Source organism: Ureibacillus massiliensis 4400831 = CIP 108448 = CCUG 49529 (genome assembly GCF_000772965.1).
Classification (GTDB): domain Bacteria; phylum Bacillota; class Bacilli; order Bacillales_A; family Planococcaceae; genus Ureibacillus; species Ureibacillus massiliensis.
Map to the genome: position 1 here is coordinate 57672 of NZ_JPVQ01000011.1, position 44352 is coordinate 102023.

Sequence of the window (44352 nt, forward strand, 5' to 3'; positions counted from 1 at the left end):
TCTCAGCGGTGCAAAAGGATGGAAAAACCCTAGTAGCGAGTGAAATCTATGAAATTACATGGAAATGGCTCGAGGAGCGAGGCTGTGCCCATTTGGTACTTCCACAGCTTCTAGAGCGATATGCCATGAGTGCGGCCAGATGGATACAGTGTGAGGAAGCAGTAACCGAGTTTGGCTTTCTTGCCAAGCATCCAACTACCGGCAATGCTATTCAAAGTCCTTATGTAGCTATGAGTCAGAACTTTATGAGTCAGACAAACAGATTGTGGATGGAGATTTATCAAATCGTTAAAGAGAATTGTGCTACAGAGTATTCTGGTTTAAACCCACAGGACGATGTGATGGAGCGACTGTTATCTGCCCGCAGAGGAAAATAAAGATGAGGAGATATATAATGAGTAAAAGATATTTAACAGCTGAAAGTGTATGTGCTGGACATCCTGATAAACTATGCGACATCATAGCAGATAGCATTTTAGAAGCATGTTTACGTAAAGACAAAGCATCACGTGTCGCTTGTGAGGTAATGGCAACCAAAGGGAAAATTATCGTGGCGGGCGAAATCTCCTGCAGCGAGAAAATAGACATCCGATACATTGTTAGGAATGTCCTTAAAGAGATTGGATACAACCCTCTTAGATTCTTAATTTATGTATTTGTACACAAACAAAGTGTAGATATTGCAACTGGCGTGGATACTGCACTGGAAGCAAGAAATGGAATAAATGAACAGTATGGTTCGATAGGTGCTGGAGACCAAGGAACTGTGTATGGCTATGCTACAAAGGAAACAGGAGAAATGCTTCCCCTACCCCTTATACTATCTCACAGGATTGTAAAGAGACTGGATGATTGCCGAAAAGGGAAACTGATAAAAGGTATCCACCCAGATGGTAAAGCACAGGTGACGGTGGAATATGAAGGGGACACTCCAGTGCGAATAAAGACTATCGTGATATCGGTACAGCATGATAAGAATAAAACACAGGAAGAACTAAAGACAGATATCCTTAACAATGTCCTATGGCAGTGCTTTGAGGACTTCCCATTTGATGATGAAACAGAAATTCTCATTAACCCCTCTGGTAGATTTGTCGAAGGTGGTCCCGCTGCCGATACAGGCTTAACTGGTAGAAAAGTTATGGTTGATACCTATGGAGGACTTGCATCTCATGGAGGAGGCGCACTTAGTGGTAAAGACCCCACCAAAGTTGACCGAAGCGGTGCCTATATGGCTCGGTACATTGCAAAGCATATCGTCTGGTGTGGATATGCAAAGAGATGTGAAGTTAGTATATCCTATGCCATTGGTAAGGCAAATCCTGTAGCCTTTTCTGTAAATACTCTTGGCACAGGTATTGTTTCTGACGAAATATTAACTCTTGCTGCACAGGAGATTTTCAATTTAAGACCTGCGGCAATCATAGAGAAGTTGCGTCTAAGGAATGTGATTTACTCTGATACAGCTGTTTATGGTCACTTTAATAGTTGTCTATTCCCGTGGGAGGATGTAAATAAGTACAATGAATTTAGAAAGGCGGTGGAAAAGTATGTTGATAGAGAAGATAAAAACTAAACACCTCATCCCCGCTGAATATAACCCAAGGAAGGATTTAAAACCGGGTGATCCTGAATATGAGAAACTTAAACGCTCCCTTGAGGAGTTTGGATATGTAGAACCCGTAATATGGAATAAGACCACAGGCAGAGTCATCGGAGGTCATCAGCGTTTGAAAATCCTGCTGAGTATGGGCATGGATGAGATAGAATGCGTAGTTGTTGAAATGGATGAGCAAAAGGAGAAGGCGCTGAACATTGCACTAAATAAAATTAGTGGTGATTGGGATAAAGACAAATTAGCACTTCTCATCACGGACTTAAATGCTTCAGACTTTGATGTGTCTTTGACAGGTTTTGACCCGGGAGAGTTGGAGGATCTTTTCAAGGATTCCCTTAAGGATAATATAAAAGAAGATGATTTCGATGTAGACAGCGAGCTGAAAAAGCCCGCTGTTTCGCATTTAGGGGATGTGGTATGTCAACACTAAACTAGACAACTTTTTTAAGGTGTTCATTTTTATATTCAATAGGGCTTAAATACCCAAGTGTTCCGTGAATTCTGATATGATTAAACCAATGAACATAATCATCTAATTCTAATTTCAACCGTTCTAAATTTTCAAAATGTTTCCCTTTGACAAACTCTGTCTTAATAATTTTAAAGGTGGCTTCAGCTACCGCATTATCATACGGACAACCTTTCATACTCAATGAACGCTTTATTTTAAATGTTTCTAATGCTTCATCAATCATCCTGTTTTTAAACTCATTTCCTCGGTCCGTGTGAAACAATTGAATTTGCCGTAAATCAGCTTTTATAGTCGATAAGGCTTGATATACTAGGCCTGCGTTTTTATGAGGCCCAGCACTGTGACCAATAATTTCACGATTATAAAGATCAACAAATAAACATATGTAATGCCATCGATTTTCGACTCTTACGTATGTTAAATCACTCACTACCACAGATAATTCATTTTGTTGATTGAATTCCCTATTTAACTCGTTTTTAGCTTTTGATTCATTACATTTATCTACATGAGGCTTAAATTGAGCGACTGTATATTTAGATACTAGCCCATTCTTTTTCATAATTCTGCCAATACGTCGTCTGGATGCAACTATGCCAAGCTTTTTTAATTCATGTTTAATTTTGCGTGTGCCATAGTTTTGGCGACTTTTATTGAATATATCAATTATGGCAAATGCGAGTTCATCTTCTGATTTTGATTGCTCTTTTGCTTCGTAATAATAGGTACTTCTTGGGAGTTGTAGGACGTCACACATTGCTGATATCGAGTATTTGTGTCGGTTATTTTTGATCACATTTACTTTCGTCCTAGTATCAGCGCAGCTTGCTTTAAAATATCATTTTCCATCAATAAACGTTGGTTTTCTTTACGAAGTTTGATCAACTCTGTTTGTTCTGGTGTCCTATTATCCTTCTCTTTAAACGAACCAGATGTTTTGCTTTGTTTAATCCATTTGTCCAATGCCGAAGGCGTTAAATCGTATTCACTAATGATATCTTTTCTGGGCTTTCCGCTTTCGTATAACTTGACCATTTGAGCTTTAAATTCGGAAGTAAAAGTTCTTCTTTCTCTCATGTAAGTCTCTCCTTAACTAAATAGGGGTAACGTAGACTGCAACAACAGTGGAATAATGCCGAAACTTGACATGGAGCCTCTGCGGACATGCTTTCCCGACCAGGAAGCCAGCTGATAAGTACACCTGGCCCCGCCGACAAGGCTAGCATACCCGCTTCTCCACGTAAAGTTTCTAGAATGGATCTCTTATGACAGTAAGCAGTATGCCCAAATTTGGTGGTTAGTCTACTTGACCTTATTTTTATTGTCCAGTTAAGTGTAGCCGATTCAGCTCCTTGACGACATCCAACTACAAATCACTTTCTGGAACTATCATTGCTTTTAAACATAATTGTTTATAATGTTCTGCTTTAAAGCTACCTGCACCCCTTGTAATAAGATAGTCTGTGTGATGTTCTCCTAGTTCCAGACATTTATCAAATGAAGCTATTGCAGCTGGATAATTTTTTATTTGAAATAAAAAAAGCCCTTTTAAAAAATGAAGATCTACATAATCCGGATAAAGAAGAAGAGCCTTATCAATACTAAAACTAGCAACTTCATAGCTCTTCGTCTCAAATAAAATATCATATTTCAAACGGTATAAAAGAGCAGGAGGTGTATATCCTTGCTGTAAAAATCCTAAGATTGATTTATTTATATAGTTAAAAGCTGTTTGATATTCTTTTAATCGATAAAATTCACTAGCTAAATGATATTCAATCCAAGGACTATGAGAACTGTCTTGAAATTCTTTAAAAAGGACCTGTAAATTCCTTCGAGATTTATTTCGTTGGTCTGTAATTTTTTTGAAATAACCATAATGATAAATTTCAGTATCAATACTTACTATATCATGAGATGATTCGAGTGATTGGGGTAGTTGGAGTGTTTCGTGAATTCGATTAGTAAATCGAATACCTACATGATTACGAAATAGTCGTGGCTGGTAATAGATAAAAGCATCTTCTTCTTGAATGGGTAGAGATTGACCGTAATAATTAACAATAGGCATATAAATCATTAACGCATTCGTTTGTTGTATTGCATCTTGTATTAATTTCGATTTTTGAACTTCCAATTTTTCATCAGCATCTAACCATAATATCCAATTACCACTAGCCTTTGATAAACCATAGTTACGGGCTTCTGCAAAATGATCATTCCATTCATAAGAAAAGATAGAAGCATTATAGTTCTTACAAATGTTAATCGTTTGATCGCTTGAGCCCGTATCCACAATAATAATCTCATTAACTAACTTTTGAACACTTTGTAAACATTGTTCAATAAAATCTTCCTCGTTTTTAACAATCATACAGAGTGAGATTGTCTGCGATGTCATTTAATCATCCCATCCGTTATAATTAATGATTCGGTGGTTTCCAAGGAGGAGAAGGTTCTTTCAAAATAATGATTTTAACAGTGGAAGCAGGGTAATAGTTCAGAATCTGAGAGATAATATTGTTGCATAACAATTGATTATCTGAATGGACAAAATGATGTTGCTTAATCAGGTGCTGTAATTTTTTTATTAATAAATAAGTATTATTACTTTCAATTGAATAGTAGGTAAAATGATCATCTGATAAAGGTATTACCTGATTATAGAGATAATGCCGATAATTCATATACATGTGCAGCTTTTCAATTAGGAGTAAAGATTGAATAATTTGTTTTTCAGTTAAATTTTTTTTTTTTGAAGAAATTGCATAGGAATAAACAAAAAAATATTTTATTATCAATTTAATAAATGACTGTATGAAATGGTAATGATTTTCTACCGTTTTCATGACTTTCTTTTCATCGAAACTATGATTTGTTTGCAATGATTCAACTCCTCTCCTAAACGTTTCCTCTCGATTCATATCAATGATGGAAAGGCGTTACAGGCGCTTAATTCTAGCATTCTTTATTCTTTTCTTTACTTTGACACTTTGAACAAATACAAGGAATCACCTTTGTATCCTTACAGATATTATTTTTTTGTTTATCACATTTTTTAGAACATTTGTCTTTATCTTTCGAATCGCATTTTTCATGACATGCCTCATCATCAATTGAAATAACTTCTTCTAACTTAAATTGAAGTAATGTTTGAGAACTGACAATCGATCGCAGCATCTTATTGACGCTTGCATTTAATTTTATATAATCCTCAACGTTACAAGGATCCTTTTTTAAGAAATGTTGTATTTTTTCCCCTTCTGCATTCAAAATATGGGATAAACCAATCTCCTCTAATGCAATGGATGCAAGCAATAAATTGATCGTTTCACAACGGGTTAGTGAGATTTTTGGAGTAATGTTAGGAATAGTAGGTAATGACATATAGATCCTCCAATCCATTTTTGCCTTTATCAAATGACTAGGACGTTCTTTATAATATATGAGTTATGAAATAATTGGTTCCTAGTTATTTGAAATTAGAGTGGATATAAAACAGTTTAAGAAATCACTTTTTTATCGAAAAACTATATGCTTCTCAGACGAATTAGTGTTATGTAATAAGACAAGTGGTATGTCAACACTAGACTAGACAATTTTTTTAAGGTGTTCTATTTTGTATTCAATTGGGCTTAAATACCCCAGTGATCCGTGAATTCTTATATGATTAAACCAATGAACATAATCTTCTAATTCCAACTTTAACTGTTCTAAACTTTCAAAATATTTACCTTTTACAAATTCTGTCTTAATAATTTTAAATGTGGCTTCGGCTACTGCGTTATCATATGGGCAACCTTTCATGCTTAACGACCGTTTAATCTCGAATGTATCTAAAGCTTCATCGATTGTCTTGTTTTTAAACTCGTTTCCTCGGTCTGTGTGAAATAGTTGAATTTGTCTTAAATCAGCTTTAATCGTTGATAAGGCTTGGTAGACTAGTCCAGCATCTTTATTAGGACCGGCACTATGTCCAACAATTTCTCTATTGTAAAGATCAACAAATAGACATATGTAATGCCAATTTTTTTGGACCCTTACGTATGTTAAATCACTGACTACAACCGTTAATTCCTTTTGTTGATCAAATTCCCTATTCAACACATTTTCAACTTTAGATTCATTACATTTATCCACATGTGGCTTAAACTGGCCAACTGTATAGTTTGATACTAGCCCATTTTCTTTCATGATTCGGCCAATACGTCTTCTGGATGCAATTTTACCGAGTTTTTCCAACTCATGTTTTATCTTACGAGTGCCATAGTTCTGGCGGCTTTTATGAAAAATATCGATGATGGTAACAGTAAGTTCATCATCTGATTTAGATTGCTCTTTTGCTTCATAATAATAGGTACTTCTTGGGAGTTGTAGGACGTCGCACATTGCTGATATCGAGTATTTGTGACGATTATTTTTAATCACATTTACTTTCGTCCTAGTATCAGCTTGTTTTTGGCAAGTAGGAAATGTATCAAATGGCAATTAAAAATGTACCACTTGCCAATCCCTATATTTACTTATTGTGTAATAATGATTCTTTATACCGGTAGCTTTCTCCATTAAATACAATTAAATGAGAATGGTGAATCAGCCGATCGATCACAGCTTCCGTTAAGATCGGATCCCCAAATACGTGATTCCACTGACCAAATTGTAAATTCGTCGTCACAATCATGCTCTTTCTTTCATAACACATTGAGATGACTTGAAAAAGAAGTTCTGCCCCCTGTTTATGTAGAGGGATGTACCCTATTTCATCAAGAATCAGAAGATCGAGTTTCTCTATCTGCTTAAAGACCCGGCTCAACGAGCCTTTTTCGTGCGCATCTAGTAAGCTATTCACTAGACCAGTTACCGTATAAAATTTGATGCGCTTCTCTAATTTTTGAATCGCGTTTAAACCAATTAACGTGGATAAGTAGGTCTTTCCGGTACCCACACCTCCATAAAAGATTAGATTTTCTCCATTTTCAATAAAGTGCCCGTTTAACAGATATTCTGCTGTGATGCCTTGAGCCATTTGAATGTGGGTCCATTCAAATGGCTTTCCTGCTATTTTAGGCAACGTTGCCTGAGAGAGTAATTGGTAACCTTTCGTTTTTCCCGTTGTTTCACTTCTTGTTCAAAGAGTTGGAGAAGATACTCCTCATGGCTCATTGCTTCGATTTCATGATAATGCTGACGAATCCAGCTTAATTTCAACCGTTTTGCATATTCTCGAATCTTTTGATCCATCACTGCTTCCCTCCTCTAGAAGGGAAAAGCTGATCATAATGCTCTAACCCTCTTGTCGCATTCGGTATGACAGGTAACGAACCTTTCGGTTGAATGATAGGGCGCTGTCCTCGTCCGTTAATGAGTTGATAAAACACTTGTTTAATCGACTCTACAGATGGATGCCCGTTTTCAGAGGCAAGCTGTAAAGCTTGCGTAGGTAACTCAAAATCGTAGTCTTTTAGAATCACCGATAAGAGCTGTAATGCTTGTTGTTTTTCTGACAGCGTACATTGTGTAAAGTATTGTTGCCACAATGGAGGTAACTGATCGTAAAAACTTGTGTATTTCATCGCTGTCGGTCTTTTCGACATCAACGTTAGATACGGTTGCCATATCATCGATTTTTGTTTATTACCGTAAAGACGTGGATGGCAAACAATCGTGTCATAATCTTCTGTTAGGATCTCGATTCGGTTGTACGAGATTTTTGCCAAAACTGTGGATTTGGCAAAACGCGGAGACGTCGAATAGAGTTTATTTTCCACTCGAATATAGCCATACTTATCAGCTTTTACTTGTTCATACCGCACACACTCATACTCTTTCGCTGGTAACTGTAAAAACTGCTCTTTATCTGCCAAATACAGTTCGGCAAGTACAATACCTTTTTGATAATGAAGACGGTTTCGTTCCTTTTCTGCCTTTCCCCATAGCGTTTCATTCAGTTGTTCTATGTCATGCACCACAAGCTCCGGAAGAAAGAAGTTGTTTCGAACATATTTCACCATCGATTCCACATGTCCTTTTTCGTTTCCACTAGCCGGATTACAAAATTCATATTCAAAACCATAATGGCAAACAAAACGCTGAAACTCCTCCGTTAGCTCTCGCTCCCCATTAGGTAATACTTTTTTCACCGCAGGTGATAAATTATCAAAACGAATTACTCTAGGTACTCCACCTATGTGATGAAAGATTCGTTTCAACCCTTCTAAAAAGCAATCCCGATTTTCAGATGGAAACACCTGAACGTAAAAGGTATTACTATAGGGAAACGATAAAACCAAATATGGCCATGTCACTACTTCTCCACGATATTTAAATGGTGCCTCCCTAAAGTCCACTTGAGCTGTTCCTGGCTTCGACTCTAATGGCAATGCAGCTGTTTCTGTTTCTTCGGAAAGCTGTTTTTTACGTTGGGATACATAATGCCGAACGGATCGTGCGGAACCTTCAAACCCATATTCTTCGACAAGTTGCGTATACATCCGTTGAGCAGTTCGTTGAAACTTCTTTTTCTTCTTCAAGTCTTCTTGAAGCCATTGATCTAGAATCGGTTTCACAGGATCCATGACTTTTGCTTTTCGTTTTTGCTTTGGTACTTCTGAAGGACTAAAATCCTCCACCTCTGCATATTTCCGAACCGTTCTACGGTCTCGACTCATTTGTTTGGCAATAGAGCTATACGAACGCCCTTTTTTATTTGTTCATGTCTGATATAATTAATTTCTGCCACTGCTAACATCTCCTTCATCGCCTCCTGTCATTTTTGCCCAATAACAGGAAGTTTATTTGAATGTAGGAATGTTGGCAAGTGGTTTTTTTATGCCCGAAAAGGGCTACATAAATTAATTGCCAAACTGTACATTTTTAGTTTGCCATAAACAATCAGCGCAGCTTGCTTTAAAATATCATTCTCCATCAGTAAACGCTGATTTTCTTTACGGAGTTTGATCAACTCTTCTTCTTCAGGTGTTCGGTTATCCTTCTCTTTAAATGAACCAGATGTTTGGCTCTGTTTCACCCATTTGTCTAATGCCGAAGGCGTTAAATTGTATTCACTTATAATGTCTTTTCTAGGCTTACCACTTTCATATAGTTTGACCATTTGAGCTTTAAATTCGGGAGTAAATGTTCTTCTAGTTCTCGTCATATCGGCGTACCTCCATTAACTGAATGAGATGAAGTAGACTTCCAAATTTAGAGGGTAAACACCGCAACTTGACAAGGAACCTCTACGGGCATGCTTTCCCAGCCAGGAAACCAGATGATGAAAACATCTGGCTTGCCAAACAGACTAGCATACCCGCCTCTCCTAGTAAAGTTGCTGGTATGGGATCTCTTACGTTTGTTAGCAGTATACCCAGATTAGGTAGTTAGTCTACTTGACCTTAATTTTTTTGTCCAGTTAAGTGTAGCCGATTCAGATGTTTGGCTACTTGGGCAGCATCGATTAGTCTGCGGAGACAGTACAAAGAAAGACACCTTTAATGTCTTGATGGATGGGAAAACTGCTAATTTGGTAGTTACGGACCCTCCATATAATGTTAACTATGAAGGCACTGCTGGAAAAATCAAAAATGACAATATGGCTAACGAAGCGTTCTACGATTTCCTGCTTGCAGCATTTCAGAACACCGAAGCAGTAATGGCGAAGGACGCTTCTATTTATGTATTCCATGCGGATACCGAAGGACTCAATTTTAGAAGAGCATTCTCCGATGCAGGATTTTATCTTTCCGGTACTTGTATTTGGAAAAAGCAGTCCCTTGTTCTCGGTCGCTCTCCTTATCAGTGGCAGCATGAACCTATTCTCTTTGGGTGGAAAAAGAAAGGCAAGCATAACTGGTATTCCGATAGAAAGCAGACCACCATCTGGGAATTTGAGAAACCGAAGAAAAACAGTGATCATCCTACGATGAAACCAGTTGCACTTGTGGCCTACCCTATTTTGAACTCAAGCCTTTCTAATTGTATCGTGCTTGATCCTTTTGGTGGTTCAGGAAGTACACTGATTGCTTGTGAGCAGACAGATAGAATCTGTTACACCATTGAACTGGATGAAAAGTACTGTGATGTTATTGTGAAAAGGTATATTGAGCAAGTTGGAAACTCAGACGGTGTGTTTCTTTTAAGAGATGGTTCGAAAATAAGATATTGTGACCTGCCGGAGGTGAATGCAGATGAGTAAATTGACACTCGGCTCCCTTTTTGATGGGAGCGGAGGTTTTCCTCTAGGCGGTCTGCTCTGTGGCATTGAGCCTTTATGGGCATCTGAAATTGAGCCGTTTCCTATAAGAGTTACGACCAAACGCATCCCTCAGATGAAGCATTATGGGGATATAAACAAATTAAATGGTGCGGAGCTTCCACCTGTAGATATCATAACATTTGGCTCTCCCTGCACAGATATGAGTGTGGCGGGTAAAAGAGCTGGTCTGGACGGAGAACAATCCGTCCTTTTTTATGAAGCAATAAGAATTATCAAGGAAATGAGGTGTAAGACCAATGGACAATATCCAAGGTATGCAGTCTGGGAAAATGTACCCGGCGCATTCTCGTCAAATAAAGGAGAGGACTTTAGGGCAGTCCTCGAAGCGGTCATCGGTGTCAAAGAGCCGAACACCTCGGTGCCTTTACCTGAAAAAGGACGATGGCCATACGCTGACATCTATATGGGAGACGGATGGAGTGTGGCTTACCGAACTATCGATGCGCAATATTTCGGAGTACCCCAACGTCGTCGTAGAATCTACCTTGTCGCAGATTTTGCAGGCAGATGTGCCGCAGAAATACTATTTGAGTCCGAAGGCATGCCAAGGAATTTTGCGCCGAGCGGCAGCCCGTGGCAAAGAACTGCCGGAAATGCTAAAAACTGCACTGGAAAGACAGGCACTGTATGCTTAAACGATCAAGGTGGACAACGCATCGATGTGCTTGATGGTAAGACAGCAACACTTAGAGCAAAAGCAAATCATCCACCCTGTGTAATGTTTGAAAACCACAGTCAAGATACACGATACAAAGGCCCCGTTGATGTAGCACCAACTGTATCCGCTACATATGGGAAGGGTGGTAATAATCAACCTTTTGTAACAACTGCTGGATTCTGCACAGAACATTCATCGGATAGTCGTAGTATTGGATATGAGGAGGAAATTTCACCAACGTTAAGGGCAGGAGTCGTACCAGCGGCTGTATCATTAAATGGTGTGAAGGTGGCGGTAAAGGTGCGTTAATTCAAGATGATAAGTCTGCGACCCTTGGATGCAACAATGACCAGACCGTTTTTGTGCCTACTGCATTTGGCATCTGTTCTGATAAGAGCAACTCTATGCAGTCAAGCAATCCTCATAGCGGTATATATGAAGCGGATACTTCCCGAACCATCGATGCTAATGGTGGAAATCCGGGATGTAATCAAGGTGGTATTGCAGTAGTTGCTCTTCAAGGCTCGATGATTGGAAGACAGGATAAAAACGGTCCTCAAGGCGATGGTATAAATGACAATATGAGTTTCACTCTTAATACAGTGGATAGACATGGTGTTGTGTATGCAATTGATCGTGAAACCTTTAACTGCGGACAGAATTTTGCTAGAAATTTAGGGATAACAGAAGACAGTGTTGCATCAACATTAAATGCTCAAGGTCCATCGGCTGTGGCACAACCTTATCAGAATGTCAGTGGTACGATTTCTGCAGGCGCACATCCAAGTGGTTTTAACGGTCAGGATGCATCAAACGATATGCTTGTTACAGTCAAGAAAAACGATGAGCCAGAATATATCGTTCGAAGGCTTACACCAACGGAATGTGCAAGATTGCAAGGTTTTCCTGATGATTGGTGTGATGACCTCGGTACGGAAAACCCTACAGAGGATGAAATTTTATTCTGGACGGAGGTTTGGGAAACTCACCGCAAAATCATGGGTAAGAGCAGCAAGCCAAAAACAAGAAAGCAGATTATAAAATGGCTTAATAACCCTCATTCTGATTCAGCTGAGTATAAAATGTGGGGTAATGGTGTAGCACTTCCATGCGTCTGTTATGTGCTGACTGGCATTGTGTTATCTGCTGAAAATACCGCCGATTAATGGAAGAGTCTTTTCTACAGAAAGATGCTCTAAATGACTTGATATTAACAGCCTTTAGAGAGATATATGTATGTACCGAAAATAGAAAGGCGGTATAAAAAATGCAGATAAACTATAATGTCACAGGAGAAAAAAGAAAAGAGCTAGTCAACGCAATCAGCCAAAAACTGAATGCTCCTGCAAGATATCTTGGAGCGCCTACATTTGCATATGAGGTGGCAGATTACAACATTGACAAAAACGGGGTGGTCAGAGGACCAGATAATTCTAAACTGGTTAATGATCTATTAGGCCTTCATGACTTTAAGGCGGTTACAGAAGAATATGACACACCACTTCCAGCAGCAGAGCCTGTTCTTGAAAATATTCAAGTTCCCAATGAAGCGGCTCTTGGGGGTAGGGTAAATCCAAATAGTGATTACGAAGAACCTCCCGTATACAGCGAATCAAATGAAACCGAAGAAGCTATTAGTTTGATTATTCAAATGCCGAGGGCGGGTTTTAGCGAAACTGCACTTGGTAACCTAAAAGGATTGGTAGAAAGTAAAGAAACCCTTATAAAGAAAGCACTTGATACTGACTCTATTCCCATTATCATAAATGAGGAATTTATAACCTTCCCTTGGTTCCAGAGTGAGTGCTCCGCAGAGGAGGTTAAGGCTTATACCCACTTTGTAACAGCACTTTGTGAAATGGCAAAGAAGCAGACCCGCGTCAACTCGACCGAGAAATCAGTGGAGAATGAAAAGTACGCTTTCCGTTGTTTCCTTCTAAGACTTGGCTTTATTGGGCCAGAATACAAAACAGAACGAAAAATTCTCCTCTCCAAACTGTCCGGTAGCTCTGCCTTCAAAAGCGGAAGTGCCAAGCATGAGGAGGTGAGTGAATAATGAATATCATTCATCCAGAAATGCTAAAGCAACTTAGAAGTTATTACACTCCAGGAACTCGTGTCATGCTACTTAAGATGAATGACCCTTATACCAAGCTTCAGCCAGGAGATAAAGGTACGGTTACTAGTGTTGATGATATGGGAACTATCCACGTCAGTTGGGATTCAGGCAGTTCCCTTGGAGTGGTTTTTGGAGAGGATTTATGCAAGAAAATCGAAGAATAAAAACACACATTTTAACCCCAATATGGCAGTAAATATGTAGATTTATATTGCAGAATTGTCTTGCTATATAAGCCTTTTAGAGTGATATATGTACATGCCGAAAGGACAAACACACTTTAAAAGGAGCGATACACGATGTTAAGTGCAAAATTCGGGATTGAGATTGAATTTACAGGGATTACAAGGGAAAGGGCGGCTAGAGTCGCTGCAGAGTTTTTGCAAGGCATTTACAGTGAAGGCGGGACTTACTACGACACCAAGAAGGTAAAAACTTCAGATGGTCGAGTGTGGAAGTTTATGTACGATGGGAGCATCAACTGCCAAAGAAAAGAAGGTAGAAGAAAAGTAGCTGCAGGTAGAGATTATAGTGTTGAGCTGGTTAGCCCAATACTAACCTATCGGGAGGACATTGAAACTTTGCAAGAGCTAGTAAGAAAGCTTCGCAAAGCTGGAGCCTTTACAAATACATCTTGCGGAATTCACATTCATCTAGACGGTGCTGAACATACCCCACGAAGCATTCGAAACTTTGTAAATATCATTGCAAGTAAAAATGACTTATTTTATAAAGCACTTCAGATTGCACCGCAGAGAATGAATTACTGCAAAAAGATGGACAGCATTTTGGTTGAGAAGATAAACCGTAAAAAGCCTAGAACCATGAGACAAATTGAGGACATTTGGTACGAGGGCTACAGCGAGAGTAGAAGCACTCATTATCACAACAGCCGCTACCATTTCCTCAACCTTCACAGCTTTTTTACCGGAAACCATACAGTTGAACTTAGAGGGTTCAATAGCGAACTTCATGCAGGAAAGATAAGAAGCTACATTGTTCTAGCACTTGCCATCAACCACCAAGCCTTAACACAAAAGTGTGCATCAGCAAAGAAACCGCAGGTGGAAAACGAGAAATTTGCCATGAGAACCTATCTAAACCGGATTGGTTTCATTGGGGATGAATTTGCAAACTGCAGAGAACATTTGACAGCAGCACTTTCGGGTTCAGCTGCATGGCGGTTTCGGGCGGCCTGAGCTGCCCCTAACCTACAAAGCTAAGAAGGAGGATTACAATGAAGAATAAATTATACCTTGCCTATGGCTCCAACCTTAATCTAAAGCAAATGGCCGACAGATGCCCCACAGCGAAGGTGGTAGGAGCAAGTCAAATCAATGACCACCGCCTATTATTTAGAGGGGCACACGCGGGCGCTGTGGCGACAATCGAGCCTTTTGAGGGTGGCAACGTACCAGTTTTAGTTTGGGAGATTACACCGACCGATGAAGCGGCACTTGACCGTTACGAGGGATGGCCGTTCCTTTATCGAAAGGAAACAATAAAAGTGAAGTTGGGAGGCAAAACCGTCAAGGCGATGGTCTACATCATGAATGATGGTAGACCGCTTGGACAGCCGAGTTGTTATTATTACAGTACAATTTTAGAAGGCTATAAGAGTGCAGGCTTCGATGTGGAAATCCTGCGCAAAGCGACAACCGATTCAGTAGAATCGGAGGAGGTAGCCAATGAATGAGATAATTAAGCAACAAATCCTTTCCATCCGAGAAAGCGGAGTCACAAATATGTTTGATGTGGACCGAGTACAGTATGAGGCAAATGAACGAGGGTTTTATGAATTGGTAGTCTATTTAATAGACCATAAAGCAGAATATGCCCATTTCATACTGACGGGTGAAGTGGATAAAAAGAAATAACTAAATCTAAATAGGATAGAGAAAAGGGCTTCATCTATAGATTGAGGCTCTTTTCTTATGTCCTTTTCCATAAAAGGGGCGGTGTTTATGCGGAAACTGAAGAAATATAAGCCGACCGCCTTTATAGCTGAAGGGTCATATTACGATAAGGACGCTGCTGATTACGCTGTGGCTTTTATCGAAGCACTCTCCCATACGAAAGGTTCATGGGCAGGCAAGCCTTTTGAACTTATCGATTGGCAGGAGCAAATTGTCCGTGATTTATTCGGTATCTTAAAACCTAATGGATACCGGCAGTTTAACACGGCTTATATAGAAATACCTAAAAAGATGGGAAAAAGCGAGCTTGCAGCAGCAATCGCACTTCTCCTCACTTGTGGAGATGGTGAAGAACGAGCAGAGGTATACGGTTGTGCCGCAGATCGCCAGCAGGCATCAATTGTATTTGAAGTAGCAGCCGATATGGTGCGGATGTGTCCAGCGCTGAATAAACGAGTGAAGTTGCTGGCTTCAACTAAACGACTGGTGTACCTGCCGACCAACAGCTTTTATCAGGTATTGTCGGCTGAAGCCTATTCAAAACACGGCTTCAATATACATGGTGTTGTTTTTGATGAACTTCATACTCAGCCAAATAGGAAACTATTTGATGTTATGACAAAAGGGTCTGGTGATGCGAGAACCCAACCGCTATATTTTCTTATCACCACTGCAGGGACGGATACCCAGAGTATCTGCTATGAAACACACCAAAAAGCGGTTGATATTATTGAGGGCAGAAAATACGATCCTACTTTTTATCCCGTAATCTACGGTGCCAAAGAAGAGGATGATTGGACTGATCCTAAAGTATGGAAGAAAGCAAATCCAAGCTTAGGAATTACAGTAAGTATCGATAAAGTTAGAGCCGCTTGTGAAAGTGCAAAGCAGAACCCTGCTGAGGAAAATAGCTTTCGACAGCTGCGTCTGAACCAGTGGGTTAAGCAATCTGTCCGTTGGATGCCAATGGCAAAGTGGGATGCCTGTGCGTTTCCAGTAAAACCAGAGAGCCTTGAAGGTAGAGTATGCTATGGAGGACTTGATTTATCCTCTACCACTGACATTACAGCCTTCGTGCTGGTGTTCCCACCGGAAGATGAAACAGATAAATATACCGTTCTCCCGTATTTTTGGATGCCGGAGGATAATATTGACCTCCGAGTTCGACGAGACCACGTGCAATACGACCTTTGGGAGAAGCAAGGCTATATTTTAACCACCGAGGGAAATGTAGTCCATTATGGATACATTGAAAAATTCATTGAAGAACTGGGGGAAAAGTACAACATTCGAGAGATTGCTTTTGACCGCTGGGGCGCTGTTCAGATGGTGCAAAATCTTGAAGGGTTAGGCTTTACTGTAGTTCCTTTCGGTCAAGGTTTTAAAGATATGTCACCACCTACAAAGGAACTTATGAAATTTACATTAGAAGAAAGAATAGCACACGGCGGGCATCCAGTACTACGGTGGATGATGGATAACATCTATATAAAAACAGATCCGGCTGGAAATATAAAACCGGACAAGGAAAAAAGTACAGAAAAAATAGATGGAGCAGTGGCAACTATTATGGCACTCGACCGCGCCATCCGCTGTGGACCAGGTAATAGTGGAGACTCGGTGTATGACGAGAGAGGTTTAATAATTCTATAAATTTCAATGATTGTTTGTGGTGTAATTCTTTCAATTTGGAGGTGACGCCTATGAATCTAATAAAAGGACTGTTTCGGTCAAGAGACAAACCGCAAAACCGTGTGGGTAGTGCATTTTCCTTCCTGTTTGGCGGTACGTCATCTGGCAAAACGGTTAATGAACGTACTGCAATGCAGGCAACAGCGGTGTATGCCTGCGTAAGGATACTGGCTGAAGCGATTGCAGGACTGCCACTACATGTATATAGATATCGTTCTGATGGAGGTAAAGAAAAGATTCCTTTCCACCCGCTGTATTACCTTCTTCATGATGAACCAAATCCAGAGATGACTTCGTTCGTGTTTCGAGAAACACTGATGAGTCATCTTTTACTTTGGGGTAATGCTTATGCACAGATAGTTCGAAATGGTCGTGGCCAGGCAATTGCGCTCTATCCTCTACTTCCTAACAAGATGGAAGTAAGTCGAGCATCAAATGGTGAACTGGTTTATACCTACTACCGGGATACAGACGAAAGTGGCCTGAATCCAAAGGGCGGCTATGTCACACTCCGTAAAGATGAAGTTCTACACATACCCGGCTTAGGTTTTGATGGACTCATTGGTTATAGCCCAATCGCTATGGCAAAAAATGCAATCGGTATGTCACTTGCTACTGAAGAATACGGTGCGGCATTCTTTGCCAATGGTGCTAATCCGGGAGGTGTGCTGGAACACCCAGGAGTAATCAAAGATATACAGAGGGTCAAGGATAGTTGGAATAGCGCCTACCAAGGCACAGGAAATGCTCACAAAATTGCTGTGTTGGAAGAAGGCATGAAGTTTCAAGCCATTGGTATCCCGCCGGAACAGGCGCAATTTCTTGAAACACGGAAATTCCAAATTAATGAGATTGCGAGGATTTTCCGAGTACCGCCTCATATGGTGGGTGATCTTGAGAAGTCTAGTTTTTCCAATATTGAACAGCAGTCTTTGGAGTTTGTAAAATACACCCTCGATCCGTGGGTGGTGCGATGGGAACAAAGTCTCCAGCAATCGCTTATTTTGCCTTCTGAGAAAGCTTCACTGTTTATCAAGTTCAATTTGGACGGTCTGCTTCGTGGTGATTACCAAAGTCGTATGAATGGCTACGCTACAGGTCGTCAAAATGGCTGGATGTCAGCCAACGATATCCGTGAACTGGAGGACATGAACAGAATACCAGCTGAGGAAGGCGGCGATTTATATTTGGTTAATGGAAATATGACAAAACTGGCTGACGCAGGTGCGTTTGCCAAAACCGAAGGAGGTCAGTAAATGAGAAAGTTTTGGAACTGGGTGCGAGATTCTGATGAAGAACGTACCCTTTATTTAAACGGAGTAATATCCGAAGAAACGTGGTGGGGCGATGAGGTCACACCTAAACTTTTCAAAGATGAACTGCTGGCAAGCACTGGCGACATTACGGTGTGGATTAATTCCCCTGGCGGGGATGTATTTGCAGCAGCTCAGATTTATAACATGCTGATGGAGTATACCGGAAAAGTCACTGTAAAGATTGATGGGCTTGCGGCAAGTGCGGCTTCCGTTATTGCAATGGCGGGTGGAGATGTGTATATGTCCCCAGTTTCCATGCTTATGATTCATAATCCATCAACGATTGCTATCGGTGACAGTGAGGAAATGTTGCGGGCAAAGGCTCTATTGGATGAGGTCAAGGAAAGCATTATTAATGCCTATGAGTTAAAAACGGGTCTTTCTCGAACAAAACTCTCCCATCTAATGGATGCAGAGTCATGGATGAATGCCAATAAAGCGATTGAACTTGGTTTTGCAGACAAAATCATGTTCATGGAAAGTGAACCACCGGATTTGACGGATAGTCTTATCTTTAGCAGGATGGCAGTTACTAACTCGCTTATCAGCAAACTGCCAAAACAACCAAAACAGAAAACAGGTACACCCATTGAGTCGCTAGATAAGCGGCTTTCTTTAATTTCGCACTAATTTAAAGGAGGAAATAACAATGAGTAAAATTCTTGAATTGCGCGAGAAACGCGCTAAAGCATGGGACGCAGCAAAGGCATTTCTTGATTCAAAACGTGGCGGTGATGGACTGTTATCCGCTGAGGACACGACAACCTATGAAAAAATGGAAGCCGATGTGGTGGCTCTTGGTAAGGAAATTGAACGTTTGGAACGCCAAGCATCTATCGATTTGGAACTGTCGAAAGCAACCAGTAACCCAATTACGAATGAACCTACTAGAACTGGAGAAGTAAAGACTGGTCGTGCAAGTGCTGAATACAAAAAAGCTTTCTGGAATGCGATGCGTGACAATGTCAGCTATGAAGTAAGGAACGCTCTAAAGATTGGCACTGATTCTGAAGGCGGATTCCTTGTGCCAGATGAGTTTGAACGTACGCTAGTAGAAGCTCTGGAGGAAGAAAATATTTTCCGTAGACTGGCCAATGTAATCACGACATCTTCTGGTGACCGCAAGATTCCTGTTGTTGCAAGCAAAGGCACTGCAAGTTGGATCGATGAAGAGGGAGCTATACCAGAGAGTGATGACAGCTTCGGTCAAGTATCCATTGGTGCCTATAAACTAGCAACGATGATCAAAGTCTCTGAGGAACTGCTAAATGATTCCGTGTTTAATCTCGAAAGCTACATCACAAGAGAATTCGCCCGTCGCATTGGTAACAAGGAGGAGGAAGCCTTCTTCATAGGTGACGGTACAGGAAAGCCAACAGGAATTCTGAATGCTACTGGTGGTGGTCAAGTTGGGGTTACTGCGGCAAGTACCACTGCCATCACTTTGGATGAGGTATTAGATTTATTCTACAGCTTAAAAGCACCGTATCGAAATAAGGCAGTATTCGTAATGAATGACGCCACTATAAAAGCTATCCGTAAATTAAAGGACGGAAACGGACAGTACTTATGGCAACCTTCTGTCCAAGCGGGGACACCTGATACGATTCTTAACCGCCCGCTGTACACCTCATCATATGTACCTACTATTGAAGCAGGTGCAAAGACTATGGTATTCGGTGATTTTAGTTATTACTGGGTGGCAGACCGTCAAGGACGCGTATTCAAACGATTAAATGAACTCTATGCTGTTACAGGTCAAGTAGGATTTATTGCGACTCAGCGAGTTGATGGAAAGCTTATCTTACCGGAGGCCGTTAAGGTACTCCAACAGAAAGCCTAACGGAGGTGCTTTATGAGTTATAACACGAAGAATTATACCGAACAAGGCGGAGAAAAAACTGTCATCGGAGGTGTTTTAGAAATTAAAGAAGGGGCCTCGGTTATGGGGCTTCCTGTTGCTGTAAACCAGGCAGACAGCACCGCCACCGATGTTGCTGGTCTAGTTACGGACTTCAATGCCCTGCTTGCCAAACTAAAAGCAGCGGGGCTTATGGAGACTGACTAAGGTGGAATGTAAAGGGGGTTGGTGGTATGGCAGTGACAGACAATCTTTTGCCTAAAGTTAAGGCAAACTTAATTTTGGCGCATGACCAAGATGATGCCCTCCTTATTGGATTTATCACTGCTGCAGTCTCATATGCACAGAGCTATCAGCACGTTCCTGAAGACTATTATGAAACCCATGCCATGCCTCCAACAACAGAACAAGCAGTGATCATGTTGTCGAGTCATTTCTATGAAAGTAGAGATGGCTCGACGGCAGGTTTCTTTGCTGATAGCGTACAGGCGGGACAACAAGTATGGAATACAGTGAACTTGCTTTTACGACTTGATCGAGAGTGGGGTGTTTAGTGTGAGCTTTGGGAAGATGAACACCTTTATCGATATCATTTGCACGATACCCACAAAGGATAAGGAAGGCTTCGCCACAAAAGATGACAACATACTCGCAAGTGTACTTGCTTACAAGGAAGATCGGCATGGCAGTGAGCGATGGACGAATATGGCATCATTTTCATCTGCAACTTCCCTATTCAGGTTTAGAAAAATCTTCGGACTTAAGGTGACCAATGAAATGGTTATCGTCTGCGATGATGGCAGATATCAAATTTTAAGTGTTGAGGATGTAAGAAACCGAGGGATGTATGTCGAGGTTTTAGCCGAAAAGCTAGAACCAACTGTGAGGTGATGGATATGGCAAAAGCGAATATAAAGATGCCAGAAGAATTCCTTTTAAAGGTATCCCGATTAGCTGACCAGACCGATGTGATTCTTCCTAAGGTTTTGGAAGTTGGCGGTGAAGTGGTGCTGGATAAAGTCAAAGGAAATCTAAGTAAGGTGGTTGGCAAGGGCACGAAATATCCATCCAAAAGCACTGGTGAGTTGCTATCTTCACTGGGTCTTTCTGGAGCAAAGCAAGATAGAAACGGAAACTTCAATGTAAAAGTCGGCTTTGCCGAGCCACGATCTGACGGCGAGAGCAATGCTAAACTTGCCAGCATTATCGAATATGGCAAACATGGTCAGCCTGCAAAACCCTTCCTAAAGCCTGCGAGGAATGCATCTAGGAAACCTTGCATCAATGCAATGGTCGCCAAGCTGGAGGAGGAAATCGAGAAGATATGAATATCTTAGAGGAATTGAATACACTTGTGACCGCTATACCGCTCCCCGTGGAAACCGGGGTTTTTTCAGGTTTGGCACCAGATGAGTATGTCGTGATTCTCCCTCTTTCGGATATTTTTGAAGTCCATGCGGATAACCGTCCAGGCTTTGATGTGCAGGAAGCGAGGATATCACTGTTCTCAAAAAATAACTACCTAGAGCGGAAAAGACAGCTCACAACGGCTTTAATAAATGCAGATTTTACTGTGACCGAACGAAGATATATCGGTCACGAGGATGATACTGGATATCATCATTACGCCATCGATGTGGCGAAAAACTATAGATTGGAGGATTAACACATGGCAACGATTGGTCTTGATAGACTGTACTATTCAAAAATAACCGAGGACGCTAACGGTGAGGAAACTTATGCCCAACCTTCTGTGCTGGCAAAAGCCATCACTGCTGAACTTTCGGTAGAACTGGTGGAAGCAATTCTGTATGCTGACGACGGAGCGGCTGAGGTTGTGAAAGATTTTAACAGTGGTACTCTCACTCTCGGTGTAGACGACATTGGTCCGACAGTCGCAGCGGATTTAACTGGTGCTTCTACAGATGATAACGGAGTATTAATCTCAGCCAGTGAAAACGTGGGTACACCCGTTGCAGTTGGGTTTCGTGCGCAAAGGGCTAATGGAACATACCGCTATTTTTGGTTGTATCGCGTTAAGTTTGGACTACCAGCAACCAACTTGCAGACAAAGGCTGATTCCATTACCTTTTCTACACCCACCATTGAGGGAACCGTTATGCGTAGAAATAAGCTGGATGGATTGGGCAAGCACCCATGGAAAGCGGAAGTTACAGAAGGTGATCCTGGTGTTTCATCGACCACCATAACAGGTTGGTTCACAGAGGTCTATGAACCTGTATATACACCTGAACCATAGGAGGGGAAATCATGGATAATGATAGAAGTGCCTCAATCAACATAGGTGACAAAGAGTATGAACTGGTTTTAACTACACGTGCAACAAAGGCCATTGCGGGTCGTTACGGTGGTCTTGAAAACCTTGGAGAAAAGCTGATGAAATCAGAAAACTTCGAGATGGCACTGGACGAGATTGTTTGGCTAATTACATTGCTTGCAAACCAGTCCATTTTGATTCGTAATCTTAAGAATAAGAACGCACCAGAAGAATTGCTTACAGAGGAAGAAGTGGAGCTTCTTACTTCACCGCTTGACTTAGCGGCATATAAAACTGCAATTACCGAGGCAATGTTCAAAGGTACAAAGAGAAATGTGGAAAGTGAGGAGGAAACTCCAAAAAACGTGGAAGTCGGGTAACGGACGCTGAGGTCTTTACCCGGCTTCTTTATTATGGAACAGTCCAGATGGGCATGGAGGCAGAGGAATTCTGGCTTCTGCCAATTGGACTGTTTTTTGATTTATGGGCTTGCCATAAGCAGTGGCATGGCATTGAAAAGCCAAAGAAAAGTCAGACCATTGACGATATTATCCCACTAGGCATATAGGAGGAGGTGAAGGGATGGCGGATAATTTTGGATTAAAAATAGGTGTCGAGGGTGAGCGAGAATTTAAGAAGGCACTCTCCGAAATCAATCAATCATTTAAGGTACTAGGTAGTGAAATGGCCCTTGTAACCAGTCAATTTGATAAAAACGATAAATCCATTCAATCGATCACGGCTCGAAATGCCGTTTTAAATAAAGAAATTGACGCACAGAAAGAAAAGATTTCTACCCTTAAGGCTGCCCTTGATAATGCCTCCTCCTCTTTCGGTGAAAATGACCGTCGTACCCAAAACTGGCAGATACAATTAAACAGGGCTCAGGCAGAACTGAACCTTATGGAACGTGAACTTGAGGAGTCTACAATTGAAGCGGATAATCTCGGTGAAGAGTTAGAGGATTCCGGTAAAAGTGCAGAGGATGCTGGTGGCAGGTTTGAAAAGCTTGGCGGTGTACTCAAGGGTATTGGTGTGGCGATGGGTGCGGTTGCCGTTGCCGCTGGTGCCGCGGCTATTAAGTTAGGTAAAGAGGTAGTTACTCAGTTCGGAGAATTAGAACAAAACCTAGGTGGATCGGAGGCGGTTTTTGGAGCATATGCTGCATCGATTCAGAAAACTGGTGAGGAAGCCTATAAAAATCTAGGTGTTTCCCAAAGTGAGTACCTAGCAACTGCCAACAAAATGGGCGCGTTATTCCAAGGTTCTGGTATACAGCAACAGAGGAGTCTTGAGCTAACTGAAAAGGCCATGCAACGTGCGGCAGACATGGCATCTGTTATGGGTATTGATATGTCCTCGGCATTGGAGGCAGTCACTGGGGCGGCAAAGGGTAACTTTGATATGATGGATAACTTAGGTGTTGCGATGAACGCTACAAACATCGAAGCCTATGCTCTCGCAAAGGGTCTGGATTTCACTTGGAATACTGCAACACAAGCGGAAAAAGCCGAAGTAGCAATGCAAATGTTCTTTGAGAACACAGAGCAGTATGCAGGTAACTTTGCAAAAGAATCAACCGAGACAATCTCCGGTTCTATTGGGTTACTACAGGCCGCACTTGGTTCATTTACAGCTGGACTCGGTAATGCCAATGCTGATATGACGAATCTGACTGAGAATCTTGTTGATGCTTTCGAGGCGGTTGTCACTAATATTGTACCGGTTTTAGAAAATATCGTAGCCGCCTTGCCAACAGCGACAGGCGCAATATTAGCGGCGGTTGCAGACTTGCTACCAATGCTTCTTGAATTGGTTACAAATATATTCGCGCAAGTACTGGAAACAATTTTGAGCCTTTTACCCGAACTTATTCCAGCGACGGTAAGTGCTCTAATGACGATTGTCGGTGCATTAATTGATAACCTTCCACTGCTAATAAATGCAGCAATTGAATTAGTAACAGCACTTGTGGAGGGAATCGGCATAGCGTTACCACAACTCATCCCTGCGGCAGTTTCTGCAGTTATGCAGATTGTCCAAGGATTGATGGATAACCTACCACTCATTTTGGATGCCGCTTTGCAGTTGATTATAGGATTAGCACAGGGATTGGTAGAGGCAATACCTCAGCTTATTTCTGCCTTACCGGTCATCATCAAAGCAATAGTGGATTTTATCATTGCATCTATTCCACAGATTATTGATGCGGGTATTCAATTATTGACCTCACTGGTCACAGCTTTGCCTACCATTATTACAGCAGTTGTGGAAGCAATTCCGCAAATTATCGATAGTATCATCAGTGCTGTTATAGGGTCGATTCCTTTGATTATTGATGCAGGTATCCGGCTTCTAATATCACTCATACAGGCATTGCCACAGATTATAACTACTGTTGTAGGTGCTATTCCCAAGATTGTTAGCTCGCTGGTCAATGCCATTATTGGTAACATCGATAAGATTATCTTAGCGGGTGTACAACTGTTTGTGGCACTGATTGCAAATCTGCCAAGGATAATCGTGGAGATCGTAAAAGCCGTACCGCAGATTATCTCTGGACTGGTTAGGGCCTTTACTGGCTATATCGGTCAAATGGCACAAGTGGGCGGCAATTTGATTAAAGGGTTGTGGAAGGGTATATCAGACGCAGGTGCATGGTTATGGGGTAAAATATCCGGGTTTTTCGGAAATGTTGTATCGAGGATAAAAGACTTTTTCGGTATCCGCTCCCCTTCAACTCTATTTGCTGGAATTGGCCACAACATGGGTGAAGGTATCGGTGTAGGTTTTGAGGATGCAATGACAGCAGTTTCAAGGGATATGCAAAATGCAGTACCAACTAGCTTTGATTTTAATTACAGAGGTGTATCTGGGCAAGGGAATGCTACAGGTGCAAGTATTACTCAAAATATTTCAGTTGTGACACCTAAGGCTCTATCAGAAAAAGAACTAGCACGGGAGTTTAAGAACCTATCCCGTAAACTGGCACTGGAATTGTAAGGGAGGTACGGCAATGGAACTAACATATACAAATAGAGATGGAGAGAGCATTACGCTTAAGCAAAGCCGACCGTACTTTCTTACGAAGGTAGACGGCACTGGCAATATGCGTCAAACCGTCAACACTTTCAAGGCGCCAGATCAGGATGGCGCTTTTTATATTTCCTCCACGTTAGATATGCGAAACATAACGATTGAAGGTACGGTTGTTGCTGATACTCCCGATGAAGCCTTTAAAAGGAGACAACGATTCCTTAAAATATTCAGCCCAAAGCTACTAGGGACCCTTCAATACCGTGACCGACAGATATCCTGCGTGGTGGAGGAGGCAGGTTTTAGTGTTTCTAATCGGCAACGAATACCAAACTTCTTTGTCAGTCTACTCTGCCCATCCCCTTTCTTCGAGACATTAAATGAGGTGCGAGAGGAACTGGCATCATGGATACCGCTATTTGAGTTTGAATTAGAAATCCCAATGAGCGGGATGGAGTTTGGAATGCGTCAGCCTAGCCAAATCATTACGGTGGAAAATATCGGGGATGTATCTTGCGGATGTGAGATTGTGTTCCGAGCTTTAGGTACTGTGTCGAACCCTGAACTCTTAAAGATAGACACTGGTGAATACATTCGGCTTCTTACGACAATGGATGCCGGAGACGAGCTGCGTGTATATACTCATTTCGCCGGAAAGCGTGTAGTAAAAGTGGAGGGTTCTTCGATTACAAATGCTTTTTCGTTATTAGATACCACTTCGGCGTTCTTTCAACTTTCCGCTGGTCTTAACACACTGCGCTACGATGCTTCAGTCAATATGGAACTGTTAGAGGTTAGTATTTACTTTCGTCCACAGTTTCTGGGGGTGTGAGTATGGAACTATATATCTTTAATACAAATCGGGAGCTTGTGGGAATTGTGGAATCTTTCGAGTACTTGCGCTGGACGAGGCGCTATTCCCAGTGTGGCTCATTTGAATTAAAAGCGATTGCAACTCCGGAGAATACAGAACTCTTAAAGGAAGGGAATATCATCTGGAAAAATGATGATGAGGAAGCCGGGATCATTGAGCATCTGGAACTTTCTCAAACCGAGCATGAAATTATTACTGCAAGTGGTCGCTTTGCAACTTCCTTCCTTTCCCGCCGCATTGTATGGCAAACGGAGAAACTCTCTGGTGACATTTCTGTATGTGTAGAGCAGCTGATAAATAATAATCTTATCAATCCTTCTGATACAGCAAGGAAGATATCAAATATATCTTTTTCTGCTCCAAACTTAAATGCTCCCATCAGCACACAGGTATCGTATCGAAATTTGATGGAGGCTGTGACAGGACTATGTGTTGCTTCAGATATTGGCATTAAGACCGTGTTCACTCCTGCGACGGGTCTTTTTACCGTATCGTTGTATAGAGGAACGGAATCACAAGCAGTATTTTCTAAGGAATATGAAAACCTTACAGAACAGATTTATACAATAAGTGCTGGAGATTATGCCAACACAGCTCTTGTTGCTGGCGAAGGAGAAGGTGAAGACAGAACTTTTGTTGCAATTACAAGTGGCTCTGGTGAGACAAGGCACGAAATTTTCGTGGATGCTAAGGACTTGCGGGCAGAAGACTTTGGTTCAGAATACATTGATACACTAATCTTTCGAGGTCAAAGTAAGCTGAGTGAGCAAGCCATACGCTATTCATTTGATACATCTATCAATCCACACGGCAATTTAACATATAAAGTAGACTTCGATCTTGGGCAGACTGTCAAAGTCATTTCCAAAGCCTGGGGTGTATCCATGACGACGCGCATCACCGAAGTCGAAGAAACCTATGACGCAGATGGACAGAGCATCAGCGTAGTGTTCGGAAAAGCGGAGTTGACAATCGCCCAAAAAGTCCGCTCTGAGTTAAGTGAGGTAAAAACAGCAATATCCGCTCCAACTGGCATATCTGAAATTGCACAGGCTTTAGGAGCCGTGGAGGATACGCTAGTAACAGTTGAGGAAACCTTAGGCGACTTGACGGAGGTAGATTCAGAGATTCAAGGAGACAACGTTGCATCTACTATTAACAATCTATATGGAAAATTACCTGCACTGGAGATTAATGTGGGTGGAGGTACTATATCGATTGGCCAATATGCGTTGTACCATATGAACCCTGGAGATGCCTTTTATTTCACTTCATGGAGCGGAAATAAGTTTAGTGACCAGCCAAGTGACGATGGGCATGTCTTTTTGATAAAACATAACGGTGACGATACGGGAAATGGCTATCAGCGGGCAATGGGTTTCTTCATTTCTCGCAATACCATGACATTCTATGTGATTTCCGTTTTCGTATTTGATAATCCTTCTGGTCAAGCAAACTGGCTTAATATCAATAACGAACCTGTAACTACTGCAAGAATTGCAAACGGAGCAGTTACAGGTTTAAAAATTGCAGACCGTACAATTACTGCTACTAAACTGGCTTCTTCCTTTAGCGATTATTCAACTACAGAACAAAACACAGGGCGACTATGGATAGATGGCAAGACGATTTATCGTAAACAGATAAATCTCGGTTCCCTTACAGATACAACACCAAAACATGTACCTCATGGTATAGCAAACCTCAGTACTGTTGTCAGTTTATCCGGCTTTGTCACGAACGGAAGTGTTTTCTTGCCACTGCCCCTTGCTCGGTATAACAACTTTGAATCGCAAATTGGTCTCTTCGCAAATAAGACCGACATTGTAGTCGAACCAGGCAATGATAGAACCGCGTATACAGGCTATGTAGTAATAGAGTATACAAAAACGATATAGAAGGAGGAGTGATTAATGGAGAAAAGTGGATTTTTCAATTCATCCGATGGGGATAGAGTCTATGATGCAACGGACTTCGCTGCATACTTTGGAAGCCTTGTCTCGAATGGTGTGTTTTATGCGACACCAACAAACTTACTGGTATCTCCTGGGATTGGATTAGCAGTAACCATAGCACCGGGCAGTGCATGGATTAATGGTTATAGATATGAAAATACGGATGTTTTAAATAAACCCCTTGCTACAGCAGATGGGAGCAATCCTCGCATAGACAGGGTTGTGGTTCGTTTAAGTCAAATTACGAGAAGCATTCAGCTCGCCATTGTTACTGGTACTCCAACGGCATCGCCCATAGCTCCGGAGTTGACAAGAACAAGCGATGTCTATGAACTAGGTATTGCTGATGTTCTAGTACCTTCAGCTGCTACATCGATTTCAGCAAATAACATTATTGATACTCGGTTGAATACTAGTCTTTGCGGGTTGGTAAACTCGCTAGTTTCTGCGGTTTATGAATAGGAGGTGAATATAAGTGGCGGATATTAACGGCATCACTCTGCAGGCGGGTTCCAGCCCGACCGTTTATTACACGATTACTTATACTAAAAGCCGACCTAATAATAGCCAGATGACATACAACTTTACCATATCCGCTGCATTGGGTTCTTCAGGTTCCTTCATCCATAATGGTTATGCATTGCTTTGTACAATGACTGTAAATGGATCTTCTTCGCAGGTGCGAATCAAAGCGGCGGACGGGGATAACTGGGATGGAACTACACCAAGACTCAGGTATGTTTCGGTGACCTGTGCTTCTACTACAGGTAATGCAACCCAGCCAGTCACATTCAAAGTGGTATCTGATGGGCGATTGCCATTATCCTCTGGTGTAATTACCAATTCGAGTTATACAGTATTAAGCTCTCCATTGCTTACTACAGCATGTGGAGCACCGACATCTTGTACGGTTTCCCCGACACTTGCGGAAGGGGATGTGACTCTTTCTTGGAGTGGTGCTTCTGGGGGCATCAATAATACAATCTCTAGTTATGAGATTCAATATAGTGATTCTGCCGATAACATCACATGGGGAGCATGGACTGCTCTGACAACTGTGACCACCACAGCATCAAGTGGCAGTGTATCAGTAGCACCGCCCTCAACGCGAGGTAATTACCGAAGATTTCGTGTACGAACCCGTGGTACAGCAGGAGCTAGTTATTACTCTAGCTGGAAAGTATCCACAAACAGCGTCCGCAGGAATACGGTACCAAAGCCAGCAACGACTGCTGTTGCCTCCCCTGCGGCATATAGTAATGAGACTATCACGCTTACTTGGAGCGGAGCGTCTAGCGGTACCAGTCCAATTAAGGGGTATCAAATTGCCAGTCGCACATCCACGGATAACAGCACATGGAGTGCGTGGAATGTGTTGACCATGTTGACATTGGCAGCAAGCGGTGGTAGCTATAATCCAATTGTATCGAGGACCCCAGGAACATATACACAATTTGGTATTTGGACAATTGACACATTTGATGTTTACTCAATAGAGAAAATCAGTAATAGCATTTATTGCAACATCACTGCCTGTGCAGCACCGACTGCCTGCACGGTAAGTGCAACATTATCTGAAGGAAACGTTACTCTTTCGTGGAGTGGAGCAGCTGGTGGCGCAGGTAATCCCATCACTTCCTACGAAATACAATATAGTGATTCGCCAGATAATAGCAATTGGGGTGCTTGGTTGGCATTGGCGATAGTCAATACTTCTGCAACAAGCAGTATTTTAAATGTCAGTCCACCTGCTACACGTGGTCATTATCGTCGTTTCCGAATAAGAACTCGTGGTACGGCTGGAGAGGATTTTTACTCAGACTGGACTATATCCAGCAATACTGTACGTAAAAATATACTACCCATACCGCCGACTACTTTTGCCGCAACCCCTCCTATATATGAAGCTAACACAATAAATCTTTCATGGAGCGGAACGGTACCAGGAACCAGTGCGATTAAGCAGTATGTCATACAACAGGCTACATCGGCAGATGGTGTGAATTGGTCGGCATACGAAGCACTGACGACGAGTATTTCAAGCAGTACTTCAGGTAGCCTTCAGGTAAATGCCTCACAGATAGCTGGTCGGTATACCCGTTATCGAATAAGTGTTACAGATGCACTTGATGCTGTTTCTGCCTTTGTAGTTAGCAACACTGTAAAGAAAAACAGCCCACCAGCAGCACCAATAGTGAACTGTCCATTGTCTGGAAATTTTACTTATAACACCACGCCACGTTTTATGATCACAACAGGTATCGAACCAGATGGGCAATCACAAATAGTAGAGGTAAAGATCGACTCTGGCCCATGGGAAAACAGCGTAGACAATCCTGAGAGGTTTTCCATAAGCGGCTACCTTGGTAATGGGGTCAGGACCGTTTACCAAGCTGAACCGCTTTCAGTAGGAAGCCATACAGTTACTTTTCGTTGTCTTGACAGTGATATCGAATCGGCAAGCACAGAAGTTGTTCGTACCTTCACGATTTTAGCATTACCTTTTGAAATCATCACTGCTAATGTAACACACGTAAAGGCAGCGCATATTCAGACGCTTCGAACTGCTATAAACAGGGTGCGTAGCTATTACAATCTGTCCCCTGCAACTTGGAAAGAGGAGATTATCTCAGGAAAGACCACTGTTAAGAATTGGCCATTTCATATCGTTGAAATACGCAAAGCAATTGATGCGATTATTTTGATGATTAGTAGTTTTGATTCTTCCCAGGCATTCGATATACCACCTGTCACATGGTTGCCTATCGGTTCAGGACGACCCAAGGCAGATGTAATGCAACAAATTTATGACCTAATAAAAATCATGTAAAGGTAACATTCAGCGCTCTTGTAATTTGCAGGGGCGCTTTTCTATATGGAAATACACGAATGGAGGTGTCTTTAATGAAAGAGATTTGGAATTGGATACAACTGGCTATTGCCACAGTCGGTGGATTTCTTGGGTGGTTTTTCGGCGGTTATGATGGATTTCTTTATGCATTGGTAGCCTTTATAGTCATCGATTATGTGACAGGAGTGCTCTGTGCCATTATAGATAAAAAATTGTGTAGTGAAATAGGTGCCAAGGGAATTTTCAAAAAGGTACTCATCTTTGCAATGGTGGGTATCGCTCATATTAGCGATACACAAATTTTAGGTAGTATCGGAGATAATAGTGGAGCCTTACGCACAGCAGTAATCTTTTTCTATCTAAGTAATGAAGGGATATCCATTTTGGAGAACGCTGGTCATATTGGACTGCCCATCCCAGAAAAATTAAAATCGGTTCTTCGGCAACTACATGGACGTGATGAAGAGCCACGTAAGCCAGGTGATGGAGTATGATTGGCTCAGAATGTCTAATTAGAGGTGATTATAATGAATTTACGTAAACTAATACTTACAAAAAACGCTTGTTACAAGGCAGGCAAAACAATAAAACCGAAGGGTATAATGATTCACTCAACAGGGGCTAACAACCCGTGGTTGAAGAGATATGTTGGTCCAGATGACGGTTTGCTCGGAAAGAACAAATACAACAATCATTGGAATCAGGATAAACCCGGAGGTCGTCAAGTTTGTGTCCATGCTTTTATTGGTAAGTTAGCAGATGGCTCCATTGCCACCTATCAAACATTGCCTTGGAATCATCGTGGTTGGCATGCTGGAGGAGATGCGAATAACACGCATATAGGATTTGAAATTTGCGAGGACGGTCTAACCGATGCCTCGTATTTTTCTGCTGTTTATAAGGAAGCAGTAGAGCTTTGTGTACATCTTTGCAAACTCTATGGACTAAGTGAGAAGGATATCATCTGTCATAGTGAAGGCTATAAGCAAGGTTTAGCCAGTAACCATGCGGATGTTATGCACTGGTTTCCTAAGCATGGCAAGACCATGGATACCTTTAGAGCAGATGTTAAGAAACTTCTAAGCGAAGAAGAAAAATCAGCAGAACCAGCGAAAAAGAAATACTATCGTGTACAAATAGGTGCATACACTGTCAAAGCAAATGCTGAGGCACAGCTTGCAAAAGCTAAAAAGGCAGGATTTACGGATGCATTTATTAAGTATGATTAATCAAGGGGAGCGAGTTAATAGGCAATTATGCTTTAGCTTTACAGAGTTTCCCTAAAAAATATTAACTATTAGATGTATATAGCCTGTGGGGGTTATTCCCTTGCAGGCTCTTTTTTTATGCTCTGATTTAATTTAATTTTTACAAATCCTCAACTTCGACCTGTTCCCGCGGCTATTAGGTAGGAGGTGATTCTACATGAATCAGCATGAGGATAAAAAAGTTATGAAGATCTCAGATGGGGTTATAGACAAAAGCACCGAATTAAAAAAAATGTCACAGGAGCAGCTACAGCGTGAGTTTGATTATATTCAAGCAGAGAAATTACTTAGAAAGATGCTTCAAAAAGGTTTAATAACGGAGGCAGAATTCAACAAGATAGATGTACTCAACCGCCAAACTTTCTCTCCTTTTTTAGCAGAGATAATGCCTGAATTCGTTGATATATAAGGGCTTCAGAGGTAATATGTGACCTACCAAGAAGGAGGTGAGGCGATGAAAAAGATAACGAAAATAGAAGGAAATAAGGTTGCATCGATTATCAAACCTAAACTACGAGTGGCCGCATACTGTCGTGTTTCTACGGGTAGTGATGAACAGTTAGTAAGTCTACAAGCACAAAAATCCCATTATGAGACTTACATAAAGGCAAACCCAGAATGGGAGTATGTTGGCTTGTATTATGATGAGGGAATTAGTGGCACTAAAAAAGAAAACCGAACGGAACTTCTAAGAATGCTGTCAGATTGTGAAAACAAGAAGATTGACTTAATTATTACAAAGTCCATTAGTAGGTTTGCAAGAAACACTACGGATTGTTTGGAGATGGTTCGTAAACTGTTGGACCTTGGGATTTATATCTACTTTGAGAAAGAGAATATCAATACCCAATCAATGGAAAGTGAACTGATGCTTTCTATATTAAGCGGGCTTGCAGAAAGTGAGTCAATCTCCATTTCGGAAAATAACAAGTGGGCAATTCAAAGGAGATTTCAGAACGGAACTTTTAAGATTTCATACCCACCATATGGTTATGACAACATTGACGGTCAAATGGTGGTAAATCCTGAGCAAGCAGAAATTGTGAAGTATATTTTTGCAGAAGTATTATCAGGCAAGGGTACACAGAAAATAGCAGATGATCTTAATCAAAAGGGTATCCCTTCTAAAAGAGGCGGTCGTTGGACTGCTACGACAATTCGAGGAATTCTAAAAAATGAGAAATATACCGGGGATGTTATACTGCAAAAAACCTATACAGATTCCCGTTTTAATAAGCGCACCAATTATGGTGAGAAAAACAGATATTTAATAGAAAATCACCATGAGGCAATTATCAGCCATGAAGTGTTTGAAGCAGTAGAGGCTGCCTTAAATCAAAGGGCAAAAGAAAAGGGAATAGAAAAGCGTAATGATAAGTACCAAAACCGGTATTCTTTCTCCGGAAAAATTATTTGCTCGGAATGTGGTAGCACCTTTAAAAGACGAATTCATTCATCCGGCACAAGAAAATATGTAGCCTGGTGTTGTAGTAAACACTTAAAGCAGATAACAGAATGTTCAATGCAGTTTATTCGAGATGAGGATATAAAGAAGGCCTTTGTTACTATGATTAACAAGCTGATTTTCGGTAGAAAACTTATTCTACAACCACTATTAGATGCTTTGCGTGGAATGAGCAACTCAGATAACCTTTCAAGAATTCAGGAATTAGAGAGGCAAATTGAAAAAAATGCAGAACAGAGAGAACTGCTTGTAAAGCTTATGGCAAAGGGTTATCTAGAACCTGCCCTTTTTAACAGAGAAAACAATGAACTGCAAATGGAAGCAGATAATTATATGGGGCAAAAAGAAGCTTTAATTCATGCTTTAAATGGAGAATTATCAAAGGTGCAGGAAGTCAGTAACTTAATAAAGTTTACAAATAAGGCTGAAATGATAAACACTTTTAACGAGCAAATTTTCAATGATCATATTGAAAAAATTATCGTTTTCTCAAGGGTAGAGATAGGTTTTGTTCTGAAATGTGGAATCACACTAAGGGAAAGGATGTGAGAAAAATGGCGCATACGCCTTATGGCTATAGGATAGAGAATGGAATAGCAGTTATCGATGAAGAAAAAGCTGAAAAGGTTAGGAATTTATATAAGGGTTACTTATCAGGCCTTTCCTTATCGGTCGCGGCAAAGTCTGCTGGAATAGATGCTTATCATGGAACTGCGGGAAGGATGCTAAGAAATGAACGTTATTTTGGTGATGATTATTACCCTGCCATCATTGATAAAGAGACCTACGAAAGAGCAGAATCAGAGAGGGTAAAGAGAGCAAAAAAGCTAGGTAGAATCTTTGAACCAAAGAAAGAAGATAAACCTACTATTTCTAAGAAGTTTTCCATAGGACAAGTAATTCAGAAGTATACAAATCCTTTTACACAAGCCGAATTTGTATACAGCTTAATAGAAAGTGAGGTGCAGCAAGATGGCAGTTAGTAAAAATGTAATGATTATACCTGCAATAAAACGTGTAGGCAACAATCGAAAAGAAGATGAAACACCAAAACTTCGGGTCGCTGCTTATTGCAGAGTTTCTACAGATAGTGATGAGCAGGCTAGTAGTTACGAAGTGCAGATTGAACACTATACAGAGTTTATCAAGAAGAATTCAGAGTGGGAATTTGCAGGGATCTTTGCTGATGATGGCATCAGCGGTACAAATACAAAAAATCGCAACGAATTTAATCGAATGATTGATGAGTGCATGGCTGGGAAAATTGATATGATTATTACCAAATCAATAAGCCGATTTGCTAGAAATACCTTGGACTGTCTACAATACATCAGAAAACTTAAAGATAAAAACGTTGCGGTATATTTTGAGAAAGAAAATATCAATACATTGGATGCCAAAGGTGAAATTATGCTTACCATTATGGCATCCTTAGCGCAACAAGAGAGCCAGTCATTAAGCCAGAATGTAAAGCTTGGTTACCAATACCGATACCAACAGGGAGAGGTAATGGTCAATTGTTCTAGGTTTTTAGGATATACCAAAGATGAAAATAAGCGATTAGTAATTGTGCCGGAGGAAGCTGAAGTAGTTAAGAGAATTTACAGAGAATATCTTGAAGGCTCCAGTATGGATAAAATCAAAAAAGGACTTGAAGCTGATGGCATACTTACAGGCGCGGGGAAAAAAAGGTGGCATACCAGTACTATAAGGAAAATATTAAGCAATGAAAAATACATTGGTGATGCACTGCTCCAAAAAACTTATACGGTAGATTTTCTTACAAAAAAGAGGGTTGTAAATAACGGAATCGTACCTCAGTATTATGTAGAGAATAACCATGAAGCCATTATTCCGCGTGAAATCTTTATGCAGGTACAAGAAGAGTTAGTTCGTAGAAGTAGAGGACATATAAGTACTAGTGGAAAGAAAAGAAACTTTAGTTCAAATCATGTATTTTCACAAATTATCTTCTGTGGAGAGTGTGGCGAAATATACCGTAGAGTTCATTGGAATAACCGAGGTAAAAAATCGATTGTTTGGAGATGCGTCAGTAGACTTGAGAATACAGGGTTAGCTTGTCATTCCCGAACCGTGCTGGAGGAAATGATAGGCCTTGCTACGGTGGATGTGATTAATAAACTAATAGGGCAAAAGGATGGCTTTTTAACTATCTTAAAGGAAAATATAGAAACAGTGATAAGTGAAACGGACAATAATATTGTTGCCGAGATAGATAAAAAGCTAGAGGAATTACAAAAAGATCTTTTGAGACTGGCTAATTCCAAAGAAGATTATAACGATATAGCCGATGAGATTTACAGGCTCAGAGAGGAAAGGCATAAGGCTTTAGCAGAAGAAGCTGGCAAAAAAGGCTCCAAGCAAAGGCTAGAAGATATGGAAAAATTCCTTAATGAACAATCCACCTTCCTTGAGGAGTATGATGAGCAACTAGTAAGGAGACTTATAGAGAAAATAACGGTCTATGATGATAAACTAACTATTGAATTTAAATCTGGTGTAGAAGTAGATGTATAAACATAACCTACATGAATGACCACCATTCAGGAGATATATTTATTCTCTTGATCGGTGGTTTTCTTCTTATTGACTAGAATTGGTAAAAGGCATATAATCTTATTAACAATGTTGTTAATATTGTTATTGATAAGGAGATGACAACATGGGTGATGTTAATGAGTTACTAGAACAGGCTATTAAGGAAACTGAAAACTTGAATGAAGGTGAAGTCTTTCTTGTCAAAGATCTGTTCAAGGGTTATGTATGGAATAGAATACCCAGAAAGGATCGACTTCTGCTTGGGACTTTATTTTTAAACTACGTAAATAAAATGGAAGGTAATATAAAGGCTATTGAAAAGACGTCATCTAACCAGCAGAGGTATCAGAAGGTTTGAGGATATAGCAAAACTATTATGAAGGGCAATAAAAAACTATAAATTATATTAGGGTGTATGGGGTGGATGCTTTGCTTAATTTAAGGCAATTAGTAGATGACTTTTTCTTGTTTGTTCAGTCTAAGAGTATTGAAATTTATAATGAGTTTAGCCTCCAGCATGAGCTGGGGATATTCCTACGTGAAAAGCTTCCGGACTATCGTATTCAATTTGAAAGAAATGTATCATACTTCACACCAGACAATAAAACTATAAAAAAAGAAATAGATATTACTATTTTTAATGAAGATAAATCAGAGAAGTATGCAATTGAACTTAAGTGCCCATTAAATGGTCAGTATCCAGAACAGATGTATTCGTTCGTGAAGGATATTAAATTTATGGAGGAGCTTAAGAACCGAGGATTTACTAAAACAGCTGCTGTTGCTCTTGTTTCAGATAGACCTTTCTATGAAGGGCGCAACAATGAAGGTATATATAAGTTTTTTAGAGAAGAATATTCTGTTTACGGTTGTATTTTTAAGCCAACAGGTGTAGGAAAAAATAAAGATAGCATTGCATTAACAAGCAGATATGATTTTATCTGGCAGGACTTAAGTGACGGTCGTAAATATTACGTAATAGTGATTTGAAGTATTTAATTGAAGAGGGGGGATATTTTGTGAATAAATTGATTGATGAGATTTGGCAATATTCACACTATTATGGTGATATGTTATTTACTTCTTTGCGTTTACATGAAAATGAAGAAGACTATGCTGCTATATTAGTTTTGTTTAATGCGATGGAGTTAATCTGTAAATCTGTAAGAGAAAATTATAATCAAAACTTTTTACAGGATTTGTCCGATTTAAAAAATAATAATATTCTATCCGAAGAAGATTATCATTTTCTAGCTAGCAAAGAATCTGGTATCAGAGGCATAAGAAATATCATGACACATAGAAATGCATACCAATATTGTTTAGAGGGTACTGATGGTAAAGCTCTTCCCTTTGCAGAACCGGGAACTTGGACAATAGTATTTGAAAGCTACGCTCCTAGAATAATTCAAATATTATATGAGATTTTAAACAACTCTCATTGGAAAATTGAAGAGCGATAGCATTTAGGCATTTGAAATGAGATCGTTAGTAAAATATAAATGGATAATTGCATTGTGTTGTTAGTAGAAACAATCAAACAGGTGCAATTATAGAAATGTGGTGATTCTGATGAAAAATGGATGTATATATTGTGGTGTTACGGAGGATTTATCAAAGTCTGATATAATCCCAGATGCCCTTACTAATGCCAAGATGATAAATCCTAATGTATGTAGAATTAAGCATAATAATGATTTTAGTGATATGTTTGAAGCTGAGGTTATCCAAAAGCTGGCGTTGATAACAAATGAACTTGATATCAAATCAAGTAAAGGAAAAAATTATGCATCTTATGAATCAATAATTACTGTTGGTGATACTGACTACAATGCAAAAATAACCTCTGAAACTGAATTGTTCGGAGGAAAAAAGAAGATGCGTAGTGTTGATGGGAAATATTTGTTGGGGCCAATCGATGAAATTAAGAAAATTAAGGCTGCGAACGATACAAACGTTAGTGAAATTGATGTCAATCAGATGGAGATTGAAAAAAGAGTACCACTAGATTTATCAGTATTTTTTAGCATGGCTATGTATAGAATGGTAGCTAAGATTGGATTTGAATGGTACTGTGCAAAGAATAAAGTCATGTCAAAAATAGATGATTTTACACCTATCATCGATTTTATAACAAGAAGTAACGGGGGAAAAGTAGTATCGATTGTTAGCAACCCAGAAATATATGCACTGTTCAATAATATGGTCAATTATGGAAGTCATGCCTTATTGTCATATGTGTCAAAAGATAACTCAGTTAATGTAATTATAAATCTATTTGGTATTGCTATATATAATGTACGGGTTTGTGATAAACCCTTAGATGGCTGTAAATATAATGTACTGTTCCAGGAATTGACACTCGATGCAAAGCATATCTGTTTTTCAGATACGGATATAGAAAATTTACAGGAACACTTTATCAATAGTTTTGAACCTACAAATATTGGTGATGGTTTAACAGCCATGATACCTAAGGATATGACAGATAAGACACTTAAATATAAACTGATGTATGTCACGAATTATGAATTATTTTTTGAGAAACTAAATCTTATTGATGAGCCAACGCAAGAAGTAATAACTCTTATACTAAATAATATTCAAAGTTTACTGCAAGAATCTGCTATTACTATAAGAGGATTGAAGCGGTTTGTAAAAGAACACTGGAAACATTTTGAACAAGGAATCAGATTAAATCCCAAAGGAACAAATAAAAAATCTATCTTTATGTTTTATATGCTTTTCATCATAGGGCAGTCGAATGGAAAAATAAAAAACATTCATGATTTGTATACAGTAATTAAAGATAAATTTTCGAGTGATACCATTAACATTAGTGATGAAATGTCTAATAAACTACATGAAGAAATGTTATCGAATGAATCACATTCAGAGTTAATGACAAAAGGTGCAAAAATAATTGAGAGTTGGAGTTTTGAATAAGAGTGGATATGTTCCCGCCTACCGATAGTGCAAAAAGAGCCTTTGACGTGTTTCCGACTACCGACAATGTAAAAGACATCAATCCACCCCGCTCGTTGCACTGTGAGGCTGTGGCGTGGTTGGAGTTAACATAATAATTTACAAACGGATTCCGAGTAGAGGAATTCGTTTTTTTATTGAAAGTATAATTTAATTAAAATATTCGAATGTGGAAGAATTTACTTCTTCAAATTCAGAAAAGTCGTGATGAACGTAAAAGTAGAATTGTCTATAGGTGCCAAACTAAAGAAAAAAATTTAACTGGTTAATATAAAAGCTAATTTTCCAATTTTAAAAGATTCAAGGTCCCTCTTTTTTATAAACATCGAAAAAATACTGTAACATATTTATCAGTGAAACGTGTAAATAGTGAGTAGGTAAAGAGGGGGGTTAAATGCCAAAACGACTAAAATTAGAAAATCTATATAAGCAGTACTCTAAGTCTCTCTATTTTTATTTATTAAGATTAAGTGGTTCTACGCAACTTGCAGAGGATTTAACACAAGAAACGTTCGTTCGTGCTACTGTTCATCTTAATAAATATGAAGGAGAAGAGGCACGTGCTTGGCTATTTAAAGTAGCACGCAATGCATACTTAGATGAATGGAGAAAGCAAAAGAGAAGGAAATCAATCCCTCTTTTATCCCTATTTTTATCGAAGGATGACATGATTAGTCCATATGGTATTCCAGAAGATTTCTTATTAGCGCAAGAAACACATCAACAAATTGATGATTTATTGGGGTATTTGCCAGAACAATATAGGTCAGTCATTTATTTGCGAGAGTATGAGGAGTTTAGCTATAAAGAAATAATGGAAGCATTGCAACTAACAGAAGAACAAGTGAAGGTGAGACTGCATCGAGCGAGAAAGCGGTTAGCAATCCTCGCTGAAAAAAAGGGGTGGTATTATGACGGAATGGAATAAAGAATTAGAAAAGAGAATATTAAAAAAATCAAGGTTCACCTTAACATTTAAGATTATACGAATATTGTTAATGGTGGTATTTATTTATGCTATATACATGATAATAGCGAATATTGTTACCGACAAGTTTGCCGTTGGAAAAGAAAATATGTATTTTTCAAGTCTTTCACTAGAGTGGACTGTTCCTAATGTACGGGGAGATTTCAGAATTGAGGAACAAGATTTGACTGTTTTTGGAACAAAAAGTTTCAGCTATAACTTACTTAAAAAGGTAGGAAGTGAGGATCTAGTTATTGGTGAGGCACAAGTAACAAAAAGACTATTTAATGATCTTTCAAATATTACTTACTCACATCCTGGTTTACGGCAATTAAGTGAATTTTCCTTCTCGCTTCCTGAAAATCCTGGAACAAATATGAAGCTAGAAGCTAATCCATCACCACATGTTTGGGAATCATTAGAGATGTTACCTGAAGGAACTGTAGGAGAGTTAGCATTTTCTACTACAAGTTTCATGGAATCAGAAAAACTAATTGAAAATTTACGGGACTACGATATTGATATATTATGGATGCCATTATACACTGGGGAATTTGTGAATTTTGATCCATACGGTTGGAGTGAGAGCAACAATTTAATCATAGTTTCAGATGTAATTGGTCTAACAGGGGGAAGGGATCATGACGAAAATTTCAATCAAACTTTACGAATCAATAGGTTAGATGAAAGTTCTATAAAGGAAAGCAAGCAGTTAATGTTGGAAAATATGAAAGAACTATTAAATAAATCCAATAGTTATTATGAGAACTTCTTAGGTCTAGGGCACTTAGAGGAAAAATATCAATACATAGAAGAGGAGGGTTTCACTGTATACGGAGCAGTTGTAACAGGTCCTGTAAAAGAATTGTTAAGGTTAAAAGATGCTCCATTTGTTCAAGGGGAACAATTAGGTGAAGTCGAGTTATGGAATTGGGAGAAAAATGAGAAGGATTTAAAGGATTAAGGGTTTTTTTCAACGTTCAAAATTTAAGAAAGTGCTAACATCTAGTATCTGAAGGACCACAAATGCTATAGGCAGAAGTTTATTTAAAATTAACATCAAATATGGAAACTACTAGCCGCTTTTCCTCTTAGAGTCTGTTAGTGCTGTTGCCCTAATAAGCTTTTATGTAAGATTTTGATTCATGCGATTATTTTGCAGTTTTATAATTTATACAATGAGGTTTAATTGCATATAATCTAAATAGTGTTATAATGTCACTAAAAAAAGACCACTATATGAGGACACATAAATGGTTTAATATGGTAACAAATAGAACACGCTTAAAAGCGATTGGTACTAAATAGCCTATAATAAAAAAAGTGAACTACCTAATGCTCGCCAGCTTTAGAAAGAGTTCATTTTTTTCTATTTAAAGAAGTGTATGACAGTAATATCTTTGAGTTTCAAATTGAAAACTTGGATCTTTTAAATTTGGTATTATCTAATATCAAGGGTGAAATAGTTTGGATTATACTTTTAAATTTTTAAAGGCTCTAAATAAGGGGAGAAATTTATGGAAATAGTATATTTTGCAGGTGGGTGCTTATGGGGAGTACAAGCCTTTATAAAAACTTTACCTGGAGTTAAGTTTACTGAAGCGGGAAGAGCGAATGGAACAAGTTATACTCTTGAAGGTGAATATGATGGTTATGCCGAGTGTGTAAAAACAGGGTTTGATCCAACAGTGGTAACAATCAAGGAATTAATGGGGTATTTTTTTGAAATAATTGATCCATACAGTTTGAATAAACAAGGACAGGATATTGGGGAGAAATATCGGACAGGAGTATATAGTGAAAAGCAAGAACACTTAAACGAAGCGACGGCATTTCTTAGTGAGAGAAGTGATTATGATCGTATAGTTGTTGAAGTATTACCCCTAACAAACTATGTGAGAAGTGCAGAAGAACATCAAGATCGACTAGCTAGATTTCCAAAAGATTATTGTCATATCTCAGCAGCAATATTAAATAAATATAAGTAATATTAAACAATCGTTCTCGTAAATTAGAAAAGGTTTTAGAAGTTAAGATAATAGGCTGATACTCGTAAAAAAGGAATCAAGCCAAAACAATTAAATCCGCAAGCATCTATGTGTGCTACACACTCAATAGATTGTAAAACTGTGGCATGGTTGGCGTTAACATAATAATTTATAAACGGATTCCGAATAGAGGAATTCGTTTTTTATTGAAAGTATAATTTAACTAAAATACCCTAATGTAGTTGAATAACTACGTTTGACAAATTTTGTATATTACGGAATAATTATATTAATAACCTCACCTAATTTCCTCTAGCCATTACCTACCAATTTTGAAACTCTCTTTGTATGAACAAATGGTATTTTATTTTTATTTTGAGATATTTAAAAACTCTTAATTGTATCAAAATAGTTCAAACTAATTTTCATTTTATTTAAATACTCTTTCTGTAAAAATTGTTCAATGTTAAGAAAAGGGAGGATTATTAATGGGACATGCAATTCTAGGATACAACAAAGCAGGAGAAGTTATTGCAAATGCTCATTTCAGTATGGGGAATTATAATGCTGGAATATTATACAGCTTACTTGATTCACAAAAATTTAATGCAGGGGTTAGTGGGTCTGGAGACAGTTCTGTTTTCACGATACAACAAATTGAAAAAGCTTTAGCTGCCTATAAGGTATTTATTAATAATGAGGAACCACTTATTGAGGGGGATTATTTAAACCCTGATCAAACTCAAATATTAAAATTTATAAAAAACTGTTTAGCAACAGCTCAGAAGGAAGGCAGTGTAAAAGTGTTATTTGCTTAATATCTTTAAGACTGTTTACTTATTTAGTAAATATGTTTGGAATTAATCATTATATCTATCTATAAAGGGTGAGGTTACAAGATACCATTATCAAAATTCCTTAAATAGTACGAAGGGGACGTTGAGGAAGAAGGAATGCGGATTGAAAAAGTGTTATTTAGCAAGACTATTTTTTGCTAGATAAAATAAAAATTAAACGAGAATCTTTAATGGTTCTCGTTTTTTATTTATAGTGAATAGGTGATCACTCTAAATAATGTAAATGGCTGTTCCGTTGGTCATAATGCCTTCCGAATATACATCTTAGCAAACGAGAAAAGGTAACTCATAACTCGTTAATATAAATCCGCTGCAATAACACGTGTTTATTCACGTTGAAATTAATCAGCGTGGTGAATATAATGATTGTTAAAGGAGGTTTTTATGATGCCTAATATTAAACCTATTTCTGATTTAAGAAATTATACAGAAGTGCTAAATGAAGTGAAAGAAGACAGTCCGGTGTATTTAACGAGAAATGGACGTGGTGAATATGCAATTGTTGACATAAAAGAATACGATAAACTTAAAGCAACGATCAAATTATTAACTGAGCTCGAAGTAGGGATGAATTCGGTTAGAGCTCATGGTGGACTGTCTGCAGATGAAGTGGAGGCTAGATTAGGGTTAAAATGAAGGTAAGCATTGTATACTCAGAAATGGCTTTGGAAGATTTACAATTGTTGAAGAATTATCTTTTTTCTAATTGGGGAGAAGATGTTACCAAGAAAGTCATTAGTAAGATTACTACTGATGTTAGAAGTTTAGAGATATTCCCATTATCAGGTGTTCCACTTGCAAAGAATATTCAGATTCCTACCGAATTACGTTATCTAGTTTCAGAAAAGAACTATATATTTTACTATCATAAGTCTGATACAGTAACTATTGTACGTATACTAAATGAACGACAAAACTATATTGCACAATTATTTCAAACTAGTACAAACACAAATAATATTGATTAACAATCTTAATTTTGTGTACCGGGAACTTATTCAATTTTGAATGTCGGAATTGTTCTTTCCCCATTTGAAGTCTTACATTTTGAAGTAGTGGTGTGGTTGGAATTAACATAATTATATTAGAAGAACGAATTCTTGTTGGAGGAATTCGTTCTTTTTGTTTTTAAAATGAATATGTTTCGAAATTCTCATTATAAATGCCAACTATTCATAATAACCCTCCATTAGGAAATACTGTCTAAAAGATTGTAAATTGGAGGATAGATCAGTTTATCCTTAAAAAGGGAATAGGTAGTGTCAAAACTTCTATGAAAAATTGAAAATCACAAAAAAATTAGACGAAAGTTACGCTTCGAACGAGTGGACAATCGCTCTTG

Annotated in this window: 46 protein-coding genes and 6 pseudogenes (1 of these 52 cut by a window edge); 44 read left to right on the top strand and 8 right to left on the bottom strand. The window is 39.4% G+C overall.

Features of this window, described 5'->3' with window-relative positions:
• The 3 genes in view from CD30_RS07920 to CD30_RS07930 are tightly spaced (at most 17 nt apart) and all read left to right on the top strand, a layout consistent with a single transcriptional unit that may run on beyond the window.
• Window positions 1-377, top strand: partial view of a P27 family phage terminase small subunit gene (locus CD30_RS07920; protein WP_036174997.1) — the 3' portion only. It extends 175 nt beyond the left edge of the window; only the last 377 of its 552 coding nucleotides appear in the window; its start codon lies beyond the left edge, outside the window; the stop codon is at window positions 375-377.
• A gap of 17 nt (window positions 378-394) precedes the next feature.
• Window positions 395-1576 (top strand): methionine adenosyltransferase, encoded by a 1182-nt coding sequence (metK, locus tag CD30_RS07925; RefSeq protein ID WP_019155133.1) that lies wholly within the window; start codon window positions 395-397, stop codon window positions 1574-1576.
• Entirely contained in the window at window positions 1554-2048 is a 495-nt protein-coding gene (locus CD30_RS07930; RefSeq protein ID WP_235802021.1) for a ParB N-terminal domain-containing protein, read from the top strand. Before metK ends, CD30_RS07930 begins: the two co-directional genes overlap by 23 nt.
• A gap of 1 nt (window position 2049) precedes the next feature.
• On the opposite strand, the gene CD30_RS07935 is transcribed toward CD30_RS07930, so the two are convergent.
• From CD30_RS07935 to CD30_RS07975, 8 genes and pseudogenes are all read right to left on the bottom strand, one after another.
• Window positions 2050-3167, bottom strand: a protein-coding gene (locus CD30_RS07935; protein ID WP_087946637.1) for an IS3 family transposase whose coding sequence is annotated in 2 segments (ribosomal slippage) — window positions 2050-2924 and window positions 2924-3167 — 1119 coding nt in all. Because the reading frame shifts where the segments join, the coding sequence is not laid out codon by codon here.
• A 289-nt stretch (window positions 3168-3456) separates the two neighbouring features.
• Complete coding sequence (locus tag CD30_RS07945; RefSeq protein WP_026073465.1) at window positions 3457-4491, bottom strand: glycosyltransferase family 2 protein; 1035 nt, start codon at window positions 4489-4491, stop codon at window positions 3457-3459.
• Between the two features lie 22 nt (window positions 4492-4513).
• Window positions 4514-4975, bottom strand: a complete 462-nt coding sequence (locus tag CD30_RS07950) for a hypothetical protein (RefSeq protein WP_036175013.1) — start codon at window positions 4973-4975, stop codon at window positions 4514-4516.
• A gap of 73 nt (window positions 4976-5048) precedes the next feature.
• Window positions 5049-5477, bottom strand: a complete 429-nt coding sequence (locus CD30_RS20395) for a hypothetical protein (protein WP_019155127.1) — start codon at window positions 5475-5477, stop codon at window positions 5049-5051.
• A 204-nt stretch (window positions 5478-5681) separates the two neighbouring features.
• A pseudogene (locus CD30_RS07960) lies at window positions 5682-6545 on the bottom strand (IS3 family transposase); the annotation flags it as partial.
• Between the two features lie 64 nt (window positions 6546-6609).
• Window positions 6610-7331 (bottom strand): annotated as a pseudogene (gene istB, locus CD30_RS07965) (IS21-like element helper ATPase IstB).
• Window positions 7331-8838 (bottom strand): annotated as a pseudogene (gene istA, locus CD30_RS07970) (IS21 family transposase). The pseudogenes istB and istA overlap by 1 nt, the downstream one beginning before the upstream one ends.
• Before the next feature lie 156 nt (window positions 8839-8994).
• A pseudogene (locus tag CD30_RS07975) lies at window positions 8995-9246 on the bottom strand (transposase); the annotation flags it as partial.
• A 273-nt stretch (window positions 9247-9519) separates the two neighbouring features.
• Here CD30_RS07975 and CD30_RS07980 point away from each other — a divergent pair.
• The 41 genes and pseudogenes from CD30_RS07980 to CD30_RS08170 all read left to right on the top strand — a co-directional run.
• Window positions 9520-10284, top strand: a pseudogene (locus CD30_RS07980) (DNA modification methylase); the annotation flags it as partial.
• A pseudogene (locus tag CD30_RS20530) lies at window positions 10277-10681 on the top strand (DNA cytosine methyltransferase); the annotation flags it as partial. The pseudogenes CD30_RS07980 and CD30_RS20530, both read left to right, overlap by 8 nt.
• A 225-nt stretch (window positions 10682-10906) precedes the next feature.
• The gene (locus CD30_RS20535; RefSeq protein ID WP_235802022.1) at window positions 10907-11332 is read left to right on the top strand and encodes a hypothetical protein; all 426 of its coding nucleotides are present in this window, start codon (window positions 10907-10909) and stop codon (window positions 11330-11332) included.
• Between the two features lie 95 nt (window positions 11333-11427).
• Entirely contained in the window at window positions 11428-12189 is a 762-nt protein-coding gene (locus CD30_RS20405) for a DNA cytosine methyltransferase (protein ID WP_225228794.1), read from the top strand.
• Window positions 12190-12290: 101 nt separating this feature from the next.
• Window positions 12291-13079, top strand: a complete 789-nt coding sequence (locus CD30_RS07990) for a hypothetical protein (RefSeq protein WP_019155122.1) — start codon at window positions 12291-12293, stop codon at window positions 13077-13079.
• Window positions 13079-13306: a DUF4314 domain-containing protein gene (locus CD30_RS07995; protein WP_019155121.1), complete on the top strand. Its 228-nt coding sequence runs from the start codon at window positions 13079-13081 to the stop codon at window positions 13304-13306. Before CD30_RS07990 ends, CD30_RS07995 begins: the two co-directional genes overlap by 1 nt.
• Before the next feature lie 135 nt (window positions 13307-13441).
• Entirely contained in the window at window positions 13442-14341 is a 900-nt protein-coding gene (locus CD30_RS08000; protein ID WP_019155120.1) for an amidoligase family protein, read from the top strand.
• Window positions 14342-14379: 38 nt separating this feature from the next.
• Window positions 14380-14838 carry a gamma-glutamylcyclotransferase family protein gene (locus CD30_RS08005; protein ID WP_019155119.1) on the top strand — a complete coding sequence of 153 codons (459 nt, stop codon included), beginning with the start codon at window positions 14380-14382 and terminating at the stop codon, window positions 14836-14838.
• Window positions 14831-15019: a DUF5049 domain-containing protein gene (locus CD30_RS08010; protein WP_018664388.1), complete on the top strand. Its 189-nt coding sequence runs from the start codon at window positions 14831-14833 to the stop codon at window positions 15017-15019. Before CD30_RS08005 ends, CD30_RS08010 begins: the two co-directional genes overlap by 8 nt.
• A gap of 87 nt (window positions 15020-15106) precedes the next feature.
• Window positions 15107-16711, top strand: coding sequence for a terminase large subunit (locus tag CD30_RS08015; RefSeq protein WP_036175021.1), 1605 nt, complete (start codon window positions 15107-15109; stop codon window positions 16709-16711).
• Between the two features lie 50 nt (window positions 16712-16761).
• Window positions 16762-18006: a phage portal protein gene (locus tag CD30_RS08020; RefSeq protein ID WP_036175024.1), complete on the top strand. Its 1245-nt coding sequence runs from the start codon at window positions 16762-16764 to the stop codon at window positions 18004-18006.
• The gene (locus CD30_RS08025) at window positions 18007-18696 is read left to right on the top strand and encodes a head maturation protease, ClpP-related (protein ID WP_036175026.1); all 690 of its coding nucleotides are present in this window, start codon (window positions 18007-18009) and stop codon (window positions 18694-18696) included.
• A gap of 19 nt (window positions 18697-18715) precedes the next feature.
• Window positions 18716-19909, top strand: coding sequence for a phage major capsid protein (locus tag CD30_RS08030; protein WP_036175029.1), 1194 nt, complete (start codon window positions 18716-18718; stop codon window positions 19907-19909).
• A gap of 12 nt (window positions 19910-19921) precedes the next feature.
• A complete protein-coding gene (locus tag CD30_RS08035) occupies window positions 19922-20134 on the top strand; it encodes a head fiber protein (RefSeq protein ID WP_019155114.1) in 213 nt (70 codons plus the stop codon).
• A 26-nt stretch (window positions 20135-20160) separates the two neighbouring features.
• Entirely contained in the window at window positions 20161-20481 is a 321-nt protein-coding gene (locus CD30_RS08040) for a head-tail connector protein (protein WP_019155113.1), read from the top strand.
• Between the two features lies 1 nt (window position 20482).
• Complete coding sequence (locus CD30_RS08045; RefSeq protein ID WP_019155112.1) at window positions 20483-20818, top strand: head-tail adaptor protein; 336 nt, start codon at window positions 20483-20485, stop codon at window positions 20816-20818.
• Between the two features lie 5 nt (window positions 20819-20823).
• The gene (locus tag CD30_RS08050) at window positions 20824-21255 is read left to right on the top strand and encodes an HK97-gp10 family putative phage morphogenesis protein (RefSeq protein ID WP_036175034.1); all 432 of its coding nucleotides are present in this window, start codon (window positions 20824-20826) and stop codon (window positions 21253-21255) included.
• Window positions 21252-21593, top strand: a complete 342-nt coding sequence (locus tag CD30_RS08055) for a hypothetical protein (RefSeq protein WP_021623104.1) — start codon at window positions 21252-21254, stop codon at window positions 21591-21593. Before CD30_RS08050 ends, CD30_RS08055 begins: the two co-directional genes overlap by 4 nt.
• A gap of 3 nt (window positions 21594-21596) precedes the next feature.
• Complete coding sequence (locus tag CD30_RS08060) at window positions 21597-22187, top strand: major tail protein (RefSeq protein ID WP_018664396.1); 591 nt, start codon at window positions 21597-21599, stop codon at window positions 22185-22187.
• An 11-nt stretch (window positions 22188-22198) separates the two neighbouring features.
• On the top strand, window positions 22199-22585 hold the full coding sequence (locus CD30_RS08065) for a hypothetical protein (RefSeq protein ID WP_019155108.1): 387 nt from the start codon (window positions 22199-22201) through the stop codon (window positions 22583-22585).
• Between the two features lie 202 nt (window positions 22586-22787).
• Complete coding sequence (locus CD30_RS08070) at window positions 22788-25208, top strand: phage tail protein (protein ID WP_019155107.1); 2421 nt, start codon at window positions 22788-22790, stop codon at window positions 25206-25208.
• Between the two features lie 13 nt (window positions 25209-25221).
• Window positions 25222-26073, top strand: a complete 852-nt coding sequence (locus tag CD30_RS08075) for a phage tail family protein (RefSeq protein WP_019155106.1) — start codon at window positions 25222-25224, stop codon at window positions 26071-26073.
• 2 nt (window positions 26074-26075) lie between these two features.
• On the top strand, window positions 26076-28013 hold the full coding sequence (locus CD30_RS08080; protein WP_019155105.1) for a siphovirus ReqiPepy6 Gp37-like family protein: 1938 nt from the start codon (window positions 26076-26078) through the stop codon (window positions 28011-28013).
• A 15-nt stretch (window positions 28014-28028) separates the two neighbouring features.
• Window positions 28029-28532 (top strand): hypothetical protein, encoded by a 504-nt coding sequence (locus CD30_RS08085; protein WP_019155104.1) that lies wholly within the window; start codon window positions 28029-28031, stop codon window positions 28530-28532.
• 13 nt (window positions 28533-28545) lie between these two features.
• On the top strand, window positions 28546-30900 hold the full coding sequence (locus tag CD30_RS08090; RefSeq protein WP_019155103.1) for a phage tail protein: 2355 nt from the start codon (window positions 28546-28548) through the stop codon (window positions 30898-30900).
• Window positions 30901-30974: 74 nt separating this feature from the next.
• The gene (locus CD30_RS08095; RefSeq protein ID WP_019155102.1) at window positions 30975-31415 is read left to right on the top strand and encodes a phage holin family protein; all 441 of its coding nucleotides are present in this window, start codon (window positions 30975-30977) and stop codon (window positions 31413-31415) included.
• Window positions 31416-31448: 33 nt separating this feature from the next.
• Window positions 31449-32150 carry an N-acetylmuramoyl-L-alanine amidase gene (locus CD30_RS08100; RefSeq protein ID WP_019155101.1) on the top strand — a complete coding sequence of 234 codons (702 nt, stop codon included), beginning with the start codon at window positions 31449-31451 and terminating at the stop codon, window positions 32148-32150.
• A 196-nt stretch (window positions 32151-32346) separates the two neighbouring features.
• Window positions 32347-32598 (top strand): SHOCT domain-containing protein, encoded by a 252-nt coding sequence (locus CD30_RS08105; protein WP_019155100.1) that lies wholly within the window; start codon window positions 32347-32349, stop codon window positions 32596-32598.
• Between the two features lie 45 nt (window positions 32599-32643).
• Window positions 32644-34203: a recombinase family protein gene (locus tag CD30_RS08110; RefSeq protein WP_036175038.1), complete on the top strand. Its 1560-nt coding sequence runs from the start codon at window positions 32644-32646 to the stop codon at window positions 34201-34203.
• Window positions 34204-34208: 5 nt separating this feature from the next.
• Window positions 34209-34637: a recombinase family protein gene (locus CD30_RS08115; RefSeq protein WP_036175041.1), complete on the top strand. Its 429-nt coding sequence runs from the start codon at window positions 34209-34211 to the stop codon at window positions 34635-34637.
• A complete protein-coding gene (locus CD30_RS08120; protein ID WP_036175043.1) occupies window positions 34627-36192 on the top strand; it encodes a recombinase family protein in 1566 nt (521 codons plus the stop codon). Before CD30_RS08115 ends, CD30_RS08120 begins: the two co-directional genes overlap by 11 nt.
• A gap of 145 nt (window positions 36193-36337) precedes the next feature.
• Window positions 36338-36571: a single-stranded DNA-binding protein gene (locus CD30_RS08125; protein WP_036175045.1), complete on the top strand. Its 234-nt coding sequence runs from the start codon at window positions 36338-36340 to the stop codon at window positions 36569-36571.
• A gap of 62 nt (window positions 36572-36633) precedes the next feature.
• Window positions 36634-37203: a hypothetical protein gene (locus tag CD30_RS08130; RefSeq protein WP_027622093.1), complete on the top strand. Its 570-nt coding sequence runs from the start codon at window positions 36634-36636 to the stop codon at window positions 37201-37203.
• A 29-nt stretch (window positions 37204-37232) separates the two neighbouring features.
• Window positions 37233-37676 (top strand): hypothetical protein, encoded by a 444-nt coding sequence (locus tag CD30_RS08135; protein WP_027622092.1) that lies wholly within the window; start codon window positions 37233-37235, stop codon window positions 37674-37676.
• Between the two features lie 109 nt (window positions 37677-37785).
• Window positions 37786-39159, top strand: coding sequence for a hypothetical protein (locus CD30_RS08140; RefSeq protein WP_036175050.1), 1374 nt, complete (start codon window positions 37786-37788; stop codon window positions 39157-39159).
• A 433-nt stretch (window positions 39160-39592) separates the two neighbouring features.
• On the top strand, window positions 39593-40126 hold the full coding sequence (locus tag CD30_RS08145; RefSeq protein ID WP_036175052.1) for a sigma-70 family RNA polymerase sigma factor: 534 nt from the start codon (window positions 39593-39595) through the stop codon (window positions 40124-40126).
• Window positions 40110-41129 carry an anti-sigma factor gene (locus CD30_RS08150; protein ID WP_036175054.1) on the top strand — a complete coding sequence of 340 codons (1020 nt, stop codon included), beginning with the start codon at window positions 40110-40112 and terminating at the stop codon, window positions 41127-41129. Before CD30_RS08145 ends, CD30_RS08150 begins: the two co-directional genes overlap by 17 nt.
• A gap of 553 nt (window positions 41130-41682) precedes the next feature.
• Window positions 41683-42153, top strand: a complete 471-nt coding sequence (locus CD30_RS08155; protein ID WP_036175056.1) for a peptide-methionine (S)-S-oxide reductase — start codon at window positions 41683-41685, stop codon at window positions 42151-42153.
• 488 nt (window positions 42154-42641) lie between these two features.
• Window positions 42642-42971 carry a hypothetical protein gene (locus CD30_RS08160; protein WP_036175058.1) on the top strand — a complete coding sequence of 110 codons (330 nt, stop codon included), beginning with the start codon at window positions 42642-42644 and terminating at the stop codon, window positions 42969-42971.
• A 426-nt stretch (window positions 42972-43397) separates the two neighbouring features.
• On the top strand, window positions 43398-43646 hold the full coding sequence (locus tag CD30_RS08165) for a type II toxin-antitoxin system prevent-host-death family antitoxin (protein ID WP_036175059.1): 249 nt from the start codon (window positions 43398-43400) through the stop codon (window positions 43644-43646).
• Window positions 43643-43978, top strand: coding sequence for a type II toxin-antitoxin system RelE/ParE family toxin (locus CD30_RS08170; protein WP_036175061.1), 336 nt, complete (start codon window positions 43643-43645; stop codon window positions 43976-43978). Before CD30_RS08165 ends, CD30_RS08170 begins: the two co-directional genes overlap by 4 nt.
• Window positions 43979-44352: the final 374 nt, after the last annotated feature.

What these genes read in the sequence shown, in the direction of transcription:
- metK (WP_019155133.1), top strand. Translation starts at nt 395, where the DNA reads ATGAGTAAAAGATATTTAACAGCTGAAAGTGTATGTGCTGGACATCCT.
- CD30_RS07945 (WP_026073465.1), bottom strand. Translation starts at nt 4,491, where the DNA reads ATGACATCGCAGACAATCTCACTCTGTATGATTGTTAAAAACGAGGAA.
- CD30_RS20395 (WP_019155127.1), bottom strand. Translation starts at nt 5,477, where the DNA reads ATGTCATTACCTACTATTCCTAACATTACTCCAAAAATCTCACTAACC.
- CD30_RS20535 (WP_235802022.1), top strand. Translation starts at nt 10,907, where the DNA reads ATGCCAAGGAATTTTGCGCCGAGCGGCAGCCCGTGGCAAAGAACTGCC.
- CD30_RS20405 (WP_225228794.1), top strand. Translation starts at nt 11,428, where the DNA reads ATGCAGTCAAGCAATCCTCATAGCGGTATATATGAAGCGGATACTTCC.
- CD30_RS07990 (WP_019155122.1), top strand. Translation starts at nt 12,291, where the DNA reads ATGCAGATAAACTATAATGTCACAGGAGAAAAAAGAAAAGAGCTAGTC.
- CD30_RS07995 (WP_019155121.1), top strand. Translation starts at nt 13,079, where the DNA reads ATGAATATCATTCATCCAGAAATGCTAAAGCAACTTAGAAGTTATTAC.
- CD30_RS08000 (WP_019155120.1), top strand. Translation starts at nt 13,442, where the DNA reads ATGTTAAGTGCAAAATTCGGGATTGAGATTGAATTTACAGGGATTACA.
- CD30_RS08005 (WP_019155119.1), top strand. Translation starts at nt 14,380, where the DNA reads ATGAAGAATAAATTATACCTTGCCTATGGCTCCAACCTTAATCTAAAG.
- CD30_RS08010 (WP_018664388.1), top strand. Translation starts at nt 14,831, where the DNA reads ATGAATGAGATAATTAAGCAACAAATCCTTTCCATCCGAGAAAGCGGA.
- CD30_RS08015 (WP_036175021.1), top strand. Translation starts at nt 15,107, where the DNA reads ATGCGGAAACTGAAGAAATATAAGCCGACCGCCTTTATAGCTGAAGGG.
- CD30_RS08020 (WP_036175024.1), top strand. Translation starts at nt 16,762, where the DNA reads ATGAATCTAATAAAAGGACTGTTTCGGTCAAGAGACAAACCGCAAAAC.
- CD30_RS08025 (WP_036175026.1), top strand. Translation starts at nt 18,007, where the DNA reads ATGAGAAAGTTTTGGAACTGGGTGCGAGATTCTGATGAAGAACGTACC.
- CD30_RS08030 (WP_036175029.1), top strand. Translation starts at nt 18,716, where the DNA reads ATGAGTAAAATTCTTGAATTGCGCGAGAAACGCGCTAAAGCATGGGAC.
- CD30_RS08035 (WP_019155114.1), top strand. Translation starts at nt 19,922, where the DNA reads ATGAGTTATAACACGAAGAATTATACCGAACAAGGCGGAGAAAAAACT.
- CD30_RS08040 (WP_019155113.1), top strand. Translation starts at nt 20,161, where the DNA reads ATGGCAGTGACAGACAATCTTTTGCCTAAAGTTAAGGCAAACTTAATT.
- CD30_RS08050 (WP_036175034.1), top strand. Translation starts at nt 20,824, where the DNA reads ATGGCAAAAGCGAATATAAAGATGCCAGAAGAATTCCTTTTAAAGGTA.
- CD30_RS08055 (WP_021623104.1), top strand. Translation starts at nt 21,252, where the DNA reads ATGAATATCTTAGAGGAATTGAATACACTTGTGACCGCTATACCGCTC.
- CD30_RS08060 (WP_018664396.1), top strand. Translation starts at nt 21,597, where the DNA reads ATGGCAACGATTGGTCTTGATAGACTGTACTATTCAAAAATAACCGAG.
- CD30_RS08065 (WP_019155108.1), top strand. Translation starts at nt 22,199, where the DNA reads ATGGATAATGATAGAAGTGCCTCAATCAACATAGGTGACAAAGAGTAT.
- CD30_RS08070 (WP_019155107.1), top strand. Translation starts at nt 22,788, where the DNA reads ATGGCGGATAATTTTGGATTAAAAATAGGTGTCGAGGGTGAGCGAGAA.
- CD30_RS08075 (WP_019155106.1), top strand. Translation starts at nt 25,222, where the DNA reads ATGGAACTAACATATACAAATAGAGATGGAGAGAGCATTACGCTTAAG.
- CD30_RS08080 (WP_019155105.1), top strand. Translation starts at nt 26,076, where the DNA reads ATGGAACTATATATCTTTAATACAAATCGGGAGCTTGTGGGAATTGTG.
- CD30_RS08085 (WP_019155104.1), top strand. Translation starts at nt 28,029, where the DNA reads ATGGAGAAAAGTGGATTTTTCAATTCATCCGATGGGGATAGAGTCTAT.
- CD30_RS08095 (WP_019155102.1), top strand. Translation starts at nt 30,975, where the DNA reads ATGAAAGAGATTTGGAATTGGATACAACTGGCTATTGCCACAGTCGGT.
- CD30_RS08100 (WP_019155101.1), top strand. Translation starts at nt 31,449, where the DNA reads ATGAATTTACGTAAACTAATACTTACAAAAAACGCTTGTTACAAGGCA.
- CD30_RS08105 (WP_019155100.1), top strand. Translation starts at nt 32,347, where the DNA reads ATGAATCAGCATGAGGATAAAAAAGTTATGAAGATCTCAGATGGGGTT.
- CD30_RS08110 (WP_036175038.1), top strand. Translation starts at nt 32,644, where the DNA reads ATGAAAAAGATAACGAAAATAGAAGGAAATAAGGTTGCATCGATTATC.
- CD30_RS08115 (WP_036175041.1), top strand. Translation starts at nt 34,209, where the DNA reads ATGGCGCATACGCCTTATGGCTATAGGATAGAGAATGGAATAGCAGTT.
- CD30_RS08120 (WP_036175043.1), top strand. Translation starts at nt 34,627, where the DNA reads ATGGCAGTTAGTAAAAATGTAATGATTATACCTGCAATAAAACGTGTA.
- CD30_RS08125 (WP_036175045.1), top strand. Translation starts at nt 36,338, where the DNA reads ATGGGTGATGTTAATGAGTTACTAGAACAGGCTATTAAGGAAACTGAA.
- CD30_RS08140 (WP_036175050.1), top strand. Translation starts at nt 37,786, where the DNA reads ATGAAAAATGGATGTATATATTGTGGTGTTACGGAGGATTTATCAAAG.
- CD30_RS08145 (WP_036175052.1), top strand. Translation starts at nt 39,593, where the DNA reads ATGCCAAAACGACTAAAATTAGAAAATCTATATAAGCAGTACTCTAAG.
- CD30_RS08150 (WP_036175054.1), top strand. Translation starts at nt 40,110, where the DNA reads ATGACGGAATGGAATAAAGAATTAGAAAAGAGAATATTAAAAAAATCA.
- CD30_RS08155 (WP_036175056.1), top strand. Translation starts at nt 41,683, where the DNA reads ATGGAAATAGTATATTTTGCAGGTGGGTGCTTATGGGGAGTACAAGCC.
- CD30_RS08160 (WP_036175058.1), top strand. Translation starts at nt 42,642, where the DNA reads ATGGGACATGCAATTCTAGGATACAACAAAGCAGGAGAAGTTATTGCA.
- CD30_RS08165 (WP_036175059.1), top strand. Translation starts at nt 43,398, where the DNA reads ATGCCTAATATTAAACCTATTTCTGATTTAAGAAATTATACAGAAGTG.
- CD30_RS08170 (WP_036175061.1), top strand. Translation starts at nt 43,643, where the DNA reads ATGAAGGTAAGCATTGTATACTCAGAAATGGCTTTGGAAGATTTACAA.